General features: G+C 45.3%; 45 protein-coding genes and 1 pseudogene (2 of these 46 running past the window's edge). 23 read left to right on the top strand and 23 right to left on the bottom strand.

Annotation, left to right across the window (positions count from 1 at the left end; genetic code table 11):
• From ACJJIC_RS16195 to ACJJIC_RS16245, 11 genes are all read right to left on the bottom strand, one after another.
• Window positions 1–2,936, bottom strand: partial view of an isopeptide-forming domain-containing fimbrial protein gene (locus tag ACJJIC_RS16195; protein ID WP_445357406.1) — the beginning only. The gene continues 10,243 nt to the left of window position 1, outside the view; 2,936 of the gene's 13,179 nt are visible here — the first part of the coding sequence; the start codon lies at window positions 2,934–2,936; its stop codon lies off the left edge, out of view.
• A 280-nt stretch (window positions 2,937–3,216) separates the two neighbouring features.
• Entirely contained in the window at window positions 3,217–4,596 is a 1,380-nt protein-coding gene (locus ACJJIC_RS16200) for an AgmX/PglI C-terminal domain-containing protein (protein ID WP_445357407.1), read from the bottom strand.
• A gap of 9 nt (window positions 4,597–4,605) precedes the next feature.
• On the bottom strand, window positions 4,606–5,151 hold the full coding sequence (locus tag ACJJIC_RS16205; RefSeq protein WP_252082138.1) for an ExbD/TolR family protein: 546 nt from the start codon (window positions 5,149–5,151) through the stop codon (window positions 4,606–4,608).
• The gene (locus ACJJIC_RS16210; protein WP_444884442.1) at window positions 5,148–5,738 is read right to left on the bottom strand and encodes an ExbD/TolR family protein; all 591 of its coding nucleotides are present in this window, start codon (window positions 5,736–5,738) and stop codon (window positions 5,148–5,150) included. The genes ACJJIC_RS16205 and ACJJIC_RS16210 overlap by 4 nt, the downstream gene beginning before the upstream one ends.
• Window positions 5,738–6,505 carry a MotA/TolQ/ExbB proton channel family protein gene (locus ACJJIC_RS16215; protein ID WP_445357408.1) on the bottom strand — a complete coding sequence of 256 codons (768 nt, stop codon included), beginning with the start codon at window positions 6,503–6,505 and terminating at the stop codon, window positions 5,738–5,740. The genes ACJJIC_RS16210 and ACJJIC_RS16215 overlap by 1 nt, the downstream gene beginning before the upstream one ends.
• Window positions 6,506–6,574: 69 nt before the next feature.
• Entirely contained in the window at window positions 6,575–6,898 is a 324-nt protein-coding gene (locus ACJJIC_RS16220; RefSeq protein ID WP_445357409.1) for a hypothetical protein, read from the bottom strand.
• A complete protein-coding gene (locus ACJJIC_RS16225) occupies window positions 6,895–7,479 on the bottom strand; it encodes a tetratricopeptide repeat protein (RefSeq protein WP_445357410.1) in 585 nt (194 codons plus the stop codon). The genes ACJJIC_RS16220 and ACJJIC_RS16225 overlap by 4 nt, the downstream gene beginning before the upstream one ends.
• A gap of 23 nt (window positions 7,480–7,502) precedes the next feature.
• A complete protein-coding gene (locus tag ACJJIC_RS16230) occupies window positions 7,503–10,673 on the bottom strand; it encodes a tetratricopeptide repeat protein (protein ID WP_445357411.1) in 3,171 nt (1,056 codons plus the stop codon).
• Entirely contained in the window at window positions 10,670–12,880 is a 2,211-nt protein-coding gene (locus ACJJIC_RS16235; RefSeq protein ID WP_445357412.1) for a tetratricopeptide repeat protein, read from the bottom strand. The genes ACJJIC_RS16230 and ACJJIC_RS16235 overlap by 4 nt, the downstream gene beginning before the upstream one ends.
• Window positions 12,881–12,882: 2 nt before the next feature.
• Window positions 12,883–13,392 carry a hypothetical protein gene (locus tag ACJJIC_RS16240; RefSeq protein WP_252082145.1) on the bottom strand — a complete coding sequence of 170 codons (510 nt, stop codon included), beginning with the start codon at window positions 13,390–13,392 and terminating at the stop codon, window positions 12,883–12,885.
• Between the two features lie 461 nt (window positions 13,393–13,853).
• Entirely contained in the window at window positions 13,854–14,867 is a 1,014-nt protein-coding gene (locus ACJJIC_RS16245) for an NADP-dependent oxidoreductase (RefSeq protein ID WP_445357413.1), read from the bottom strand.
• A 147-nt stretch (window positions 14,868–15,014) separates the two neighbouring features.
• Between ACJJIC_RS16245 and ACJJIC_RS16250 the strand changes: the two genes are divergently transcribed.
• From ACJJIC_RS16250 to ACJJIC_RS16280, 7 genes and pseudogenes are all read left to right on the top strand, one after another.
• A complete protein-coding gene (locus tag ACJJIC_RS16250) occupies window positions 15,015–15,947 on the top strand; it encodes a LysR family transcriptional regulator (RefSeq protein ID WP_444900431.1) in 933 nt (310 codons plus the stop codon).
• Window positions 15,948–16,206: 259 nt separating this feature from the next.
• Window positions 16,207–16,794, top strand: a complete 588-nt coding sequence (locus ACJJIC_RS16255) for a hypothetical protein (protein ID WP_445357414.1) — start codon at window positions 16,207–16,209, stop codon at window positions 16,792–16,794.
• A gap of 773 nt (window positions 16,795–17,567) precedes the next feature.
• Window positions 17,568–18,035, top strand: coding sequence for a transposase (locus ACJJIC_RS16260; protein WP_445357415.1), 468 nt, complete (start codon window positions 17,568–17,570; stop codon window positions 18,033–18,035).
• Window positions 17,933–18,364: pseudogene (locus ACJJIC_RS16265) on the top strand (IS5 family transposase); the annotation flags it as partial. The gene ACJJIC_RS16260 and the pseudogene ACJJIC_RS16265, both read left to right, overlap by 103 nt.
• Before the next feature lie 246 nt (window positions 18,365–18,610).
• Complete coding sequence (locus tag ACJJIC_RS16270) at window positions 18,611–18,847, top strand: DUF1059 domain-containing protein (protein WP_445357416.1); 237 nt, start codon at window positions 18,611–18,613, stop codon at window positions 18,845–18,847.
• 194 nt (window positions 18,848–19,041) lie between these two features.
• The gene (locus ACJJIC_RS16275; protein WP_445357417.1) at window positions 19,042–19,455 is read left to right on the top strand and encodes a hypothetical protein; all 414 of its coding nucleotides are present in this window, start codon (window positions 19,042–19,044) and stop codon (window positions 19,453–19,455) included.
• 668 nt (window positions 19,456–20,123) lie between these two features.
• On the top strand, window positions 20,124–20,639 hold the full coding sequence (locus tag ACJJIC_RS16280; RefSeq protein ID WP_445357418.1) for a GNAT family N-acetyltransferase: 516 nt from the start codon (window positions 20,124–20,126) through the stop codon (window positions 20,637–20,639).
• A gap of 155 nt (window positions 20,640–20,794) precedes the next feature.
• On the opposite strand, the gene ACJJIC_RS16285 is transcribed toward ACJJIC_RS16280, so the two are convergent.
• The 3 genes from ACJJIC_RS16285 to ACJJIC_RS16295 all read right to left on the bottom strand — a co-directional run bounded on the left by ACJJIC_RS16285 (window position 20,795) and on the right by ACJJIC_RS16295 (window position 25,160).
• Window positions 20,795–22,183: an MFS transporter gene (locus ACJJIC_RS16285; protein WP_445357419.1), complete on the bottom strand. Its 1,389-nt coding sequence runs from the start codon at window positions 22,181–22,183 to the stop codon at window positions 20,795–20,797.
• A 120-nt stretch (window positions 22,184–22,303) separates the two neighbouring features.
• Entirely contained in the window at window positions 22,304–23,689 is a 1,386-nt protein-coding gene (locus ACJJIC_RS16290) for an MFS transporter (RefSeq protein ID WP_445357420.1), read from the bottom strand.
• Between the two features lie 88 nt (window positions 23,690–23,777).
• Window positions 23,778–25,160 carry an MFS transporter gene (locus tag ACJJIC_RS16295; RefSeq protein ID WP_445357421.1) on the bottom strand — a complete coding sequence of 461 codons (1,383 nt, stop codon included), beginning with the start codon at window positions 25,158–25,160 and terminating at the stop codon, window positions 23,778–23,780.
• 250 nt (window positions 25,161–25,410) lie between these two features.
• Here ACJJIC_RS16295 and ACJJIC_RS16300 point away from each other — a divergent pair, with 250 nt between their 5' ends.
• Window positions 25,411–25,923: a DUF4174 domain-containing protein gene (locus ACJJIC_RS16300; RefSeq protein ID WP_444884423.1), complete on the top strand. Its 513-nt coding sequence runs from the start codon at window positions 25,411–25,413 to the stop codon at window positions 25,921–25,923.
• 228 nt (window positions 25,924–26,151) lie between these two features.
• On the opposite strand, the gene ACJJIC_RS16305 is transcribed toward ACJJIC_RS16300, so the two are convergent.
• Window positions 26,152–27,390, bottom strand: a complete 1,239-nt coding sequence (locus ACJJIC_RS16305) for an alkylhydroperoxidase-related (seleno)protein (protein WP_445357422.1) — start codon at window positions 27,388–27,390, stop codon at window positions 26,152–26,154.
• A gap of 244 nt (window positions 27,391–27,634) precedes the next feature.
• Between ACJJIC_RS16305 and ACJJIC_RS16310 the strand changes: the two genes are divergently transcribed.
• Window positions 27,635–28,276 (top strand): NAD-dependent epimerase/dehydratase family protein, encoded by a 642-nt coding sequence (locus ACJJIC_RS16310; protein ID WP_445357423.1) that lies wholly within the window; start codon window positions 27,635–27,637, stop codon window positions 28,274–28,276.
• A 277-nt stretch (window positions 28,277–28,553) separates the two neighbouring features.
• On the top strand, window positions 28,554–29,138 hold the full coding sequence (locus tag ACJJIC_RS16315; RefSeq protein ID WP_444886578.1) for an exopolysaccharide biosynthesis protein: 585 nt from the start codon (window positions 28,554–28,556) through the stop codon (window positions 29,136–29,138).
• Between the two features lie 32 nt (window positions 29,139–29,170).
• Here ACJJIC_RS16315 and ACJJIC_RS16320 read toward each other — a convergent pair whose 3' ends face one another.
• The 3 genes from ACJJIC_RS16320 to ACJJIC_RS16330 form a co-directional block, all read right to left on the bottom strand.
• Window positions 29,171–29,770: a CPBP family intramembrane glutamic endopeptidase gene (locus ACJJIC_RS16320; protein WP_445357424.1), complete on the bottom strand. Its 600-nt coding sequence runs from the start codon at window positions 29,768–29,770 to the stop codon at window positions 29,171–29,173.
• Between the two features lie 94 nt (window positions 29,771–29,864).
• Window positions 29,865–30,386, bottom strand: a complete 522-nt coding sequence (locus ACJJIC_RS16325; protein ID WP_445357425.1) for a GDYXXLXY domain-containing protein — start codon at window positions 30,384–30,386, stop codon at window positions 29,865–29,867.
• Entirely contained in the window at window positions 30,383–31,699 is a 1,317-nt protein-coding gene (locus ACJJIC_RS16330) for a DUF2157 domain-containing protein (RefSeq protein WP_444909236.1), read from the bottom strand. The genes ACJJIC_RS16325 and ACJJIC_RS16330 overlap by 4 nt, the downstream gene beginning before the upstream one ends.
• A gap of 246 nt (window positions 31,700–31,945) precedes the next feature.
• On the opposite strand from ACJJIC_RS16330, the gene ahpC (ACJJIC_RS16335) reads away from it, so the two are divergent.
• Window positions 31,946–32,512, top strand: coding sequence for an alkyl hydroperoxide reductase subunit C (gene ahpC, locus ACJJIC_RS16335; RefSeq protein WP_444884416.1), 567 nt, complete (start codon window positions 31,946–31,948; stop codon window positions 32,510–32,512).
• A gap of 173 nt (window positions 32,513–32,685) precedes the next feature.
• Here the strand turns inward: ahpC (ACJJIC_RS16335) and ACJJIC_RS16340 are convergent, their stop codons facing one another.
• The gene (locus ACJJIC_RS16340) at window positions 32,686–33,738 is read right to left on the bottom strand and encodes a Gfo/Idh/MocA family protein (RefSeq protein ID WP_445357426.1); all 1,053 of its coding nucleotides are present in this window, start codon (window positions 33,736–33,738) and stop codon (window positions 32,686–32,688) included.
• A gap of 348 nt (window positions 33,739–34,086) precedes the next feature.
• On the opposite strand from ACJJIC_RS16340, the gene ACJJIC_RS16345 reads away from it, so the two are divergent.
• Window positions 34,087–34,770: a glutathione S-transferase N-terminal domain-containing protein gene (locus tag ACJJIC_RS16345; protein ID WP_445357427.1), complete on the top strand. Its 684-nt coding sequence runs from the start codon at window positions 34,087–34,089 to the stop codon at window positions 34,768–34,770.
• A 312-nt stretch (window positions 34,771–35,082) separates the two neighbouring features.
• On the opposite strand, the gene ACJJIC_RS16350 is transcribed toward ACJJIC_RS16345, so the two are convergent.
• The 3 genes from ACJJIC_RS16350 to ACJJIC_RS16360 form a co-directional block, all read right to left on the bottom strand.
• Window positions 35,083–36,657 (bottom strand): ATP-binding cassette domain-containing protein, encoded by a 1,575-nt coding sequence (locus tag ACJJIC_RS16350; protein WP_445357428.1) that lies wholly within the window; start codon window positions 36,655–36,657, stop codon window positions 35,083–35,085.
• 562 nt (window positions 36,658–37,219) lie between these two features.
• Window positions 37,220–38,416, bottom strand: coding sequence for an MFS transporter (locus tag ACJJIC_RS16355; protein ID WP_445357429.1), 1,197 nt, complete (start codon window positions 38,414–38,416; stop codon window positions 37,220–37,222).
• A complete protein-coding gene (locus ACJJIC_RS16360; RefSeq protein WP_445357430.1) occupies window positions 38,413–41,769 on the bottom strand; it encodes a Gfo/Idh/MocA family oxidoreductase in 3,357 nt (1,118 codons plus the stop codon). The genes ACJJIC_RS16355 and ACJJIC_RS16360 overlap by 4 nt, the downstream gene beginning before the upstream one ends.
• 298 nt (window positions 41,770–42,067) lie before the next feature.
• On the opposite strand from ACJJIC_RS16360, the gene ahpC (ACJJIC_RS16365) reads away from it, so the two are divergent.
• From ahpC (ACJJIC_RS16365) to ACJJIC_RS16415, 11 genes are all read left to right on the top strand, one after another.
• Window positions 42,068–42,634: an alkyl hydroperoxide reductase subunit C gene (ahpC, locus tag ACJJIC_RS16365; protein ID WP_445357431.1), complete on the top strand. Its 567-nt coding sequence runs from the start codon at window positions 42,068–42,070 to the stop codon at window positions 42,632–42,634.
• Window positions 42,635–42,711: 77 nt separating this feature from the next.
• Window positions 42,712–44,262 carry an alkyl hydroperoxide reductase subunit F gene (gene ahpF, locus ACJJIC_RS16370; RefSeq protein ID WP_445357432.1) on the top strand — a complete coding sequence of 517 codons (1,551 nt, stop codon included), beginning with the start codon at window positions 42,712–42,714 and terminating at the stop codon, window positions 44,260–44,262.
• Between the two features lie 406 nt (window positions 44,263–44,668).
• Window positions 44,669–44,842: an acetyl-CoA hydrolase/transferase C-terminal domain-containing protein gene (locus tag ACJJIC_RS16375; protein ID WP_445357433.1), complete on the top strand. Its 174-nt coding sequence runs from the start codon at window positions 44,669–44,671 to the stop codon at window positions 44,840–44,842.
• Between the two features lie 745 nt (window positions 44,843–45,587).
• Window positions 45,588–47,135, top strand: a complete 1,548-nt coding sequence (locus tag ACJJIC_RS16380) for a lytic polysaccharide monooxygenase (RefSeq protein ID WP_445357434.1) — start codon at window positions 45,588–45,590, stop codon at window positions 47,133–47,135.
• A 1,264-nt stretch (window positions 47,136–48,399) separates the two neighbouring features.
• The gene (locus tag ACJJIC_RS16385; protein ID WP_445357435.1) at window positions 48,400–49,713 is read left to right on the top strand and encodes an acetyl-CoA hydrolase/transferase family protein; all 1,314 of its coding nucleotides are present in this window, start codon (window positions 48,400–48,402) and stop codon (window positions 49,711–49,713) included.
• Window positions 49,714–49,721: 8 nt separating this feature from the next.
• Window positions 49,722–50,570 (top strand): HpcH/HpaI aldolase/citrate lyase family protein, encoded by an 849-nt coding sequence (locus ACJJIC_RS16390; RefSeq protein ID WP_445357436.1) that lies wholly within the window; start codon window positions 49,722–49,724, stop codon window positions 50,568–50,570.
• A gap of 22 nt (window positions 50,571–50,592) precedes the next feature.
• A complete protein-coding gene (locus tag ACJJIC_RS16395) occupies window positions 50,593–51,123 on the top strand; it encodes a MaoC/PaaZ C-terminal domain-containing protein (RefSeq protein ID WP_445357437.1) in 531 nt (176 codons plus the stop codon).
• 318 nt (window positions 51,124–51,441) lie between these two features.
• Window positions 51,442–52,872, top strand: coding sequence for an alpha/beta hydrolase family protein (locus ACJJIC_RS16400; RefSeq protein ID WP_445357438.1), 1,431 nt, complete (start codon window positions 51,442–51,444; stop codon window positions 52,870–52,872).
• 451 nt (window positions 52,873–53,323) lie between these two features.
• A complete protein-coding gene (locus ACJJIC_RS16405) occupies window positions 53,324–54,751 on the top strand; it encodes an alpha/beta hydrolase family protein (protein ID WP_445357439.1) in 1,428 nt (475 codons plus the stop codon).
• Between the two features lie 65 nt (window positions 54,752–54,816).
• On the top strand, window positions 54,817–55,902 hold the full coding sequence (locus ACJJIC_RS16410) for a sensor histidine kinase (RefSeq protein ID WP_445357440.1): 1,086 nt from the start codon (window positions 54,817–54,819) through the stop codon (window positions 55,900–55,902).
• Window positions 55,903–55,905: 3 nt separating this feature from the next.
• Window positions 55,906–56,622, top strand: coding sequence for a LytR/AlgR family response regulator transcription factor (locus ACJJIC_RS16415; protein ID WP_444889931.1), 717 nt, complete (start codon window positions 55,906–55,908; stop codon window positions 56,620–56,622).
• Window positions 56,623–56,975: 353 nt separating this feature from the next.
• Here the strand turns inward: ACJJIC_RS16415 and ACJJIC_RS16420 are convergent, their stop codons facing one another.
• Window positions 56,976–57,671, bottom strand: partial view of a hypothetical protein gene (locus ACJJIC_RS16420; protein ID WP_444939521.1) — the 3' portion only. It continues 600 nt past the right edge of the window; 696 of the gene's 1,296 nt are visible here — the last part of the coding sequence; the start codon falls outside the window, past its right edge; the stop codon is at window positions 56,976–56,978.

Here is a 57,671-nt window from a genome sequence, read left to right on the forward strand (position 1 = left end):
GCAGTCCAGTCTTGCCATTGTGGATAGCCTGGATATTCTGTATTACAACTATTTCCTTTTGTGCAGGAATAATTATCAATGGTTATTTGTTGAGTTGTTGGGGTGCCGGTGCCATCCACAGTAGTCTTAAAAAAAGCAGTGAAACGAGCCCGGCCATAGTCAATACTCGTATCACCATGAGTGGTAGGGCCTGAGACTTTATCCTCATCTTTATTGAGCAAGCGGGTAGTCATGTCCGCAAGGAACCACTGCCCACGTTTATCTACAGCATAAGTGCCACCATCACTCACATCCCAGTGTAAGCCTGCATCTGAAAGCAACGTGCCCGGCATACTGGTAAAATTAGTGATAATAGTACTACAGTCTGTCCTGGATGGGTCAGGGAAGGTAGCATCCGCACAAGAAGCAAGCTGGCTATGGGAGATATACCCTTGATAACCATCGCGTCCGTTATGGACCCCGGGTGTATCATCTGCGATATCAATGCCACCAACAGCAATTAAGTTGTAGCCTGGTGTCTCAAATCCAAACCAACCACCAGCATATATCTCAAAGTCACACTCTTCCCCAATTAATATTTCCGGCTCACCAGAATCCCTGCTGGGCAATTCATTACAACTACCTGGCACATGACGTTTCAATAGATTGAAGCCAAGTACCTTTCCTCGCATAGCATCCAACGAATAATTATTGGCTTGCTGTTTCCCAGGATTGGTTTCGGAATTAGCAGCTTCCGGTGCAGGATAAATTAATGGTGTACCATCACTAAGAGTTATTTCCCCGATCAAATCCACTCGAAAAGTAAGATCATCAGCTTGCAAGCCTGTACTGCTTGTATCTTTCTCAACAACAAATGTTATATCCCCAGAACTGTCATTCTGGGCTTTTAAAATGTCTAGCCCATTGTCAATTGAGCAAAGGTAGACACTTGCATTATTAGGAATGGGTACAGTGTTGTTATCAGGCGGCGGCAGCTTCCAAATAGGCATCCTGACGTTGGCACCAGAAGGATGTGTGCTACTGGGGTGAACTGGAGGGTTCGCAACTGTAGCACTACTACAACCATTGGGAACACCCACAACATTCATCGTTGCCCCAAAAGAGACATAAGCAAAGAAGTTATCGGCTTGATCTCCACCTTCATTTGTAATTTCAAAAGTGAGATCGGTCGTGCCATTATCTCTTACAATATGTAAAGCCGCAGGGATATTAACATCCAGGTCTTCTGGCCAAGCATCGAAATTGGTAGTCTCTGTAATTTTTGCATTATTTAAAGAACAATAGTTATCAAACTCAACCTCTACTTTATGCTGTAGTGTCTTCCTATACCCGGTATCAGGCTCATTGATACCTTCATCAAGGTTGGTTTTAAGATCAAAAGCAGCGGGGTCTATTAGTACAACTCCAAACCTAACTTCAACCCAATCCCCATGTCGCAAAATGTCTACTTGAGACCCTTCATTGTTTGCGACACCATTTCCCTCTAATGAAAAATTAGGTTTTTTAAGTTCTGCTTTTGCTAAGTTAGACTGACTAGCATCAACTGTCACTGGGTTTTCCCAAGTAACCCCAGCCCCACCAAAGTTAATTCTGCCAGGATAGTTATTACCCCCACCTCCTCGTCGACCAACAACCTCTACAGGATGTGTTGGATCCATAATATACTGGGAAGGTAGAGTATTAAGCAGTCGTAGACCACTTACTGTATGACCAGTATTATTTTCTACACGAACGGTAATATTGGCACGAGAGCCTGCCCTGCCTGCTATCCCCTGTGCATTTCGTATAGTAGTGTTAACCTCTAAGTCTCCCTGGTTTTGGTTCCCAAACAGGTTAGCAACTTTAGATGATGGGGGCCCCTCTCCCCAAGCATGGGTAATTCCACCTAAGGGAGAGCTACAACCCCATTCGAGATTTCTAACTACATTGATTTGTCGAGCGCTATTACAAGAACTATCCATTTTCCCAGAAAAGTAGATAGAAACGGCCCCATTAATGGAGCCCAATGGGATTTGTAAGCCCCCAGCATTCCCCCCAATCAATTCATTATTCACACTAGCAATCGAGGCACAATTACCTTGACGGCTACCCGCAATGACAGAGTTAATAGCATCTGCTTGTGAAAAACATGCATACTCTAAATCCGTTGCACCATCTACAGGACTCAGCAAGTCCTCAAATTTCACATAACTTAATGCTCGAGCCCCACTATCAATAGTGACTTCCCACAGAACTCCATCTTCTATATGCCCATAGGCTGTGGAATCACCAAACCTTGGAATCAATGCACCCGTACCGGTATCAAATGTTCTTACCGATTTACTAAGAGTTGGGGTCGGCTGCTCAATATCTAGAGTGCGATTGTGACTCTGCTGCTGAATCGTTGTTCTACCACAAGCCGAATATTGAGCAAGAGCAGTTATGTCCAATCTTAAGTTTTGCTCTGCAAGGTTTTCTTCCTCCCCAGGGCGGCTACGTACATCAAAGCTCAGCTCTACAAACTCACAATCATTATCAAATACATTGGAATTATCGCATCGTCTGCCCAAAAAAATGGGATCTCGAGGTGAGGCTGGTAAATCAGAAAAAGAAAAGTAAGGGTTATTGTCACCATCACTTGGTATGGAGGTTAAGCTAGCACTACCGGATATACGTAAATTACCAGCATATTCGAGACGTGGGTTATTGAGATCTACATTCAAAGCAAGATCTCGTAACGGCTCATCAGTGGGGTTTCGAAGCCTTACACGAACTGTACCCGTTCCACATAATTCACAGTGACTGTCGTTGGCGATTTCTACAACATCCGGCAAGAAGTTTACGGGGCATTCTTCAGTAGCCGAGGCGTTGCTCGCTACAAACAGGAAGAACATACTGGCTAAAATAAAACCAGCTAAAGAGTACTTCCGAGAGGTTTGCCTAATTACTTCCGACATCATCGTCACTTATTAGCCGCCGCTTTTCTGTTTACAAAATCCTTGACAGCACCCTCAGGCACTGCCGCCGCACAGGGTCTGCCCGGTGCCCGAACTTTAATTGCAGAGGGGAAAAGTGGCCGTGAAGCAGGTCATAAATACCGCCCGGCAGGAGGACTTTTTTGAAGATTGCCAAGTGGTTCTCAGGCAAACCCAGGAGGGAAAAAGCTGTGAAAGCAGACAAAAACTGCCCGAAAAAAAGGGGCCCCTTCCCGCACAAGCGAGAAGGAGGCCCATTTGATTAACTCTGCGGTAGGAAGTCGATCGGGTAGAGAATGGTGATTGTTGGAACACCAGCCTTTTCACCGAAGTTAAACCGTTTGACCCTTGCAACAATTTTGGCATTAAGTGCCGGCGAATCCATATCGCTGGACTCCACTTGTGCCAGGGACACAGAGCCATCCGGTTCGATAGTGATCTTCAGCACCATCTTGCCCTGCAGAGCCGGGTTGTTGCGCAACTCGCGGTTGTAGATGCGATAGAGCGCATTCTTATAGCGGTCGAAGACAATCTGGATTTCCTCGTCGGTACGAGACGGGCCAACACCATCGCTGAGCGGTCGGTCCTCACCGGCAAAGTCACCCTCATTGCCAATAGCACTTTCAACACGTGCAAACTCGACACCCCCCAGGGAAGAACCCGTTCCGCCCACATTGCGACTCACATCTGAAGCACTGATACCACCACTGCCCTTGGCTGCGGCAGACGTAATCAGAGAGCGCTGGCTGCGATTCTCTTTCTTACCCGCCGTGCTCAGCTGGGTCTGCTGGCCGAGACGGTTATCCAGATCATCCTGGATCAGATCCTGGAAATTATCCTTAAAGGCCAGAACACCTGTGCGCTCAGCTTTCTTGCGCGCCTGTTTCTTCTCAGTTTTGGTTGGCTTGGGCTCTTGCTTGGCCACCTTCTGCTCAGGCTTGGGCTCGGGCTTCTTCTCCTCTTTCTTGGGCTTGGCTTTCTCCGGCTCCGGCGGTGGCTTGGGCTTGGTTTTCTTCTCGATTACCAGCTTGGCCAAACGCTCTGGAATCTCAACCACTTCGCTTTCCGGTTCCGGCAACGTATAGAGTGGCACCAGATAACCTAATAAAGTGGCAATAAACAGAGAGGCGAATACACAGAGACGGAAACGCTTTTCATCTTCACCCTGGGTATGCCAGGGCATAACCATTGGGCGAAAATCCGGTTGCTCGAATTCACGGGTGATTTCGAATTCGTACTTGGACTCTTCCTCTTCACGGCGCAGCTCATCTGCCTGCTCGTCCAGAGCAAAGATTTCCTCGCTGCAGTATTCAATATTATCGAGAACTTGTCGGCGGGATTGATGCAGCTGCTCCAGCTGTTCGTTGAAATCGCGGGTGGACTCACCGATTCGAGAAATCACCCGCTCGGAGGCATCAACCCGGTAATCCTCGGCCCAGAACATTTCTCCGGCGCCGGCCTCTTCGAGCTTGCGCAAGCGCTCGGAAATTTCATCAAGCAGCTGGAACTTGGTGCCATTGGCCTGCAACTCGGCCAGCTGTGCCTCTATCTGCTGCCGCTCATCCTCGAGCAGGAGCATGCGCTGGCGAACCGCATTGAGCGATTCGCTAAGTGCCTGCTGTTGTTGTAGAAAATTACTCACAAACTTCCATTAACCCTGAGATGCTTTCTGAATAACCGCCAGCGATACCTTGGTGTAACCAGCTTCCGTACAACTGGACATCACCTTCTTAAGCAAACTGAACGGAATGCCCCTGTCCGCGAGAATATTGACTTCCGGTGGCTCCGGCTGAACTTCTCCCTCGGTGCCGGCTTCTTCGGCCTCCGCCTCAGCAGAGGCCTGGGCCACACCGATAGCCTTACCCATCTCGGCGATCATCGCCTGCTTAATGGCCTCGATAATGATTTCTTCACTCTCAAGTACCTCGCTGGTAGCCACCACTGAATTGGATTCCACCAGAATTTCCTCATTGGTCACCATCAGGGTTACGGTTTCCCTTGGTTTGGTCTCCACCACCGAATCCGGCAGTGTGATCACCTTCGGTGGCTCCAACGCTTCATTACTGGAAGTGTTGGTCAAGAGGAAAAAAACCAAAATGGTGAACACGTCCATTAGCGAGGTAAGGTTCATACCCGAGGTTTTTTTACGCTTATGGCTGCGCGCCATGCGCTTCATACGTCGGCTTTCATGTCTCACGGCGCATCTCCTATGGAAATATCGGGAAACAGCACCACTTTCTCTACAGCACTTGGATCACTGGGATCGCTGCCTTCCACACGCACCTCGGCTCCGCGCACGGTATCCATTACACCCACCAAGTGCTCATAGGCAATATCCGCTTCCATCAACAAAATGGAGTCGGTTTTTTCTGGGTAGCTGGCCTTAACCTGCAGTAAAAACTCGGTGAGTTTTTTCAGATCGTAGACCTCCGCAGTTGGCAACAGAGCAAGCTGTTCCCCCCCCCCGGCGCCTTCCTCTGTAGCCGCTTCCAGCGGCGCAGACTCACCCTCTTCGGATTGCGTCAGGTTTGGAAAACGCGCAATGACTTTCTCACCATCACTAATCTCCAGCGCCTCTGTGCGAACGACGACTTCTACCGTGACCGTGGGATCATCCGGCGCTCCACCACCGGCTCCGCTCGGCATATTTAGCTCTAAAATTGTTACCCGTGAGAACACCGCCGATACCAACAGAAACGGTACCAGCACCACCATCAGGTTTAGGAAGGCGGTGATGTCCAGCTCCGGGGCCTCTTTATCTCTCCCGTGGCGCCGCCTTCTCATTACGCGGTTTCCGTTTGCTGTTCTTCGGTTTTGGACTCGGCCACTGGTTGTGATTTGGTATCCTTCCCAGACTTGCTAGCCGGCTTGTTTTCACCTTTATTTTTTGAAGCAGGCGCATCGACTTCGAAGCGACGGCGGGTTGAACTATCGATCAGATTGGAGGCTTTTACGGAAACCATTTCCAGGCTATCGATAATTTCTCCAGTGAGGGAGTTGAGCAGTGCATGCACAATCAACAGGGGAATACCGGTCATCAGACCGAAAGCCGTTGTGTTCATCGCTACCGAGATACTGGCGGAAAGCAGGTCGGCTTTTTCTGCCGGGTTGGCATTGGCCACTGCGGTAAAGGCTTCAATCAGGCCCATAATAGTACCGAGCAGACCCAGCAGCGTGGCGATATTAGAAAACAGTGCTACGTAGGGCGTGCGCTTTTCCAGCTGTGGAGTGATTTCCATCATGCTCTCTTCCATCGCGATTTCGATATCTTCGCGGCGGCGCACTGCACCCTGACGGGCCAACCCCATGGAAAGTAGCTTTGCCACACTGGAGTTATCCTGCTTAACCAGATTGCGCGCACGATCGAAATCACCACTGGAGAGGATTGGCTGCAATTTATCCCACATAGTGCGGTTGGTACGACGCTCGTAATGCAGGCGAATAAATCGCTCAATTGCTACTGCGCCACCCAGGGCGGCCACCACAAGAATGGGGTACATAAAAGTACCGCCCGTCTGGAAAAACTCGATGACGCTGTTGAAAAAGTCCATTACAAACCCTCTTGAGAAATACTGCAGTAATTGGTTGCTGCTCTGGCTTTAGCCAGAGAAAGGACGGCGTTAATCGCCGGACAGGCTGAGCTGGTAGAACTCCAGCTCACGCATGAAAACTTCCTTGTCGAGCGGCTTGAGCTTGTCGTCCATCAAACTGGAGACAAGATCACTTTCGACACCCACCTCGGAACTTTTCCAGGGAACGATATACAGAGACTTGGGCGCTTCTTTATTACCAATAATGGAAATACCCGATAACTCTTTAACTTTGGTATCCACTTTCTTATCTGTGGCTTGGGTTTTTTCACCCTCTTGGGTCTGCGCACCGGCAAAAGGAAAAATGGCAACCCCCATCATAAACGGCAAAATCCATTTACACTGCGCTATCACTTGCCCGCCCTCCGTTTGAGATCCGCCAGCCAGATAGACACATCCTGGTCCTCGGGTTCCAGCTGTACATATTGCTGGAATTGTGCCAGAGCACACTGGAGATCTTGCAGATAGAGATCACACAATATGCCTAGATTTTTTATCAATGGCAGGTATTCGGGGTTTTCTGCCAAGGCATTCACATAAATTTTGCGCGCATCGGCAAAACGGCCCTGCTTGCGGTAAAGCACTGCCAGTTCATTCGTGGCCACCGGGTGCTCGCCATCTATTTCCAGCGCTTTAAGAAAAGCCTCTTCCGCTTTTTTTTCTTCTGCCACCTGAATTTGGGCAATGCCGAGATTAATATAAGGCGCAGGCAAACGCTGCTCGCGCTCGACAACCGTCTCCAACAACTCAATCGCGCGCACAAATTCCTTATCCGCAAGGAATTCCAGGGATCGTTCAAAGTCCCGGCTCACACTGCCGGACACCCGCACAGAGGAATAATCAGAAACCTTGCCCGACTTGGTCTGAACTCCCGCACAGGCAGCCAAAAACAGCGTAACCACCCACAGGAAAACCACTCGCATTTTAATTTGCATAGCCCTCTTCTCCATTCTCGCTATTACTGGCCGGAAACTACTTCCGCTGATTCCAAGGCCTCCGGCTCCGGTGGCAGAGGGACAATACTCTGCAGGTAGTCCCCAGCCTCTTCGACACGGGCATAACGGGCCGGCATCAGACCGGCAAGTTGGCCGATACTCTTATCGATCCAGGGGTTGTAGATACCCACCCCAAGTAACTCGACATTTTTTTCATGCACGGAAATCGCTTTTTCCTCGAACGGATAAATTTGATCTTCCAGAGCCAGCTCGTACTCTTCCAGTTCCAGCGCACTCAAATTCGTTGGGCGCTCGGACTCTTTCAGAGACACACTGAAGTGCAAATAAATTTCCGCGAGGTAATAAGTGGCTGCGGCGGTCACATCCGCGGCCTGGTAATCAATCAGGGCAGAGAAATCGCTAATCGCTTTTTTCATGCGCTTGCGTTTCAAATTGAGGTTCTGCTCGATTGGCTTAACTAGCGCCACCTGGGTAAAGGCCCGATAACTGGGCTCAGCCAGCTGTAACGCGGCGCTACCAGCCAGGTAGCGGGTGCGATCACTGCGCTGGGAACCGCCACGCTTCTCTATGCGCACCATCTCACGCAGTTCCTGCATATAGCGTTTTTGCTGCCCAGCAGTTTTGTAGATATCGGCGATTTTTTGCCGCGTCTCCAGAGCGGGCTCCATGGGGTTGGGGAACAGCTTCACGTAGCGCCTCAACACCGCCAACGCCCTGTCGCTATCTTTAGCGGTACTGTAGAGATCCGCTGCCTGTGTCAGAGCCTCGCGGCGTATTTCCTCGTCCTCAGATTCTCGCTCAATACGCTCAAACTCCGCCGCTGCCAATAAGAGCTCGCCACTTTCCTGATAGACCACCGCCAGTTTCTTGGTGACATCTTTGGCCAGTTCATGCTCTGGGAAATTCCCACGGAAATTGTTCAGCACTGTGGCGGCCTGGGTCCAATCCTTGAGTACAATCAGGGAGGCAGCAGCATCGTATTCGGCGGTGGCCAGTAAAGTGGCTCCCGGAGCCGCAGCGCGAATGCGCAGGAAGTGGCCGGCAGCAGTAGCGTGGTCCTCCTGCTTGCGTGCCATATCACCCTGCTGGTAAATGGATGCCGCCAGATTGTCGACCAGGCCTGCACGATCCTTGGCATCGGTGGCGGTGAGATTTAGGGTTTCCCCATAGGCCACTTCCGCATCGGCATAGGCATGGGTATCAAAGGAGCCGTGGGCCACCACCATCCAGGCAGAGCGGCGAATCTCCTGCTCTGCCGCCGGGAATTTTTCCAATAGCTGGCGTCCGTTATCGATCGCCGGCATATAGTCTTTAAGACCGTACAAATCTTCCACCGCACCCAGCATTACCTGCGGCGCTTTGGCGTGCTGTGAGAAGGTATCGGCAAAGGTTAACGATGAGCGGATAATTTCACGCAACAATGGAGCGCGCTGATCTGCACTGGCTTCTTTCAAATTGTTGGCCAGATGTTCGCGATAAGCGTAAACCGCAGCGTAACCCGCCTCACTGGAATCCTTGTGGGCAGGGTATTCGTAGGCGGTGCGCTCATATTCCAGAGCGGCATTGTGGAAATCGCGATTTTCCAGCATCAAGCCGGCGAGCTGGTAGTTCATTTCCGGCGCGCGTTCAGCTTCTCTGAAGGACTGCAAGTAACGGCGATACCAGTGAATTGCCTCTAGGTAGTGCTCGCCCTTTTTATCCTTCAGTTTCTTGTTCTGGTAGGCGGCGTGGTAATGGCCGGCCAGGTCGATCAGGTTAGCCTGTAGAAATTCGACCACCTCGCCGAACTCATTAATATCGAATACTGTCCAGTAGTCGGCATTGAGGGCATAGGTATTTACAAAAGTCTTCTTCGCTTCAAGCACCAGTTTGGGGAAACCGCCCTTGCTGTAAATCTCGATCACACGAATGGAAAAGTCCGCAGAAACCTTGTGCAGTGGATTGCGCTCCACAAAGGCGATATAGGATTTGGCCGAATCCTGGTAGCGACGTTTATTCAGGTAATACTCCCCGAGATGGCTGTACACCAGGTATTCATACTGGCGCGCACCCTTGCGGGAGAAATAGTCGACAATAGAATCCGGGCCCTCCATATATGAGAAGCTCAGACTCACCACGCGGAAAGTATCGTCCACATGCTTGCGCTCAACCGTATTGGTCTGCTGGTCAAAGTCGTAACCCTGGGAGACTTTGTAATCGAGCATGGCCACATAATCGTCCAGGGCCATCTCGTACATATCCTGCTTAAACAGGGACCAACCGCGTTTATACAGGGCCAGCTCGTAAAAACTGGAAATCTGCCCAATGGTGATTACCCGGCCATAGGCCTCTTCCGCATCCAGATACTTTTTGCGGGTAAAGTAATATTCCCCCAGGCGAAACCAGGCTTCATCGATATGACGGGAATCCGGGTATTTGGCTACCAACTGACGCAATACATCTACTGCGGCATCAATTTGCCCGGCCTCTTCATAGGCGCGGGAGAGCTGGTACATCACCTGGTCGTTGCGGTCGTAAAGAGGGTATTTCTTCAGCAGGTTGAGATACAGAGCGATAGCCTCTCGGGCATTCGCCGACATCAGCGCTTCCGGGTCTTCTTCAGGAACCTGCAGTGGAGTGGCGTCTGCGGCGATATCCACACTGCCACTAGCGCGAGCTTCAAACTCCGCATCAGATTCCGCCCCTGCTACATGCTCAGTGGGGATACGCTGTACCTTGGCAACAGGCGCGGTTACCTCAGCCGGAGCTTCCAGGGCATTTTCTGCTGTTGCCTCCGGTGCTTCGATGGCAATCACAGCACCACTGCTTGCTATGGCAGGGGCAATACCGTCAATGGCAGCATCCTCGGCCCGGTGTGCCTGCTTAATTTTCAGGTCGGCAATTCGACGCATCGCTTCAGGGGTGAGACTCGATTCGGGCGTTTCCTGCAGGTAGCGCTGATAACTTGCCAGGGCCTTTTCCAGGCTGCCGTCGATATATTCCTCTTTAATCTCAATATCGACATTTTGCAGGCTGCCAATTGTTTTACCGCTGTTCACCGCACAAGCGTTAAGTAACAGTAATGCCGCGGCGAATGCACCATAGCGCAGTGCATTTTTGGGCTTCCGCCCTGTAGCTATTGGCTCAACCGCAAAACTAGCAGAGGGGCTTACGCGATGATTTACAGGTTTCACGCCTTATCCCCCTCAGTTTCTGAAACTTGCCGTTCAGCGGATTTGTTCTCAGGTAAAATTTCCGGCTGGTCTGCTTGGGGTTGCCCGCCCTGCTCCAGTGGCCCATTTTCACTTTCTGGCACTTTCAATTCGGCAGGATTGCTCTCAGGCAGAGTTTCCGGCCGGGCTGCTTGGCTCTGCTCCTGCAGCCCATTTTCGCTTTCCGGTGCTTCCAATTCGGGAGGGTTTTGTTCTGGCAAAGTTTCAGGCTGAGCCTCGCGATGCTGTTCAATCTTGCGCTGATCCTCGCGCTGCTCCTGCAGTTCATGGGCGCGGTCGTAACTGTCGGCTAGGGCGAAGCGCGCTTTGATCTGGTAACTCTCCAGTTGGCTGCGGCGGCGCTCCAGCTCTTCAACAGCGAGTGTTTCCAGCATGCTGCCCTGGCGCGCCATCAACATCTCCAGACGCTGCTGGGCTGAGCGGATCTGCGCACGCGAACGCTGGATATCCTTGTTATAACCGGTGTAACTGTGGGTCGCCGCCTGACGACTGCGCACATAGGAGCGGTACACCGTTTGTAACTTTTCGATCTCAGCATTGAGGGCCTGCAAATGCTTATAGGCCTCGGTGAGACGCTGGTGATATTCCGTAGAGAGACGCAAATCCAAAATACCCTGCAAGCGCTCAACACGGTTGCGGCTTTGCTCGGTAAAACCTTTAGGATTGCGTGCGATCTGCTTATGCAGCTGCAGTAGTTGCAGGCGCGCTTCCTGCTCTTCGGCGGTGGCGAGATACTCCGGGCGGCGGGAAACCAGCATTTGCTCTATGCGACTGGAAAATTGATCGCGCTGCTCCATACGCAGCTTGATCCGTGCATCCAAGGTACGGAACTGCTCATCCAGCTGTGGTAACAGGGGCTCGTAGTAAGCCCGACGCGCGCTGATAATATCCTCGAAGGCAGTGAGACTTTTAAGCCACTCTTTATTGCGCTCGTAGAGATCATTCAAGTCGCGGTAGTTACGCAGGAATTCTTGGTAGTCATTGGAGGCCATGAGGTCGAGGAGATAGTGAGTCTCCGGTGCCTCCGGCAGATTGCGCAGCGCCACCACCCAGTTTTGTACCTGGGTAGCCTCTTTGCGCCGCAAAGCTTCGAGAAATTTGCCCTGACGAATACTGTTGATGGAAGCCGTCAGTGTGTCGATCTCACGACCAAAGGCATCCAGGGCGCGGCCGTAATGAATTGCCGCAGTACTGTGTACATCCAATTTTCCGTAGGCGTAAGGCACAGCCAGCATCACTTCCTGCACCGATTCATTGGTGCCCTTGCGGTTTTGCAATATCCGCCAGGGCACCAGGGCGCGATCGAAACGCCCCGCTCGGGCCTCCACCCAACCGGCACCGAGCAGCGCCCGATTGGAGAAAGGCCCTTCGAGATTCACCCGGTCAAAATAAGGGCGCGCCAGCTGCAGTTCGCCGGCCTCCATCAAGTGGGAACCCAGTAATAAATTGGTCTTGTCGTACAGGGCCTGATCGGCCGGGTCGCCACTGTGGCGCTTGCCCAGAGCGGTCAGCTCCAACACCCCGCGTGCTTCCTCGCCGGATTTCAACTGGGCAATGCCCAGGTTGAACTCCACAAAGCCCTCCAGGGATTCCTCACCTTTCAGGTCTTTCAGTAGCTCTACCGCTTCTTCGAGACGCCCCAACTCCATAAAAACCCGCGCGCGCAGGAATTGCTCCTCGGCACGCACCCGCAAGGGCACCCTGCCCTCAATCATTTCCAGCGCATGCAAAGCGTTTAGAGGCTGCTGTTTGTGGTAGTGAATTTTAGCCAGACGATAGGCGGCTTCATTGCGCACCTCCTGCGAAACATTGCCCTTCAGCACCGCTTCAATTGCGCGCCCCGCTTCCCGGTGCATACGGTAGGAAAGCTCCATGTCACCCACAGAGAATTCAGCCTGCCCAAGATGATTACTGAAGGGGTCTAACTCGGGCTCATCCAGACGGTGATACTGGGCCAGCTCGTTATCCAGCGCTACAATCGCATCAAAGTAGTTTTCCTGGTGGGCGTAGTACATGGCAGCACCAAAGAACAGATCGCGTAATTCTTCTTTATCATCGTCTGCGCCAGCCACACTAGGGAGTAGAGACAAGCTACATAATGTAAAGCTGAGAACACGCAGGCCAGCTCCAGCTACGCCGGAAAATGCCGAAAGCAGGGGGATACGCATGGTTACCAGTCCTTGAAGTTAATCTCGGACTCGGTTCCGGAAATTCTGATCTCGACAAACTTTGGCCCTACCGCCTTGTCGATTTGATAAGAAGCATTGGCTCGATACTCTTTACCGGAAGGGGTCTTGCCTATAAAGCGCACTTGTAATGGGTGTCCACCAGCCTGCACATTACCTGTATAGATTTTTTGCACCCCCCCTTTTTGTAAGGATTCAATTTCCCGATAGGTGTAGAGGTGGTGCGCCACGATTTCACCATTGAGAGTGACTTCTACGGATTCCAGTTCAAAAGGCTTTTCGTCTGCGACAGAAACAAACAAAGCCACCTGAGTATTGGAAGGAAACAACAGTTTCTCTTCCAACTGTGCCAAAGTTGCTGTCAGATCAATTACATCTTTCTTAACATCCTGGATTTGCTCGTCCAAACCACGGATATCATCACGACTGACATTCTGCGCATTCACTGCGGCAGCCAGTAAAAGAAGGAGAGCTATCTGTAAAATTCTGAACATGTGGCCTACCTCTGACCCAATCCTTATCAATGAAAACCAGCGATGTGCAAACCCCTTGAGGGCCACATTGAAGTGCCTGTAAACAGGGACCTTTCAGCCAGCGGCATTGTAGTGAATACAGAAATAGGCAGATGTGAGGAAAGTCAAATCTAGGAAAACCGGCAATTGCTAATTTTTTGCACTGAGAAGTGATGCGACTGAGCAATTATGTGAGGTGGATCTCATTAATTCTAAATTCGCGCCGAAATGTTAATGGCTACTGTTTTATAGATTCATTGTGAAAGTCTTTCACAAGCAAAACTGCCAACCTATAAAATATTAAAAGTACCTGCTGTGCAATCGATAATCATTTATCATTTGCGACTAGCAATAAAATAAGAGTGGCTAGCCATTGGCAATCACCCAATAGATACAGGAATGACTGCCAACTTGTAAAGAAGCCGTTCAAATAGTCCGGCGATTTAATCGCCGCTGTTCAATGAAATGATCACTTTACCCTTTGCTCGCTTGCTATTCAGGTAAGAGAAAGCCGCCAGACTCTGGCTGAATGGATAAACTTTATCAACGACGGGAGAAATGATTTTGTCCCTGTATAAGGCGCTTAGCTCACTGAGCTGATCCCCATTCGCCTGCATAATGACCATACGGTAAAACGCATTCTTGTCTTTCGCCTGTTTCAATACCGGGCGAGACTTAAGCCCGATTAGCTTACGGAAAAACCAGTTGATACCCAACTCCCTCGCCGTCAACGGGTCCAGCACCCCAGCAATAGATACTACTCTGCCGCCTCTTTTCAATACTTTAAAAGCATCCATTGTGTATTGTTGGCCTAGGGTGTCATACACCACATCAATATCAGACAATAAATCCAGATAGTTTTCTTTCTTATAATCGATCACTTGGTCCGCACCGAGTTTGCGCACCCAGTCCACATTGGCACTACTGGTTGTAGTAATCACATAAGCGCCGTAGGCCTTGGCAAGCTGAATCGCCATAGAGCCGATGCCACCGGAACCCGCATGGATCAATACTTTCTCTCCCTTCTTCAAACCAGCAACCTGGATCAAGGCCTGGTAGGAGGTCAGCCCCACCAAAGGGATACTTGCAGCTTCTTCATGGGAGAGGTTTTCAGGTTTCTTCGCCAGATGCGTAGCATCCACCACCAGATACTGGGCAAGGGTGCCCACGTGATCCTCCCCCACCCTGGCGAACACTTCCTCTCCGGGCTGATATGGTGAGACTCCACTACCCACTGCGACCACCTCACCACTCAGATCCCGGCCAATTCCCACCGGCAAGTTGAGCTTCTTTAGCGCTTTCATCTCGCCGCGCATCACCATTAGATCAATGGGGTTGATGCTGGCGGCATTGATCTTGATCAACACCTCGCTCGCACCTGGCTCGGGTACATTCGCTTCCTGGAAAGCCAGGCTGCTATCGATATCGCCATACTGGGTAATTTTGAGTGCTTTCATTAATCTCTCTAGTCATCAGTTCAAGAATGAGAGCGATAGTGCCCCCTGCCCCAACTGAGAAACAGAGAGCATTTAGTGGAACTCTTTTGTCTTTCTGACAATAATGAATGCTAAGTTGCCGTGTAAACAAGCAAGAATAGGGGCTTTATGGACAAAATCCGGGCATTACGCTACTTCAAGCGCGTGGCAGAACTCTGTAGTTTTACTGCAGTGGCTGAGGAATTCGATGTTCCCGCCTCTTCTATTTCACGGCGTGTGCGGGACCTTGAGCAGTCTCTGGGAGTAGAGCTATTGCAGCGCAGCACCCGCAAGGTGGAAGTTACCGAACTGGGTAAGCTCTATTACTCCATGATTAATGAAGCCATTCGCCAACTGGAGCAGGCAGATGAGCTGGTGAGCCAAACCTTCGAAGCCCCCAGCGGGTTGATCCGTATCAGCTGCCTACCCTCTTACGGCGAACAGCACTTAACCCCCCTACTGGAACAATTCGTCCAACGTTACCCAAACATTGTTTTTGACCTGCACTATAGCGACGATCTTACCCAGCTAGGTAAAGACCCTGTAGATATCGCCATTCGCGGAGGCTCCGCTCCCGATGAGCATGTCATCGCCAAGCGTCTATCCAAGAACGAATTCTCACTCACCGCCACACCCGAGTACCTAAACACCCTAGGGAAAGAGTTACCGCTAAACAAACTAGCTATAGAATCTGCCCACGCCCTACAATACCGCGGCCCCAGAGGACTGATTGACTGGCATTATTTCGATGATGATCACTGGGTGCCACTAAAGCTATCCACCCACCTGATCAGCAATAATGGCAAAGCTCTACTGGCTGCAGCACTGAATCATCGCGGTATGTTCTGTGTACCCTCATGGAGTATTTGCGAACACCTGGAATCTGGAGAATTAGTACAGGTTCCCACCCAAGGTAAAGTCTCTGTCAGCCCTGGAGGTGATATTGGCATCTTTCTTCTTTACGAGCGCAGTAAATATCAAATACCAAAAATTAAACTATGTGTGGATTTTATTTGTGAGCATTTGCAGCATCACCTAGATAGAACCAACGAGCAAATATAAGCAACCTGAATACCAATAAATGAACTTTTGAGAAGTGCCATATAGCTGACTAGGCTACCATTTTTACTGAAAAATTTACCACTCCTTAGTTAACCTTACTAATCACGACTTGAATTTTATGTTTTTGTCACTTTAAAGATTTACTCTCCAAAGAATAACCAACTGAACTATAAATCGTTGTAAGTGCCTGGGAAGCACATACATCAAATGATATATTGCGACTTCAATAAATGATCAGTCAGCCGTACAAAAGGTAACAATGGATTCCTCACTCGAGAAAAGAGCAACACTTAAGCACAAGATATATGCATGTATAGCTATTGGCATAGCCTGCCTACTCCCAATTGGAGCTTCGAGTGAACTTTTGATCAGTGATGAAAAAGCTAGGTTTCTTGCTTTTACTAGCATCGCTCTCTCTATAGTTCTACTCACAATCTTATTCATTTCTCTCCCCAGAAGAAAATCGACAATAAGGGAAATTATCGAAGATCAGAAAAAAAGCCCTCTCTTGATGGGGGTAGCTTTAACTATGGGGATCCCAATTACCATCTATCTTTCAATAGCAAGAGGATTACCAGCAACATTACATTTTTTCATATCAACTCACGATAGCATAGATGTGACAGTTTCAGGAAAATCATCTAGATACCGAGAGAAGCATTGCAAAGGTAGAATCCTTCTGAGTGAGTACAACTCCTTAATGAGCAATCAGATATGCGGCGTGACAAAAAAGTCATGGGAGGATCTCAAACCTGGCGACAAACTACGTCTTTATGGTAGGAGGTCATTTTTTGGGTTTAACCATATAAATTACACAAAATTAACCGACACAGAAGTGTCCATTTGAAACCCACATTTATACATTAAAACCTTAAAACAGATGAACAATGGGGGCAGCCCAAGCTATAAATTTAAGCTAAAAAATATAACAATGAAAAGGGACTTCGATGAATACTCATTACCTTTTTACTAATCTTCTCGACGTACTCTCACTTTTCTTCGGTTTACTTATCACGATCGAGCACAGTAAATCTGATATCTTGGTGGTTCACAAAAAAAACAGATGAAGCATTTCATAATGGGGAAGGGTTTTTACTGATACTGCAAAGTAGGTACTACCAATGATGGTTCTTACCTTCTTGATTAGCCCTATCAACCTGCAGCATGGACTGGATGGTTTGTTGTACTGCTTCCGGCAACTATATTGTTGGCTTGGAGATGTATATAGCGCTTGCGCAACAAGTATTAGAGTTATAACGCAAAACAACAGCCTCTTAATACCAAGGCATAACTTATAGCTAGTAGAATTGTTAGCATTCCTAGCCATACCTATATCCCTCACCACCACATGGATTGTGCTTTAATGATTCCTATGTCACTAGATGACTAGATCTCTAGGCAAAGTAAAAAATAAATTCATAAATTTTTATCCAGTTAGCACACAAGAACCACCACTCTTTATTTTCTCCAGCCAGCCCCATATGCACAGTATCTAATTCAGGAGGTTTGCACAATTAGTCCCTACCACGAGCATTCAAACAAGCGTAAGATATTACTATTAAGGTAATGGTTAGAAGCTGTTTCATAACTTGAAATCAGTTATTCTTGCGACCTCATGGAATGATAAGACCAGTAAGTGTGAGTAGATTTAAGTCAGAATTAACCGACGCTCAGTGGAAATTGATTGAGCCTTGCCTTCCCCAGCTAAAACATGGAAAAGGAGGTCCCAAACCCATTGATAACCGTGCATGTTTTGAAGGTATCTTGTGGATTTTGCGCTCAGGAGCACGATGGAAGGATCTCCCCCCATCTTACCCTTCGCCGAGTACTTGCTGGAGAAGGCTCCAGTTTTGGGAAGAGCAAGGCGCTTGGTTGGAGGCTTGGAGAAAATTTTTCGGACAGCTCGATCAAAGATCCCTGCTTAATTGGAAAGAAGTCTTTTCGGATGGTAGCTTTGCTTCAGCAAAAAAAGGGGAGCAGAAGTCGGAAAAACTAAGCGAGGCAAGGGTACAAAGTGGATGGTGGTGGTCGATGGCGAAGGTATTCCATTGGGAGGCACCGTTACTTCGGCCTCACCAGCAGAAGTAAATTTATTACACCCACTACTCGATGTTACCTATGAAAATACAAAAATTCGACGACTAGTGTACGACAAGGCTGCAGATTCTGATCCACTACGCCATAGTTTGGCCCGCCGTGAAATTGACCTGATTTGCCCTCACCGTAGGAATAGAAGAAAACCTTCGAAACAAGATGGCAGAAAGCTTAGGAGATATATGCGACGTTGGAAAGTTGAGCGAACTTTTGCATGGCTAGGGAACTACCGTCGTTTAGTTGTCAGGTGGGATCGCTACTTATCTTCATACAGAGCTTTTTTCTATATTGCCTGCATGTTAATTACGCTAAAGAAGTTATGAAACAGCTTCTAGGCACGCATAAGATTTTTGGGTCTAATAACTGTGGCCACATGGCCCTTTGTAAGGCCCGTTAATACCCATAAGTACACACAAATGCCCTCTCAAAGAGCTGCAGCAAGCTTAGCAATACCATCTATCGCTCAAGTCTCCCAATCTGTACCTCTCCACCATTACCTCTTCAAATCTACAGTTGTCCTAAAATTAGCACGCCAAAAAATCAATTGCCTTTCACAAAAGGAGTTCGATATGAAAACTATAACCTGCAAGCAATTAGATGGCGCTTGTGATGTTGAATTTCAAGCAAACTCCTCTGAAGAGATTGCAGATCTTAGTAAGAAACATGGTATAGAGATGTATCAGCAAAAAGAACCGAAGCATCTAGAGTCCATGCATAAAATGCAGGAACTTATAAGAAATTATGAATCCATGAAAAAATGGATGGAATACAAAAAGGAGCTTTTCAGCTCCCTACCCTCTCAATAGCAAGTATGAACTCAAAGATTACCAAAAATACTATAGTGATAATATGGGTGGCTACTTGGCATTTCTGGTAAAACCAAAAAAACTATTTTCCAGCCAAGTAAGCCACCTTATAGTAAAAGCAATTATTCAAGCAGTGTAAAAACTAAGCTTTCTAAGTTAAAATAAGTGCAGACCATTGAACATATGGAAATGTTATGCAATTCATAATAACTCTATCCATCGCACTTTTATCCAGCTCAAACTCCACTGCCCAGAGTACGCCTGAGATCCTTAAGATGTATGAACACTTTACCTTGTCTAGTGCCGCTGCTGGTAAGTGTTACCAACCTAAAAAACCAGAGCTAGCTTCATTCCTGGCAAATTATGAGCTGGTAACACGTATGTCATCTCAATACCTTAAAGAGAAAAGACCCCAACTAACAGAAAAACAAACAGCGCAGATACTTCTAGACGCAGGTAAACGAGCAACTGACAGGGTATATCAAGAAATAGAATCCGCAAGCTGTATGAGCCCCAAGATTCAGGATCTTATTAAGCGATTTAAGGTGCAATCAGCTTGGAAGCCGAACATACCACCTTCAGTGGGTGATTATGAAAGGATTAACTAGTACTAACGATCAAGGTAAGACGATCTTCCTTCCCCAAGAGATCGTTAACTTACGACAAAAGCCAGAATGGCTACTCCCCAAAGGATAGCTTTAACAATATAATTGTTACCTAGACCTTAAAGGGAAATAAATCTAACTTTCAGCAACGGGAAACATAGTCAAGTTTGTATTAATAAATCTATTAACACTCCACAAGCTTAGGCCTGTGTATGCTTCCCTACCTACTTCATCAATTTTATAGAAAAGGATTACCCGTGGGACGTAAATTAATGTGGTCAAGCATTTTGATTGCTTCATTAAGTGGTTGCACCTCCCTCATGGAGGAAACTGTCACAAAAAGAGCACCCTTTGACTTAAACTGTGATGCTAAATCAATGACGATCCACCAACTTGACCGGCGCACATACGGCGCTTCCGGCTGTAATAAGCGTGCCACATACATTTTGAAAGGTCCCTGTGCTGGGCCAGGGAGTGCATGTGTAGCCATAATGAATTCCACCATTGAAGAGCAAAAACTTTAATAACCTCTTAATCTTTAGATATCTGCGAAGTTGAATTTATTTCAAACTTACTTCGCAGATTCATTCCCACTCAAAGGTGTAGATCAACTTTTAAACAAACCTGAAATATCATCAAAATTAATGAACTAATGGAATCTTGAGCAGACAATGAAAGTCAGTACCCAGCGCTTAACCATGTCACTAATCACCGAGGGTGATTGGTCACTTTTTGTAAATTTGCATACTAATCCTCAAGTAATCCAGTTATGTTTCGATACGCCAGATGAAACAGTAATAAAGTCTAAGTTTGAATCAAGACTTACCCCCTGGGAAGCAAACTCTAACACTTGGTTGTGCATGGTTATTATAGATAAGCTCTCCGGCCAGAAAATGGGTGTAACTGGGTTTTATTTGGAGGATGGCATAGCTGAAGTTGGCTATTTACTGTTACCAGAATTCCATGGAAAAAATTATAGTACCGAATCGCTTTGCGGCTTAATGGAATGGGCATATTTAGAGTATGGTATTGCGCACTATAAGGCAGTGGTAACAGAAGGCAATATTGCTTCAGAGGGAGTGCTCGGAAAGTGCGGCTTTCATCTTGATATGATCATCCCAGAAGCTCATATGATTGACGGAAAAACTTATACCGACCATATTTATTTTCGAAAAATAGAAGCTTAGAAATAATTCACTGCGATGAGGCTCTGCTATTTTAGCAATTAAGAGCGGATAGAAGCATGAAAACTATGATGATTACTGTAAAGTGCCCTCCGTCACCCCTAAAATCATCACTCTTTTGAAGAGCTATTTACTTATAGATATTCTCAAAAGGAATACTAATCAGATACCTCTTTCTTCTGGCTAGCACCAACAAAAAATAGACAAGCAACCAACCCTGCAAGTGCAAGATAAGCATTAACCGTAAACGCCCGGTCAATACCTGAAGAGATATCTGGTGAAAAAGCCACAATAGTCGCATTCATCCCAAGACCAATGGCACCTCCAGCAATTTTAAACATATATAATACGGCTCCGGCCAAACTGGCTCGACTTGGTGATACAGCAGTGATTGCAGCAGTGGTAATTGCAGGGTTAAAGAGGCCAATGCCTGTACCCAGTATTATCATACCCGGCAAAAGGCTAATGAACCCGGTATGGTCGCTTAGATGAGACAACATAAACATTCCTACGCACATACAGAGTGTGCCTGCCCCAGCCAACCACCTTGGCCCAATCAGCTCATAAAAACGCCCTGATATATAAGCAAAGATTCCCGAAACAACCATCAATGGAATCAATGACATACCAGATTGCATCGCGCTATACCCCTGTGTTTTTGTCAAAAACTGCGGAATATAAAGTAAGGCTGAAAAATATAAAACAGCGACTAACAGGGTAACAACACTTGCTGAAAGAAATTTTTTATTGCCGATAACATCACCTGGAACCAATGCAGTACGCCCTATGCGACATTCAATAACGGAAAATAAACATATAAAAACTAAAAATATCGTCAACAATGCAATAACCAATGGATGCTGGAAGCCAATCTGTCCAGAAATATCCAACGCAAACAATAGCCCAAATAGTGAAATAGAAAGTGTTGCTACACCTGGATAATCAATTTTCTCTTCTGTCTGCTCTGGTGGTGTAAACGGAACTACTTTCCAGCAGACAAATAGTGCGATTGATGCTATAGGGATATTGATTAAAAAAATCCACCGCCAGCTTAAAAAGTCCGCCAGTATTCCTCCCAGTACTGGGCCTACGGCATTAGCAAAAGCGCAAACTGCCATAATCAGCCCGCCAGCCTGGCCAGAGCGGTCATCGGGCATCAAGTTATAGGTCATCCCCAGAATTGATGGCCACATCAACGCTGCCCCAACTGCCATCAAAGCTCGGGAAATCAACAGCATATTAGCATTAACTGCCAATCCGCCTAAAATGGAGAAAAATATAAAAATCAGGGTACCGCAAAAAAATACACCTCTTCTACCGTAGAGATCAGCAAGCCGGCCACCAGTAATGATCAGCACCCCAAAGACCAGCGCATAGCCATTAATAATCCACTGGGAAGTGGTAATGTCTACATTAAATTCATTTTCAATGGCAGGTAATGCTGGAGCAAAAGCCGTAAAGTCATTTGCCACAAGGAACACAGCCACTGATAAGGCCGCAAGCCCTAAATATTGCTCCTTTCCTAGAGTAGAATTTAGCGCGGGCATTAATTGAAACCTCCTGCGCACTAGATCTCAAATCGAACTCAACACATTATCAAACCACGCTCCTGATCAAATTTACGAACCCAACATAGAATCTTTTAAAACGATTAAGTTTCACTATTACTACCGTCTCGAGAAGGCTTTTGGTAACTGCCCAGGAAGAAAGAAAACAGCAATCACAAACGCACTAAGAGCAAAATAAGCATTTACCGTATAGGCCCAACCAATACCACTCACCACATCTGGCGCAAAACCTACAATAGCCGCATTGATTCCCAAGCCCAAGGCACCTCCTGCAATCTTGAACATATAAAGAATCGCACTCGCCAAGCTTGAGCGCGCAGAATCTACCACTGATATCGCAGCGGTAGTCACCGCCGGATTGAACAAGCCAATGCCAATCCCCAAAATAATCAATCCGGGTATAAGTTCAAGATATTCTGTTTCTTTGTTCAGATAAGATAGTGAAAATATTCCAGCGCCTTTGCAGACAAGTCCCCCACATATCAACAATTTAGCCCCCAGCTGTTTATGCAGAACACCCGATAGATAGGAGGTCAGGGCAAAGGTTGCCATAATGGGGATCATTCCTATACCAGACTGAACTGCAGTAAACCCCAGATATTCAATTAAAAACTGGGGCAAAAACAAAATAACGGCAAAAAACATCACTGCCGATAAAAGAGTAACCAAACTTACCAGAGAAAATGTTTTATTAGAGACAATATCAGCAGGAATTAATGCAACCTCTTGATTGCGCTTTTCCACAACAATAAACAAGCAGATGAATACTAAGAATAGCATTATCAGATAGATCACCAATGGATCTCTGAAACCAATTTCGGCAGCCAAATTCAAAGAAATCAAAAGACTGAACAGAGAAATACTCAACGTCAAAACTCCCAGGTAGTCTATCTTCTCCCGTGAAATTTTGGGAACATCATCTGGAACTGACTTCCAGCAAAAACAAATTATGGTAATCGCAAGAGGAATATTTATAAAAAAAATCCACCTCCAACTTAAATATTCAGCCAACACCCCTCCAGCCACAGGCCCAACAATATTTGCCACCCCCAATACTGCCATCAAGCCCCCACCAACCTGCCCAGCATACTCTTTGGGAACCAGGCTATAGGTCATACCTATAACAGAGGGCCACATTAACGCTGCACCTATCCCCATCAGACAGCGGACTACCAGCAACATGGCCATATCAATAGCGAGGCCACCAATTAATGAGCAGAGAGCAAAAATAGTCGTTCCCACCATAAATGCACGTTTTCTGCCATAGATATCCGCTATGCGACCGCCAGTGACCACCAAAATACCAAAGACAAGTACATAACCATTAATCACCCATTGCGAAGTGGTGATATCAAATCCAAACTCACGCTGTATAGCTGGCAATGCAGGGGAGAAGGCGCTCATATCAATCGCGACCATAAATAAGGCCAGAGCGGCAGCAAATAAGCCATAAACCTGCCCTCTGGAAATCTGTAGCTGACTCACCACTGTAAATCCCTCAGCAATTCTGCAAGCCAATCGGATAGATTCGCAGCTTCCTTCACTTTCATCACCTGGTCTTGCACTTCAGTGACTACCCGCCTTCCCGCTCTGGAATTCTAGGAGCGCTCATAAACATGAACGCAACAACAAAGCCCACAAAAGCAAAGCAGGCGTTAACCTCAAATGCCAAGCTAATACCCGATGTGATATCTGGAGAGAAACCCAATATTGCCGCATTTACACCAAGCCCTACCGCTCCACCGGTAATTTTGAGCATATAGATAATGGCACTGGCTAAACTAGCGCGGTTGGGATTTACAACCGCAATAACCATTGTGGTTGTCGAGGGGTTAAACAGCCCCAGGCCAGCGCCTAATATAATCAGCCCTAAGATGTAGTTATACCCTTCTCCCAACCTGGACAAGTAAAACATCCCCAGGCTCATGCCCAAAATTCCAACACATACCAATATTTTCCCTCCGGTACGCAAATATAATTTACCTGCAATAAAGGACATTATGCCAAAAGCGACCATCATGGGTACCAGTGACAAGCCGGACTGAATAGTAGAGAAACCCCGCACATTGGTTAAGTATTGTGGCAAATACAGGATCACGGAAAAAAAAGTTACGGAGGTAAAAAGGGTAACAGCTCCTGCGGCAAAGAATCGCTTATTCTTAATGATATCCTGAGGTATCAGGGCGAAATCTCGCTCTTTTGTTTCAATCAGTACAAAAGCAATCGTAAACAGAAGAGAGGAGGTTAATAACCCCACTACCAAGGGATTCATAAAGCCATTTTCAGAAGCGAAATTTAAGGCCAAGAGAAAACTTAACAAAGAACCCGTAAGGGTCAAAACCCCAAAATAGTCAATTTTTTCGTTTGGGTCATAAGGTGTATCTATCGGGATATATTTCCAGCACATATAGACCGCCGCAGTAGCGATGGGCAAGTTGAAAAAGAATAGCCAGCGCCAACTCAGTAGATCTGCCAACACTCCCCCCACTACTGGCCCCAGGGTATTGGCAAGTCCGCAGATGGCCATAATTAATCCGCCGGTTTCCCCAGCGCGTTCTTCTGGCATAAGGTTGTAAGCCATCCCCAGAATTGATGGCCACATTAAGGCGGCCCCAATACCCATTGCAGCCCTGGCGGCCAACAGCATTGGAACATTTACAGCTAGCCCTCCGAGTAGGGAAAAGATAAGGAATATACACGCACCAATGATGAAGGTACGGCGCCGCCCAATAATGTCGGCAATACGGCCACCGGTAACAACCATTACCCCAAAAACCAGCCCATAGCCATTAATTACCCACTGTGAAGTGGTAATATTCATATTCATCTCCCTTTCTATTGCGGGAATCGCCGGGGAGAATGCACTGATATCAATGGCAATGATAAATAGGGCAACATAAATGGCTAATAGGCCTAAACGGTTTGACTGCTGGGTAGGCTCCTGCATATGTGCCATAAATGGTACCAGCTTCAGAAACTCCAATTTGATTGTTAGGCCAGGGGAGTTCGACCACACCATGCAATACGCTAATCTATCGCAGACTCGATTTTTTATCCTAAAACCTGATTACAAAAACCGGTAAGCTTGAAAGGGTCACCCAAAACCGTTTCTTTTGGAGTGCCACAAAGGGTACTACTTAAGCTTAGTTGAGTTTACTCAGCTAAACTCCAATGTATTTAGCAATCTAAATAGCAGAGTTGTGATAATGCGTATACTATTTTTCTTGCTATTACTTATTCAATCCTTACAGCTTGCCGCTGAAGAAACAGCTATAAGTAACCTTAAAGATTTTCAATGGAAAAATCGTATTTTACTGCTAGCAAACCCACCAAAGCCCCCTGAAACCCTAGAGTCACTGCTCAAGCTGGGGCCACAATTTGCTGAGAGGCAACTTATTTGGTTTTTATTTTCAGGTGACAAAATTGAAACCAATTATGCAGGAAAAATTACTGGGGATTTTGGTAAAAATATTCGCGATGAATATTTCAAGGGAAATAGTGAACAAGTTGTGCTAATTGGCAAGGATGGCAGAGAAAAATATCGTACAGTTACCTTTTCCCCTGTAGAAATTTTTCAGCGCATAGACCGTATGCCTATGCGCAAGCAGGAGATGCAGGGCAGCCATCAGCCCAGTGAAGTACTTTTGGGTAAATGTACTGTATCTGTTGGTTCATTAAATTTTGCACCAAGATTGACCAGAAGGTTTTGCCAGGAATGATTACACTCAATTTCTCCGTGGTGCACCTTGCTTTATATTTACTGCACCAAACCTTGAGAGGACCTTTGAACCCACTATTGAAGCGGGTCCATCAAGATCCACACTATACCGATAACGATTATAACGGTAGGCGACTCATCCTCATTGGCATATGGGCTTTTTAGCCCACCATATGCATTTTATCAATTGAATCTGGCTCACTATTCCAAAGGGAGAGTAGCTTGCTACTTAAGCCCTATCCCTGGCTCTTTTCCCCACCATTTTAAACAAAATCGGGCGAACCTTGGCAAATAGCCACCCCAACGCCTTACCCCCGGCCGTCGTCTCACTTGCCTGGGAATATGTATCCAGCGCCAGTTGACTTTGTGCCTGCTGACTTAACAGATCCACTTCTTTATCCAGCTCTATTCCTGTGGCGCTGGCAATACGATTCATACGCTGGAAACTGCCTATTAGCGCGGCCGTATCCGCCAGTGCAGAATCACCATGCTCCTTGGATAACTTCTCCCTGGCGAGGACAAGTTGCTGATTATCATCCCCCATAGCAGCGTCCACAAAACCAATAAGCTCCGCATACTCCCCGGAGATTCCCCCATTACCAGGTCTATTATTTTCACTAGCTGCCGCTCTTTCCGAAGTGAGCAAGTTGGTGATATCTTGCTGCTTACCCTGCACCTCTCCGCTTACTTGCAGCAACATTGCGTGAGATGCCGAACAATAGAAACACTCGTTATTCATCGACACCCTGGTAGCGACTAACTCAATTTCTATACGAGATAGCGCACGATCGTGACTCTCACCTACCTGCATGACCTCAGAGGGTAAAAAGTAATAACGATTCTCCATATAGCGCTGACAACGCACCGCCTCTGGTACCAAACTCAAAGCTCTAAGCACATTAGTGGGCTTGGGCACATCCCTATATAAATCTTGCTCCTCCTCTGCACACTGGCCCTTGCCGATCATTGGCACCCAGGCTGCGCCCTCTTCCAGGCCTTCGGGAATATATTGCGATGGCGATTCATTCACTAAAGTTTTAATTTCTGGTAATGCCTCCAAAGGTAAACCCAGTGCCCGATGGAAGGTATCCACATTCATGACAAATACAACTACAGCGACCAACTCCACATACTGTCCCTTAGAGATTTCTGAGGGTACTATTCTTTTAAACCACTCTTCACTTAAGCGGGAGGAGTCTGTCACTATACGGTGAACTGTATCGACAATAACTTCAGAAAGTTCCGAATTAGATTCATGCCGCCCCTCCACCTGATAAGGTGAAAGCGCTTTCTTCCGCTCTCGGCAAAATGCACATTCATGTGCTGCACGCACCTCTCTGGCAATGACAAGGTGCTGCTGGGCAGACCACCAATTACCGGCCTCCCCAATAAACTGCCAGGCTTTTAAATTTGCCTCACGTAGACCTTCACGAATAGGCAACTTCTGTTTCGAGTAATCAAATAGCATTGTTCAATCCGACTCCCTAAAAGGGTTGATACCTTCACCAACAATGACGAAGGAGATTAATATGTAATAAGCAAACATTTCTACATTTATTTTTAGAATTAATTTTTTAAATAAGTCGCCCATTTATTTAAAAAAATAGTCGGAAAATTTACAGCGGAGAAAGGGACCAATACACTTGACAACCCCATCCCTAAATAGTGGATCATCAGCTAATTGGCAAATGTATGAATCGGAAATCTTTATAATGAAGGCAATTATTATCGGTGCAACGGGACTCATTGGCAGTGAACTGGTTGAACTGTTGGCAAAGGAATCCGCTATCGATGAGATAATCACTCTTACCCGCCGAAATGTCCCTATTCGCCACCCCAAGGTACGCAATGAAATTGTGGACTTTGAACATCTGACGGACTATGCAGACTTATTCCGTGGTGACTTGCTTTTTTCCTGCCTTGGCACTACCAAAAAACAAGCAGGCAGCCTGGAGCAACAACATAAGGTGGATGTGGAGTATCAATACCAGGCGGCAAAGCTTGCTGCGGATAATGGGGTGTCGCATTACCTGCTCGTATCCTCTAGCGGTGCCAATACCAAAAGTGGCAATGCCTACTTGCAAATGAAGGGGGAACTTGAACAGGAAATTTTATCTTTGCCCTTTGCCCGAACCAGTATCTTTCGCCCTTCCCTACTTTTAGGTGAGCGGGGTGATTCCCGTCCAGCAGAGAAAATTGGCGCCATATTATTACCCTGGATCTGCCGACTCCCCGGACTACAGCGTTATCGCCCAATCGAGGGTGCTCAGGTAGCGGCAAAGATGGTGAGAGAGAGCCTTAAAGAGGGCAAAGGCCAAGAAACCTTCACTCTGGATGAATTGTTTTCCAACTAGCGCCTTTTTGGGCTGGCGCTTGAGGCTTTGGCGGCACAGACTATCTCTATAGGATTCCCTTTGCGGTGAACGCCATGCTGTTGTTTGTGCACTATTTATCTAGACTGCTCCTGTCTTTAGCCCCCTCCCTGCTGCTTATCTACGTAGCCTATCACCGGCATAAGCGCCAGTATGGAAGATCCCAGATGGAAGATCCCAGATGGAAGATCCCGGATGGAAGATCCCGACTCACCGTTCTTGTCCGATCAATCAGTAATGGGCATTGAAGCCTAAGCCTATGCCCCAGGAATTTACCGGCCTATGCCAGCTGCTGGAACACATAGAAGCCAGCTGCCAGCATACTGAACGGGTCTCCCTAGAGTTGGTAATAGATGCTGTAGGGCTCGGTTCTTATGCGCCCTTTCTGCTGGTGGTGGGATTGATTCTATTTTCCCCCCTAAGCGGCGTACCCGGCATATCTACCTCCATGGCAGCATTACTCCTACTAGTGGCCATTCAGTTGTTACTGGGGCGCAAACATGTATGGCTGCCCCAGTGGCTATTAAACCGTTCGATTTCCAAGAAGAAGCTCACCCGAGCATTGCACTGGTTGAGGCGACCGGCAGAGTTTGCCGATCGCTGGATGCAGCCACGCCTGCATTTTCTGGTAAAGCGCAGTGGCACCTATGCTATTGCCACTACTTGCTCACTTATCGCCCTGACAATGCCGCTGATGGAACTGGTGCCCTTTTCGGCCACTACAGCGGGCTTCGCCCTCACTATTTTTGGGCTGGCCTTGGTGGCTCACGATGGCCTGCTAGCGCTGATCGGCTTTACCATGACCGCCCTACTAACCCTACTACTAGCGCATACCCTGCTGTAAGGCTGACGCACTCAACCACTGAAATGCGCTTGTTACTTGGCCAGCCACCGATCCGCACCCAGTACTTTCGGGTAATAGGCAAGTGTGGCCAGGGCAAAAAAATCGTAGAGGGCATGCCAGACAACCACCCCCAATAGGCTGCCGCTGGCTTGGTAGACAAAACCAAGGATTAGGCCAAATGCAAAAATTAACAGCACATAGATCAACGAAGCCCAGTGAAGGAGGGCAAAAACGAAAGAAGCTCCGAGTAACCCCAGCAGCGGGGAGCTCAGTTGCGACAGCCAGGTTTGCAGAAAGCCACGAAATAACAACTCCTCACAAACACCTGCGGCAAGAGACAACAGTACCACCTGGGCCAACGGCATTTTGCAGAAAATTGGCGCCAGCTGGGCACAGTACCAACGCAGTGTACGCCCCACGCGATGATGGGCGCGGGCCAATGCCACAACCACAGCAAAGCTTAACAGTGCGCCCAAGACTCCCCAGGCAACAGAACTCCACGGGTCGCCTCTTGCTGGTGATAGCGTCACATCGGAAAGCCAAAGTCCGATCACTGCCAACAACAGGCAAGCCCCCTGCACCCACATCATGGTGCTGAAGATATTTATCTGGCGCCTTTTTCCCTGTGACATAGATTCTGACTCCATTCATTAGAGCTGTTTTTTTCCCTCGACTCTTGGCCCAATACAGCCTCGCGTTACAACTCCAGAGCATAAAGTGAGTGACTCAGCCGCCCCCTATTACACTCTTGAGGCTCACCTGGCCACTAGGCGCCACCATAAGCTCGGCAATCCCACCATCGCGTAATTCCCGCTCCAACTGCAGGGCCTTTTCTTTGGGGGCAAAGTAGGCCTCTATACCGTACTTGATGCGGTAAAATTGCTCTGCACTCCAGGGATTAGCACCGACAATCCGCCCCTTAATAAATATCCCCTCGATCGGTTTTTCCAGGCTCGCCGCAGAAAATTCATAAAGCCCTGAGGGGGATTTTTTCAAGGAGACATACACCACCTCCCCCTCTCGTATAGGGCGCTCTCCCGTTAAGGCTGACTTGGCAATACGGGAAAAGTCGTAATTCAAGCGCGCATAGTTGCCGCGAAACAGGGAGCGGGGGTCTACCGGTATCGTTTTTACCCGGATTGGCTCTCCAGTCCAAAGCGGCACCTGTGCCTTTACATACATGCCTACCAGAATCAAAAACTGTGCAGCTATCGCCATACCCAAGGCAAAAGTCAGTCCCTTTTTCATTGTGCTCCCTCCCTGCCCTGGTGGTACTTCCAGTACTTAGCGGCGCCCAATAACAGGCCCGCAAATAAAATAAAGATCAGCGAAGCCCCCAGGTAATCACCGATCAGATCGATATAACGCAGCAATGCAGTGATCAGTATCGACATCACCCCAAGGAAGAAATAATGGGAAATACCATCGTGAATACCCCGGTAAATTAACCAGCTACCACAGCCAATAAGGGCGAAATTGGTAGCCACTTGCAAATACATCGCCAAGTCTTGGTTATCACTGCTGCTGACAGTGATGAGGGCACCAATAAAGAACACATAGAGCAAACCACTCGATATCAAGCGCCTGGCCGGCAGTGCCAACAGCAGAGTAACATTGGCCATCGCGGCCACCACCAGCCACATAGACAACCGGTGTTGCCAATCGGCCTCGATCAACGCCTCCCAAGGCTGTGCGAAGCTGAATACCAACAGGCTGGCCAGGGCAAAACGCAGACACCACACCGAGATCACCGCAGCGTAGTCCTTGGCCACCGGCGAAGCCCTCAGCGCCAGCCAATGACTAAAGGTATACAGCAGAATAAACAGGGAGACCGCCACCGCCAGATTCTCTGAATAAAATTCCAGCCCCGCGCCCAGCTGCTCGCCACGCCAGAATTCCGATAGCGAGAATTCGATCCAGAAGCCGATGCTCACCACAAGCAGCAGCATAAGAATGGTGCTCGCTCGCCCGCGTAAAAGTACATAGAGAGATAGCGCTATAAAGAGCGGGAAGAGCGCCGGGTAATAGCCCATGCTCACCTGTAAAAAGAACCACAGCAGTGCCAGCACATTAGCCTGAATGGCCAGCCAAGGGCTGCGGGTAATCAAGGCAAATGGTAAACAACCCAGTGCCCACCAAAAGATTCCATCGGGCATATGCTCACCCAGATGGTAGATTTGTGCGATCAGGATTATCGCGGCACCAAAAAAGAAGTTCCCCAGCAGAAAGAGCCCTTCGCCGGCACGGCGGCCCCCTGTGCAATAAGCTCGCAAGGCAACACACTGAGTGACCAGCGTGAGCGCAATCAAACCGCCCATACGCGCAGCACGGGGAATTTCCTCCCAGTTGGCGCCAATCAGGGTGATCAGTGCGAGTGCGATAAATAGATAAGCGAGCCCCACTAACACGTTGTAGCCCAGTGAGCGCTGCCGGGCACTGCGATAATCTACCTGGTAGCGGGCGCAGATTAGCTCTGCCTGTGCCTCGCTAATCACCCCGTCATCGACCCAATCCTCGGCTTCACGCGCCAAGTCATATTTCAATAAGCGTATCAATCGCATACCACTGTCCTGCGGCCAAATATCCATTGCGGCGCTGTTCAGCGCCCGCTGTAAGTCTTTGGAGTATCTCTGATGTCGTCTCCATCCACAATCTAACAACCAAGCCGGTCAAGCCCCAGGACAGCAAAATAGCGACAAGCTATCTGACACATTTAAATTGTTAATTTTTATCAAAATGAAACCATCAATAGTATTAAGCCCATAGAAATTACTGACACAACGCGGTATTCACTTAAGGAGTTACCCATGTCCCGTTACATCGAATCCGAGCTTAAACCCTTCAACGCCAAAGCCTACCAAAATGGCGAGTTTCACGACGTCAGCGATGCCGATGTCAAAGGCAAGTGGGCGGTATTCTTCTTTTACCCCGCCGACTTCACCTTTGTTTGCCCCACCGAGCTGGGCGATCTGGCCGACAACTATGAAGAGTTCAAGAAGTTGGGAGTGGAGATTTACTCCGTATCCACCGATACCCACTTCACCCATAAAGCGTGGCACGATTCCTCTGAAACCATCGGTAAGATCCAGTACCCGATGATTGGTGATCCCACCGGCACTATCACCCGCAACTTCGGCGTAATGATTGAGGAAGAAGGTATCGCAGACCGCGGCACCTTTGTGATCGACCCGGAAGGCCGTATTCAGATCGTTGAGATCACTGCAGGTGGTATTGGCCGCGACGCCAACGAATTGCTACGTAAAATCAAAGCCGCCCAGTACGTTGCCGAACACCCCGGTGAGGTATGCCCGGCCAAGTGGAAGGAAGGCGAGGAAACCTTAGCCCCGTCTCTCGACCTGGTAGGTAAGATTTAAGTTTTCCCAAGCCCTCACAGGATTGGAACTGGCTTTGCCCACTCTTTGGTGGGCATTGTCATTTATAAATTTTGACAAACTGATCCGAACAAATTCAATAGAGTAAGCATTACCACTGATTTCTTTTCAGAAAAAGCTCACCTGATCATCACAAATTTGAATGCAGTAAGAATCTATTTCTCCCTACTTTTGATGATACGATCGCACTCGGATAATAACTGAATAGCCAATAATGATTCATCCATAGGAGCTTGAGGGCATTCAGTGCGTCCTGCAGCAAGACAGCGTTGTACAGCGGCAGCCTCATAAATCAGCCCTTCAGAGCATGGAAAGATAAATTTTCCGGGAATACTAGGCAGACGAAAGTCCTGTGTTTCAATAGTATTATCAGGATTTCGGCGACTCCCGCCATACTTAATTACCGAAACACACGTTGGAGTATGTGCTGGAGAGTGCAACTTAATTCTACCCTCCGACCCATAAATATCGGTTTCCTCCGCACCTTCATATAAAATACTCCATTCTGAGATTGCGGATAAAGATCCTTCAAAACGAGCGTACAGCATACCTGCGGCAACTTGCCCAAAACCATAACCATCAATTATTCCTGCGCACACAGTCTCTTTAATATTTTCTCCACAAATCATTAAAGATTGATGAACAGGATAGACACCGGCATCGAAGATACCCCCTGTTCTCCAGGTTGGTGACTCCAAGCCTTCATCACTCTTCATATCAAAACTAAAATCCGCCCTAACTTGTTGAACCTCTCCAATTTCACCTTTTTTAATTAATTCCCGACAGTATTCAACTGCAGGAAAGAAGCGCATCCACATAGCCTCACTACAAAAAAGATCTTTATCGCTAGCCAAAATTTTAATTTTAACAATATCATCTACTGAAAGGGCGATTGGCTTTTCGATGAATACATGCTTTCCGGCATTTAGGGCAAGTAAAGCATGCTCAGCATGAAACTCTGTTGTTGTTGCTATATAAACAATATCTACAAGAGGGTCATTTAATAAGTGGGCATAATCCCCATAATATCTTTTAGCCCCATGCGATGTTGCAAATGCCTGCGCACGACTAATATCTCGTGCTGCAACTGCATAGAGTTGGGCTGACTCAAGAAAATTTAGCACCAAGGCAAAGTCATTTGCAATTTTCCCACAACCTATAAAACCCCACCTATACACCCGATCATTTCTCACTGGTAAATTATCCATAGGCATTACAACCATACCCGACTCGGATGTATATAGGCCCACTGGGTTAATCTCCAATAAGTTGTTAAACACCAGTGTAATGAAAAAAGTTAGGTTTACCGCCAAATAAACGCTGCGGAGTTATAAATTGAACCAATCAAACATTTTGACCGACTAGTCATCTGCGATCTGGAAAAGTGACAATTATCCAAACCCCCTAATGAATTTTGAAATAGTACAACTTACTGAACGTCTTTTTCCTATAATGGCAAGTAATAGATATAGCAATATTTCATTAACCGAGATATCAAATCGAAGACAATAAGCTTGCCTCTATTACTACACCTTACTAAATGTAATCAAACCATCATGTACCAGCTATTTATTGCCAATAAAAACTACTCTTCATGGTCTTTAAGAGTTTGGCTCTTAATGAAGGAGATGTGTATACCGTTCGAGGAAAAAATGATCACTTTTGAGGGTGGGGATAGTTGGAAAAAATTTTCCAGTTTCTCACCTAGCGGAAAACTGCCTTGCCTGAAAGATAACAATCTCTTAATCTGGGATTCTCTTTCAATTACAGAGTATCTAGCCGAAAAAATCTCTCTCATCTGGCCAATGAATAGGTCTGCCAGAGCTTGGGCGCGCAGTATTTCAGCAGAAATGCACTCAGACTTTGAATTCTTCAATAGCAAATCGCTAAGCTGCGCGACAGAAGTTAACACCCCAGTAATACCAGATAATCTTAGTAAAGCGCTCACCCGAATTGATGATCTGGTGCAGGAAGGACTTGGAAATTTTGGTGGCCCTTTCCTTGCCGGCGAAAAGTTTACCGCCGCAGATGCATTCTACTCTCCAACAATCATTAAAATAAATAACTACAACTTATCAGTTAGCACAGAGACAAACCAATATTTCAACAAGATATTGGCTTTACCAAATTTAAAGGAATGGATAGGTCAGGCCATACAGGAACCATGGAAAGTTTCAGAATATGAAGAAATGGAAAAGGATATTGGGAGGATAATAAGAGACAAGAGAGGACAAGGATAAACTATAGATATCCCACTTCCAGCTAAACCCAATTTAAACTAAGGCTTCATAGGGTTGAACAACAGATGTGTTGTAGATCTTACAGAGAGCTAACCAGGCTAAGCCCCCTGTCCCCCCCCGAAAGATTAGCCAATCCAAGACTTGGAATTATGGTGAAAACCCACCCCAAAGCCTCTCGATAATAGCAAATGTCCAGAGATTATTGATAAAAAATACAAAGTAACCTAGCTATTATCATGATTAACTATATAGATTGCCACCTGTGACACACTACCTACAAACACCCCTTACCTACCAAACGATAAAGATTCTTCAATCCAAATTGAGCTGACTATCTACACCTATAGCATTAATAAAACTCAGATCATGTGAGACCAATAAGACAGCACCAGAAAAATCCATAATGGCATTTACTAATAGCTGGCGGGAATCCAGATCCAAGTGATTATCTGGCTCGTCTAGCAGTATGAGGTCTGTGGCAATGGTGCCTCGCGTAACGGCAAGTAGTGCCACTTTTAGTTGCTCCCCTCCACTTAGGAGCCTGAGAGGCAGCAGCGGCGCATCTCCCCTTAGCCGCAAACTACCTAGCATGGTACGCCATTCAGATTCTTTTCTACCGGGGTGAAGATAGAAAAGATTCTCTAAGGCGGATAACTCTTTATTGAGAAAACTGAAGTCCTGGTCTAAATAACACAAACTTCCACGAGTTTGGCAGACGCCACTTAGAGCTTTTAGCTGACCAGCTATGACCTTTAGCAGAGTGGATTTTCCACTACCATTGCCACCCGCTATCCTCCAACGTTCCCCCTTGCGGAGTGTTAAAGATATAGGCTTATCATGAGAACCATATGGGAGCTGCAAATTTTCAAGATGTAATTGTATTGACTTGCGAGAATCACACTTAGTGAGGGATAGCTTTTGCGGTCTTAGTCTCTGTGACTCAATTACTGTTATTTTACTTATTTCCTCTCTTTTTTTCTCTAACTGTAACTGGCGCTGCTCTAACTTTCGCTTTAATTTTCCAAGACCTTTCCCTGCGCGATCTTTTTGTGAGTCCATAAGACTCTTACTTTGAGAGCTCCGCTTGCCTTTTCCCTGCCGTTGTCTAGTAGCGAAATTATGCAGACTTTTCTGCCTGACATTATTTAGTTGGTTGAACTCTTTTCGATTATCCTCTGCCCTTTGGAGCAGGGCTGCTTGCTCTGATTCTTTTTGTTGCATATACGCACTGTATGCGCCGCCATAGGTTTTCAATCCTCGCTGATATATCTCTATTATTTGTCGGACATTTTCCAGCAGCTCTACATCATGACTGGCGACCAGTGCCCCTCCTGCATGATTTAAGATTTTCTCTTGCAGCCACTCCCGCCCACTCTGATCAAGATGATTGCTAGGCTCATCTAGCAGTAAGTAGTCACTTGAGAGAGAAAATGCATAGGCAAGGCTTAACTTGGCTCTCTGACCACCACTCAATCGTTCTATCGGCGTATCCAATGGCACATTGATTTTTGCTTCCTCTAGCTGGCGCTGCCAAGTAAGAGGCAGATGCCAATAGTCCGCAACGGATATCAGGTCATCCTCTGATGCATGCCCTCGCTCTACCCGTAAAAAAACTTCATACAAATGGCCATCTGCAAGACAATCTACGATCCGCAAATCAAGTCGGGGATTAAGCTGTTTCACCAGATGATGGCGTCTTCTCCAAGAGACCTTACCACCAGTAACGGAAGCTTGACCGTGAAGAACACTTAGTAGTGTGGATTTCCCGCTGCCATTAGGTGCAACTAATCCAGTGATTCCAATAGGTAATTCCAAGCTTACTTTATGGAAAATCGGGGTGTCCCCAAATATCAGGGAGATGTTTTCAAGAGTACAAATAGCTGTCATATGCCCTCCGATCATAGGACCGTGCGGCGTATTTCTGCTATCAGCCAAGATAGGTGTTTGAGGAAGATACGCCACCTGCAAAGGATTGATTAGGTCCGCAGCGATAGAGTGCGAACTTAGTTCCAGTTATGCGCAGGGCTTAATTCATCGGCGTAAATGACTCCGGACAAGATATTAGATTAGTATTTCCCAAGGCGTGGGCATCTATTAAAGGCGCTTAGCGTAATTAATATGTCAATATATTTCAAGCACTATTTGCAAACCAATCAACTTAGATGATACCTACTATCCTAGCGGTTAGAGTAACCTAACATGCTTCTCCATCGAGACTTGGTACTGAACATTGCGCCACCAATCCGACCATCTAGTAGCTTTCTAAGTCTCAACTTGTAGGAAGGGGGTACCTTAGCAACCCGCCAGCATTTTTGCTCAAACCACTCTCTTATAGTCAGACTGATTCAGCTGTAAGTGAATGGTTAGGATTAAACAACCCTACACATTGAGAATTTCAACGGGTTAACTTTCTTTCTGAGCCATAAAGGTAATATGGATTATCAAGAGCTTACCGAGACTTTACCAACCTCTCAATAAAAGCTATCAATGAGCAAAATACAATTCCCGCCAGAAGAAATACTGGAACTATATAGATAGCAGTTTGTATACCATAATTCTCATCCAGCCAGCCTACTAAGGCATGGGCAAATATCAAAAACACGCCACCCATTCCAAGAGAAAATGAAACAGTAAACGGTGGATTTCTTGAACTACGTGTTAACCACTCCATCGTATAGGGAAAAAGGTAAGATAGAGTTAGACCACATACAGGCAACCACAAAGGATTAACCCAATAACCAAGAAGAAATACAACAGCTGTTGATACAAAAGAAATTATCAACCAAATAAATGCACTACCCCTTAGAAGGATAAAGGTAAAAAATATTCTTCCAATACACAGCAGGCCAAAAAAAATTGAAAGTAAAACATCTGCCTCAACAGCCCATGGACCACCCCTTGCATCAAGAAATAACACAAGTCGACTAGCAAGAATGTGTTCAGATCCATTATATGCAGAAACAATTAACCCACCCCCAATTGCAATCCACCATTCTTTTGGCTCTTTATCTCGCTTACTGTTTTCTCGATAAGCACTGGGATCAATGTCCCCACCTCCCGTTTGATACCTTCCTTTTCTCCTGAATAAGCCGACACAAATATATAGAAGAATGACAGCAGCAAGTACGCCAAATAAATAGAACCCCCCCTCCCAATCAAAATGATACTTATAGGATAATGCAGGTATTAAGGGAGATAGTATCGATGCAACTCCATAGGTGCTATGCAACCCACAATATCCTTGACGCGCGAGATCTTGAGGAACAAAAAGAGGGATTGCTACATTAATCAGTACCATACAGCCCCCTGCTCCCATTCCAAAAATAAAACTGCCTAAAATAAGAGTGGGAAAGGAATGATAATAACCAGAAACTCCCGATAGTATTGAGCCAACCCCCATAAAAGCGACAAACAACCCCAAACCCGATATCACTCTAACTCTCTTTACCCATAAAGATCCTGATAGAGTCATTAATAAGGCAGAAAAAGTAGACAAAAAGAAAAAGGTAGAACCCTTAGAAGGGGTTACAGAAAAGTAATCCAAGATTTGAGGATAAATTGGCGCTTTATAAACCTCTATAAAACCTAGAAGAAATAGCGCCCCATAACAGGATAACAATCCAAACCAATAGATCTTTTGCTTCACGCAGCTCTTCTTTTAATATAGTGATCGCACTCTACAACCATCTGAATCGCTCGCACGGAGTCTGCTAGAGGAAGCTCCGGGCACTCAATTAAACCTTTCTCCAAACATTGCTGCACAATCCGAGCCTCGTAGTATAGCCCCTCAGAGTTGGGATAATTAAATTTACCCCTAATTCTCGGCAGCGGGAATTCATACATCTTAGAAACATTATTCGATCTTCTATCACCTGAAATTCTAATTGTTGAAATCTTTGTTGGACAATGCGCCGGCGTAAAAACTTTTATCCTGCCTTCAGTTCCATAGATCTCCAACTCTTCTGCTCCCTCCACCAGGTGACTCCAAGAAACAACTGCAGTAGATCCAGAATTAAAGTGGGCATAAATCAGTCCGGCTCCATCTTCCTTAAATCCATGATCATCAAGTACCCCAGAGAACTCCAGGTCTGATGTATCCCTACCCAGCATCATCAACGCTGCATGTATTGGATATACCCCGGCATCCAAACCTGCCCCAACTTTCCATTTAGGAGATTGAAGCCCTTCGTCCATGAGTAAATCAAAACTCAAATCAGCCCGTAGCTGACAAACATCCCCAATGCCACCGGAAGTTATAATGCTTCTGCAGTGTTGTATAGCTGGAAAGAATCTCATCCACATACCTTCCATGCAAAAAAGCCGCTTTTTATTGGCAAGATCCTTAATCTTTTGGGCATCTTCGACGGTCAGCGCTATAGGTTTTTCAATCAGTACCGGCTTCCCTGCCCTTAAAGCCAATTCAGCATGCTGTCGATGCAACTCGGGAATAGTCGCAATATAGACAATATCGACTTCTGGGTCAGAAACTAATTCCTGGTAATCTCCATATGCTCGACAGACTCCATGCTTACCTGCAAAATCTTTAGCCCGCCCAAAGTCCCTAGAAGCCACAGCATGAATTTCTGCAGATTCCAGATAATTGATCACTATGGCAAAATCATTCGCAATCCTTCCACAACCAATAAACCCCCAACGTAGCTTTTGGGGAGAGACCCTCTCTGGAGTATAAACATTCGCTATTTCTACGTCCTCAATCAGCCCCTCTTCATCTTCTATAGTATCGGGATCTAATACGAGTTCAGGGTGGTAGTAAAGCCTCTCTTGCAGGCTATTCCAGGCACCCTCAAGATGTTTACCCTTTATTTTGTTCACCCATATGCACCTTCCGAGAGGTGCAGGTAGAGGCGCGCGTAACGTTCCTGAACGGTGGATTGAAATCTGTTTAATTGCCGTTTTGTATACATCCAGACTCAGCCCCTTCACACTAGCGGAAAGTCCCAGATTCACGTAAATGTCAAACAGCAATTTAACTTCTGCCTTAGATATCAATCCCATCTGTTCAGCAACCAGTGAAGTAAATAGGCAATCAATACCCACAGCTTCACCATGCATCAACCTAAAAGCCTCATCACGTTCCAACCATCGAGATAGCGTATGTCCAAAGTCCATTGGCCTAGATAAGTTCTCCTCTTTTAAATCTCCCGCAATACTGTCAAGCATTGCATCGATACAATTTATTAATAATTTATAGGATGCTTCTCCCGGGAGCCCATCAGGTCCCAGAAATTTATTTTCTAATAATGATGCACCTTGGGCTGACAATGTATCGAGTACGTTTCTATTAAATACCACGCCAACCTTGATCATTTCACCAATCGCGCTTTTCAGCACTCGCTGTGGATTAGTTTTTAAGAAGGTTGGATCAATTATTGTGTGCAAAGGGCTGTGGAAAGCACCTATCCCATTTTTGATGTTGTGGTTTACACTAACCTTAATACCGATAGATGAGTCAATCATGCCCATTAGAGTGGTTGGGATACGTATCCAGGGCGTATTACGTCGCCATACCGCACTGACAAACCCTATTGTATCCGTTACCGCTCCCCCCCCGATAGCTACAATTGGCTCCCTATAACGAAGAGGGTTGACCTTCCATATTTCATCAATCATTTTTAAAAGACTGTCAATATTTTTTGACTGCTCACCGCCCTTCATAACAATTGGAATAAATTTAACCCCAACAGACTTTTCCCACGCAATGATAGATTTTTCATACAAACCCCAAACCTTGTCATCAACACAACAAATAATTCTGTTCTTTGGGGGCCTTAAGAGCTCAATAAGAAACCGATTGCCGAGGTCAAACAACCCGTGGTGATACCAGATTCTCTGATTTGTAGGGGCCTGACAAATAGTGTCTGAAACTTGGACAATAGGGTGATGGTTTTCGTCTGCTCGCACTTGAGCCTTGATACTAGGCTCAATCAATGTGGCTAACTCAAGTACACTGCATGCATGATTTAACCGCGGTAGCCGCTGGTATTTTTCATTATCATCATCCAAGATAGATTCAATGAAAAGCCTCTTCAAATCACGATAATCTTGTTCAAATAAATAGCAATACCATATAGCCCCCTTTTCCTTTCTTGTAAGTTCAAGCGCGCGATCAAGCCTATCCGGCATAGCTTGTCGAATGAAAATCGGCCTGCCCCTGAGCCCTTTCCGCATCACTATACAGTTTTCTACACCTTCACAACGGGTAGCCAGAAAGGAGAAACTGATTCCCAAATTGGTTTTTAAAGTAAAAGATAGCTTTTTGAAATCCTCAATATCACCAAATTGCTTCTGTGCCGTCTCATCCTGATTCACCACTACATCCACAATGTTGTGGGGGGCTAGATTCCACTTTGCGACACAAAGCTCAAGCTCATGGCAGCATTGGTTAAGTAACATACCTTCGGCATTTTGCCTGAAGATGCTTTCCAAATTAGCTTCTGGATGTGGATTGTGATGTATAAATCCCACACTTCTAGACTTTAACTGCCATTGTTCATTAATTCTCTCAGCTTCGCTGACGTAGCTGGCGATATGCTTCTGATAGCCTATAACAACATTTACATGCTCCTCACCAGCACGTCTCTCCATGTCACGCAATTTTTCCAGTGAGTCGGCGCCAGGTTTTTCCAAGTAGATATTTCTATACCCCTTGCCTACTACAAAATCAAAAATTCTTTTCGTTGATTGAGTTCTAACTGAAATCAACACCAAACTTTTATGGGAAAGATTTGCCTTAGGTAATTGTTCTAAAGAGGAATAGAGTTTGAAGTCACCAAATTGATCTTTGAGCCTTGCCATCTCCTCATGAAATGCCATCCCTTTTTTGGAAGACGAAACAGCAGCAGACAGCCAGTGCTGCTCAACGATGGCATCTACGACGACATTAGGCATACTCATCAACTGAGAAAGATGCAGCCATCCGATTGACTCCCCTGGCAAGCCAACACCAATCACGATGACATGCACCACATTTTGGTTCATAGGGGCGATCTCATATCAAATCTAAGCCATCCAGGCTCACATGAATCCGAGTTACTTCTTTAACTCATTGCTAACGTCCTCCCATTTAGACTCCAAGTCTTTTCTGTTCATGAGCCTGTAACGACAAGGCTACATCAGCCAACTGGCGCCTTCCCCTCCCCTATAAACCAATGATCGATAGGGAAAATTTATTAGAAATATTTATATTGATAATTTTTATTAAACAAAATGAATCGATAGTATTAATGCCGTTCCAAAGACAAAGACTGAATAGAAAGTGATGAATAAGGAGTTATCCATGTCACGTTACATCGAATCCCAACTAAAGCCCTTTAACGCTAAGGCCTACCAGAATGGCGACTTCTTCGATATGAGCGACGCCGACGTAAAGGGCAAGTGGGCGGTGTTCTTCTTCTATCCCGCAGACTTCACCTTTGTGTGCCCCACGGAGCTGGGTGATCTGGCGGACAACTACGAAGAGTTCAAAAAGCTGGGTGTGGAGATCTACTCCGTATCTACCGATACCCACTTCACCCACAAGGCCTGGCACGACTCTTCTGACACCATCGGTAAAATTCAATACCCCATGATTGGCGACCCTACCGGCACCATCACTCGTAACTTCGGTGTAATGATCGAAGAAGAAGGCATTGCCGATCGCAGCACCTTTGTCATCGACCCGGAAGGTCGTATCCAGATTGTGGAGATCACAGCCGGCGGAATAGGCCGCGATGCCAGTGAGCTGTTGCGCAAGATCAAAGCGGCCCAATACATCGCCGCTCACCCTGGAGAAGTCTGCCCTGCTAAGTGGAAGGAAGGTGAAGAAACCTTAGCACCCTCCCTCGATCTGGTAGGCAAGATATAAACCCAATACCTCTGACCCGGCCCATCTAGATGATGGGCAACAACCAAGCCTGAATTTGTTAGAGAAAGGATACACCGATGTTGGACGCAAACCTGAAAAAACAACTGGACACTTACCTGCAGAATATCGTCAAACCGATCGAGATTCGTGTGTCCACAGATAACAGCGAAAAATCGAAAGAGCTGGAAACCCTGGTAGATCAAATCTCCGAGCTCTCCAATAAAATTACTGCACAACAGGGCCAGGCCAAGCGCACACCAAGCATGGCTATCGCCCCTGCTGGAGAGGAACCCCGCGTAAGCTTTGCCGGTATTCCCCTGGGCCACGAATTTACCTCATTGGTTCTGGCACTCCTGCAAGCGGGTGGCCACCCATCCAAGGCAGACCCGCAGCTACTGGAGCAAGTACGTAATCTGGAAGGTGAATTTCACTTTGAAACCTATATTTCTCTCTCCTGCCAAAATTGCCCAGATGTCGTACAGGCACTGAACCTGATGGCCACCCTCAACCCGAACATTACCCACGAGATGATCGATGGAGGGTTATTCCAGCAGGAAGTAGAGCAACGCAATGTAATGGCGGTACCTGCGGTCTACTTAAACGGCGAACACTTTGGCCAAGGCAGAATGTCCCTTGAGGAGATTATTGGCAAACTGGATACAGGTACCGCAAAACGCAAAGCTGAAAAACTGAATGACAAGGCTCCTTACGACCTACTAGTCATTGGTGGCGGACCTGCCGGCGCAGCAGCTGCCATCTACGCTGCGCGTAAAGGTATTCGCACCGGGCTAGTAGCCGAACGTTTCGGCGGCCAGGTGATGGATACTGTAGGTATCGAGAACTTTATCTCCGTACCTTATACAGAGGGCCCGAAGCTAGCAGCCAGCCTGGAACAGCACGTTAAAGAATACGGTGTAGATATTATTACTGACCAACGTGCAGCAAATTTACAGCGCAATGAACTGGTAGATATAGAACTAAAGAGCGGTGCCACTCTATCCAGTCGCTCTGTGGTGCTGGCCACTGGTGCAAGATGGAGAGAGCTTGGTGTACCTGGCGAAGCGGAATACCGTACCAAGGGCGTTGCCTACTGCCCCCATTGTGATGGGCCCTTCTTTAAAGGTAAGCACGTAGCGGTTATTGGCGGCGGTAACTCTGGTATTGAAGCGGCTATTGATCTTGCTGGAATTGTCGAACATGTCACCGTACTGGAGTTCGCTGACTCATTGCGTGCCGATGAAGTACTGGTGCGCAAGGCACAACAAATGGACAACATCGACATTATCCTCAATGCACAAACTACCGAAGTATTGGGGGATGGTAACAAAGTCAATGGCCTTGCCTACACCGATCGCAAATCGGGAGAGAGTAAAAAGCTCGACCTTGCAGGAGTCTTTGTGCAAATCGGACTAGTGCCAAATACAGAATTCCTCAAAGAGAGTGATGTCGTAATGAATCGTATGGGTGAAATTCAAATCGATGAGCGCGGCGCAACTTCCATTCCAGGCGTCTACGCTGCCGGCGATGCCACTACTGCTCCCTACAAGCAAATTGTGATCTCAATGGGCGCAGGGGCCACAGCGGCACTGGGAGCGTTTGACTACTTAATTCGGTCTTCTGTGGAATAAAGACTGGAATATCAAACGGCCGGTCATTGACCGGCCACTCACTCAATCTTCACCTTCTATTTCTCCACGCCACGCCGCTATAAGGGCTTTACTGCCAAGTTCAATAACAATCTCTTTTACTTACCTTTTCGTAAAACAAATAGCCTACTGCCTATTGAATGGTTCACAAGCTCATAGTGACATCAGCAACTTCCTCATGGATACGTACAAATCGGTGTACATACAAGCAATTTGAGGCATTCCAACAGACAGACTGCTTTTACATTCCAGAATGAAAAATTGACAACTTGATCTCGGTTGGTCCCTTTATTGGGATCGATTTCAATGGGCTGGTTAACGTCAAATTTCTTGATCATCAATTCCAGGTGTTGATGGTCAGCTGGATTTTATAAAAAAATATTAGCAAGTGGCTCTACCATTTAAAGAGGGAAGCGTTTCAAAAATTGAGCCTCGATTAAATACAATCTCAACAGACTCGAGACGTGATGTTGACTACATTGTTACAGAATATGGCTACTGTCAATCAATGGGAAAATCCACGACTGACCACACACACGCACTGACCACACACACGCACTGACCAACATTGCTCACCTAAGCTTTAGAGAGGACCTGTTCAAGTGGGCAGAGAACACAACTTCAAATAAACCACCAAATAAGTGCCCTAAATAAAATTCCCACAGTGCCTTTAACTCCAAGCAATTTACCTGAAGCCCCTCAAGCAAACTGAAAGCGTGTTATGCCAAAATCGTCACAGTGTGGCCCTGTGGTCATTGAACCACGATGTTTGCAATAAAAAGAAATGACCATACAGACTCTCCAGTTTTGTTACCCATCCCGGCCACTAAAACCAAACGTTCACTAAGCCACATATAAATCCGCTAAAGGGAAAAAAACCAGAGGTTTTCCCCTTAACATCGTATTTTGACTTTATTTAGCTGAGATATCGGGATCAAAAAGGACATATCTAGACCAAAATAGCAAAGCTGGTCATAGGCAATTTAGCCTGAAAGAGAAACCAAGAAGTTAGATTTTACCCTGCCAACGGGAACCCACATCCAAACCGAATGTCTGTTTGAGTGGTGTAACTGAATAAACACAAATATTAATTCGAAATTTTTTCACATTTTTTACGTAATAAAAAACTCAACCTTCGTCACAGTTCACACTGGATTTTAAATTTAGAGTGTCACCTAGATTTTTTCGACATCATCTAAAGGAACACTCTACAAACAGATTTTTATTACAAGAATTCAACCACCGTGAAGCACTCTTATTCACGAAGTTAACGGACTCACAAAAATAGAGATACCAGGAGTAAATCCATGCTACTAAGAACAAAATGTGCCATTGCCACATTACTACTAATGCCTTTCAGCTTGCAGGTTCAATCTCACGGCTGGTCTGAATACCCAAAGGCGAGGCAAAAAATATGCTATGACCAAGGGAATGTCTGGTCAGGAACTCCCCCAAATCCTGGCTGTGCATTAGCAAAAACCATCTCTGGATCTTATCCATTTCAGCAACACAATGAATTTTCCATCAACATTCCTGACTACAATAATTTTTCGGCCGTAAAAGCAGCCATTCCAGATGGAACACTCTGCTATGCCAATGACCCACAAAAAAAGGGCATGGGTGCAGCTACAGACACTTGGAGCCGAGTTGAAGTTAACGCTGGAACCTTTGAATACGTATTCAATGCAACCGCACCGCACAACCCCTCTTTTTGGCAGTTTTATCTAACCAAACCCAACGCTGACCTTTCAAAGCCTCTCGCCTGGGATGACTTGGAGCTTATTCAGGAAGTGGGCGATGTGCCAGTTGTGAATAGCCAGTATCGAATGAATGTTACGATCCCTCAAGACAGGGTAGGCAATGCGATTTTATTTGTACGCTGGCAACGAGTAGATGCAGCTGGGGAAGGTTTCTACAACTGTAGTGATATCACCATTGTAAATGGTGATGTTCAACCGCCTACCGAACCTGATCCGGGTACAACAGAGCCATACCTTATTCAAGGCAACACCTTTATCCCGCAGGATATTAATATCGATTCAGTAGCTGTAGGGGATACTGTCAATTATACGGTCTTAAATAAAAATGGTGAGGAACACTCATCGTTTTCATTAGCAATTACTGAGGACAATAAAAATGATTGGGATAGACTGCTAGCATCTCAAGTTACTGGCTGGTATCAATCCAATCACAATGGAAATGTCTTTATCGGTCGCTGGCATGAGGAAATGAACCATTACATGTATTTCCAAGGCGACTTGCATGGCAACTATTTTAACTCTAAAGATGCACGCGCTTCAGGCCAGTTCAGCATCACAAGTAATGGCAGTGAATTGATTGCGTCTATTACGCCCAAGGTGTTAAAGCCTCTCGACATAGCCAAGGTCGAGCACGGTGAATTACTGGTGCTCTCTACAGGAGAAAGCACAGGAAACATCACAGATACCCAATGGTCACAAGTGAGTGGCAGCCCAGTGGAAACAGCAGCCGGGCCGAGTGGTGCATTGGTTATTGACACTTCAAGTTTAACCAATGCCCGACACGAGTTGAGTTTTAAGTTAACCGTAAGTAGTAGTTCTGCCAATGATGACGAGGTCTACTCCTTTGTCGTTGAACCCTCGACACCCACAGATCCTACAGATCCTACAGATCCTACAGATCCTACAGATCCTACAGATCCTACAGATCCTACAGATCCTACAGATCCTACAGATCCCACTATTCAAACCTGGGACAGTAACCAAATCTACACTGCTGGGGACACGGTAAGCCATAATGGTAAAACATGGACTGCCGGATGGTGGACCAGGGGTGAAGAGCCAGGCACAACCGGGCAATGGGGTGTTTGGCGCTAAGTAACCAATCAATAATTTATCTCACAGGCTTCGGGGGTTTATGGCAATAAGCCCCCGTTTTTTACATACCAAGAATTTAAAAACTCGATTAAACCTACGAAGGCACTGACAAAATTTTTTATACAGCCCACCTGAAAGCCCTCTCAAATCTGGTTTATGATATTTCACGGTCGCCTTACATCGCTACAATTTATAAGCTGAATTTCTAACCATAAGCAAAACCATAATCACCAAAATAAACCAACAATTTTCTAGATTATATTCCACCGCTCACACAAACCTGATCAAACTTCTATTCCACATCACGCAAATACATGGTTGTTGAACCCATTCACGATCCCACGCAGAACACAATCAAAGCAAAGCATCACAATTCATTTCCCGTAAATTTAATTGACATTGCCAATATTTATTTTACGGAGAGAGTCAACTCTCTAGTGAGGAATCAAATAATATTAGAAATATGTTTCATAACTTGAAATCAGTTATTCTTACGATCGAATAGAATGATAAGAACAGCAGGTGCGAGTAGAATTAAGTCAGAATTAACAGACACTCAGTAGATTTTCTTGAGCCATATCTTCCCCCAACTAAAACGTGGCAAAGGTGGCCCCAACCTTATTGATAACTCTGTTTGCTTTTAAGATCTCTTGTGGATTTTGCACTTAGGGGCAAGATAAAAAAAAGAAACGACGCCTATTCGTACAACAAAGCTCCGAATTTGGAATCCTCTACGATACAGCCTGCCCGCTGTAAAATTGGCCTTATTTCCCCTCACTGCAGGAATAGAAAGTCACCTTCGAAAAAAATGGCAGAAGGTTTAGAAGGTATGTGCGACGCAGTAAGGTTGGGCGAACTTTAACATGACAAAGAAACTGCCGTCGCTTGGTCGGCAGGTAGAATTGCTATGCATCTACTTAAAGAGCATTTTTCTATATTGCCTGCAAATCAATTAATCTAAAGAAGCTTTGAAACAGTTTCTAGAAAAATAGTCGCGAAACAACCCCAATATATCACTTGATCGATCTTAGTCCTCTAAATGTCACCTATAATGCCCTAGAACAATGGCATAGATGCGTAGCAAGGTAAACCTGCAGAATATTCATCTTCCCAAACAGATCAAAAGTATAATTTAAACCTTACGAAATCTACTTTATTAAAAAATATTTCAACCCATATATCTCAAAGTCAAGGCTCACGGAAGACAATAAATCTACCAAAACACGGCAAGAACCTACCTAAGGCACCGGAAATTTAGCCCACTATGAATCACGACGATGAATACCACAGAAAGCTAACCACAGCCGATAATGCCGTAGCCTCTATCCCCAGCGAGAGTATCATCTCCATGGGTATGCGCGTAGCAACCCCGCCAGCTTTGCTTAAAGCTTTAGAAAACCGGGTTCGGACAGGCGACATAAAAAAACTCATGGTTTATTACATGCGTTGTGGTGGTGTCGCGATGAAAACAATCTTTCAGGAGGACTTGCTAGACCGCGTCAGACCCTTCTCATCCATGCTTACCAAAGATGAGGTCAAGCTCGCAAAGAAAGGCTTCGCCAAAGGGAAGAAATATATCAATTATGTTCCCATTTCTTTTAGTCGATACCCGGAAATTATAAAAAGGCAAGTGAATCTAGATGCTTTCCTCGTAACAGTATCTCCTATGGATAAATATGGATATTTCAATTTTGGTACTAGTGGAGATTATGCGATTGAGTTATCCAGACATGCAGACCAACTCATCGTTGAAGTCAACAAAAATATGCCGAGAACTTCTGGGGGCACATTACTTCACATTAGTGAAGTAGATGCAATTATAGAAAATGACACCCCATTAATTGAAGAGCCGCAAAGAGAAACCTCTGAACTGGATAAGAAAATTAGCGATTATATTGCACCGCTAATACCCGATGGCGCTACAATTCAAATGGGGATTGGAGGTGTTCCCAATGCCGTGTGCGAGCAGCTGGCAAACAAGAAGAATCTTGGGATACATACCGAGGTTATCACCTCCGGAATGATAAACCTAATCAAATCTGGTGCGGTTAATAATTCACGCAAAAAACTAAACACCCACCTCAATGTGTTCACCTTTGCCATAGGGGATAGGACACTCTATGACTTTATTGATAACAACCCTTCAATGGCCTGCCTTCCAGTCTCCTACGTGAATGAACCACAAACTATTGCTCAAATTGACAACATGATCTCAGTCAATTCCTTTATTGAGATCGATTTCAATGGGCAGGTAAATGCAGAATTTATCGATCATCAATTCTCTGGGGTGGGTGGACAATTGGATTTTATCAGAGGCGTATATTACTCAAGAAATGGTAAAACCATATTGGCGAGCAGTTCTACGGCACAGGGAGGGAAAATTTCCCGGATTGTACCGCGCCTAAATACAATCACAACAGACTCTAGACTGGATGTTGACTATGTCGTTACTGAGTACGGTTGCTGCCAGCTTATGGGTAAATCAACCACAGAACGCACACATGCCCTAATTAACATTGCACACCCAGACTTTAGAGACAACCTGATAAAGCAGGCTAAAGAACACAACTTTATCTAACCAGGCATATGATCAACCTACACATTTATCCTGCACTACTTTTTACGCCAGGCAATAAGCCCAATCTTTTTCAGAAAGCAACAGAGGTAGAAGCCAGCGCAATTATTATTGATCTCGAAGACAGTGTACCCACTAGTGATAAGCAATTAGCCAGAGACAATACTATTCACTACTGCTCCAAAAGCCAAAGCGACAATACTGCTAATATTATTCGAATCAACCACCTAACGAGCAATGAAGGACTAAAAGACATACTTGCCATTACTACAACCAAGTTACACATCGACGCTGTACTTTACCCTAAGACAGAGTCTCCTAGTGACATCCAACAACTTGGAAAACTCCTTGCTCAAACTTATACGGACATAGCCATTATTGCTTTAATCGAAACTGCCTGTGGAACAATGAATATTCACAATATTGTTAAGGACAGCCCCAAAAAACTGCAGGCCTTAATGTTTGGTGCCGCAGACTATGCCAACGACCTCAATTGTGATAACTCAATAGACGCCCTAAGCTCTGCACGTAGTAAAATCGTGGAAGCTTCAGCAGCAAACAATCTGGCCTGCTTTGACTCCCCCTATTTTGATTTCAATAATGAAGATGGACTAAATAAAGAACTAAATATCGTTAAGGGGATGGGATTCAATGGCAAGGCCGCCATTCACCCCAAACAAATTTCTGCTATCAAGTCTTCTTTCAAGCCTACTCAAGAACAATACGAAAAAGCAGAGAAAATAGTAGAAATCTATAACAATTCAAAGGGTAAAGCCTGTCAATACCAAGGGGAGATGATTGATGTACCGGTTTACTCCAAAGCAAAGCAAGTTATCTCTATATTCAATAAACTTAGCTAAAACTTAAAGGGAAATGGTCGTCATGAAATTCCAGCCATATAAAAAAATTAACGATAATCGCTACCGGGAAGACTTTGGATTTTACTTCGAAGACTTCACAGAAGGTATGATCATTGAACATCGTCCAGGTAGGACATTAACTCGAACAGACAATACCTGGATGACGCTATTAACAATGAATACGGCACAGTTACACTTTGACGCCAACTATGCACAAAAAACCGAGTGGCAGTTACCGCTAGTGGATAGTACTTTAACCCTGGCGATTATAACTGGAATGACAGTAAACACTATCAGCAAGAAGGTAGTAGCCAATTTAGAGTGGGATAAGGTACAGCTACTGAAACCTGTTTTTGAGGGGGACACCATCTACGCAGAGAGTGAGATCCTATCTAAACGAGAATCACATTCCCGCCCCACTCAGGGAATAGTGACGGTTGAGACTCGTGGCTTCAAGCAAGATGGCGAACTATTTATGCGCTTTATGAGAACAGTATTAGTGTATAAGAAAGGACACTCACCAAACTATAACATTGACGAAGCCTCAGAATAACTCCTAGATTCCCCTGACTTTTAGAGCGATTGACAGTAAGAGTGGTCCTTTTAGCTACTTATGCTGTATGCTCAACTGATAAAACTGACCGTCTACACAGAACCATCTTTCGCCTAACGAACAAAAACAAGCTGAAAGGACATTACCCAAAGTAACTGGCACGATAGAACCTGTTTACTTTTGCGCAGGACCTAGCCATTCATCATCTTTCTTTGCCGCTCATCCATTATATAAAACCTCCCCTACTAAATTAACTGCACAAAGTTAATCAATATCTAGAATGCCAGCCATTCAACTAACCCTATGGAATAATTACTGATGCAAACGATCAAAACGAAATATAGAGTTACCAAGTGGCGATTAAAGTCATTAATCCTAGCCACTTTATTGACTTCCAACGCTATGGCCACTGACATTGAAGGCGACTGGAGATCGATGCTTAAAACAAATGATGAGAAGATAATACCAATAGTGATTCAACTAGAGGAGAATAGCGGTGAATGGACTGGCGTATTAAATAGCCCATCTTTGGAGGAAATGAAATTAGACATTACGGGGCTGGAGGTTATAGATAATAGAATTGCTTTCGAGGTAGAAGCCCTAGATATCAAATACGAGGGAAGTTACATTAATCAGGTAGACCTAATCGCTGGTGTAAACATTAAGAAAGGCGCATCATCTCTTACATTTTTTAGCAGGATAAATGACCATATTGAAGGTTCTAGCAATCATTCACAAACACAAAAAAAACCTATTCCATATATTATTGAAGATGTCAATTTTAAAAATAAAGAGACAAGCAATCTAATTTCGGGAACTTTAACCAAGCCAGCATCCAGAATTAAAGCAACGGCTGTTCTTATCAGTGGTAGTGGTCCCCAAGATAGAGATGAATCTCTTTTTGGACATAAACCTTTTGCCGTAATAGCCGATCACCTAACCCGGCAAGGATATGCAGTATTACGCTACGATGACCGAGGGGTTGGTGGATCTAGTGGTAGCCATCAAACAGCAACTACTAAAGACTTCGCAAGTGACACCAGCGCAGCTGTTGACTATTTAAACAGCCGAAGCGACCTACCCCAGGGTAAAACTGGCTTAATCGGCCACAGTGAAGGCGGTATGATAGCTCCTATGGTTGCCAGTAGGCGTGATGATATTGCATTTGCCATTTTACTTGCTGGACCTGCAGTTAAAATACCAACTATGCTTGCTGATCAGTGGTACCGTGGTCGTAAATTTAATGGTTTATCCGAAGAAATATTAAACAAATTGAAAGAGTTAGATAAGGAAATCCTAGAGAAAATTGGTAATCTTGAATTAAATGAACCGCTTAATGATGCCATTGAGGATCTTATTTATTCCAGCATCAGGCTTGAGGGGGTGCCCGAAGAGGACATAAATACCCAATTTGAAGAGGTAAAAAAAGAATACTCTCGTTTGATATTTCGTGATTACTTAAAGTTCAATCCAGAATTCTATTTAGAACAAACAAAAGCTCCGCTATTGGCTCTTAATGGTTCTTTAGACTTTCAAGTTGATGCAAAAATGAATTTAGGTAATATACAATCAGTGTTAAATAGAATCGGACATAAAGATTTTACGGTCATTGAACTTGACAGAATGAATCATCTTTTTCAAATAGCTAACAAAGGTTCAAGTACTGAGTATGCTGAAATAAAAGAAAGCTTTTCACCAAAAGCATTACATGTAATTTCTGAATGGTTAAACGAACGATTCAAAATCTAGATTTGACTAGAATTTTTGGCTCCAATTTGGGAGCCATTTTATTACATTCAAACGAAATGCTATTTAAAAAAATCAAATCGAGTGGGTATACTTAAATTAACCTAAAGATTAAAATCTATTGGCAAAACCTTATAGATATTGATAATAAACGCTCCATACTGGAGCTGATAATTAGTAAACCCTCAAAGATCTATCGGCCGACTAATTCCCTTATAGAGAAATCGATCACAGCAAAACTAGAATACTTTGCACCCTAGTCTCAAGTCTGTGGTCAACCACTTTATGAGCAAGATATCAGTTTGAATTTCCTATTCAGAGTAATCCTAGACCGCTCATCGCCCCTCCCTACCATTCATCCCCTCAGGAAGCCACTCCTACTAAATTTATAACACCAGGCTAATCGACAGGTAGAATATCAACCATTCAACAAGTAGGTACAGGAAGAGTACAAATGCAGCCTATCAAAACACTCTTTGCAGAAGCCAAGTGGCACTTGAAAACAGTAATCCTCACAACTGGCTTAATATCAACCAATGTAATGGCTTCAGGTTTAGAGGGTGATTGGAGGTCCGTAGCCCAGATTAATGGTGAAAAGAATATACCTGTAGTCATTCACCTGGAAGAAGATAACGGTATGTGGAAAGGCTCCTTAGATAGCCCTTCCCTTGGGGCTAAGGGAGTAGAAATATCTATGCTGGAAATCCGGGACAGCAGTATCACTTTCGAAGTAGAAGACTTACAGATTAACTACAAAGGCACTTACAGTGCAGCAGTTGATCTTGTATTTGGGTCTATCAGCCAGGAAGTGACATCCCCTCTGAACTTTAGCCGGGCATCTGAAGATGCAAAGAACAGGACTAGCAAGCGACCCCAAACACCAAAGGGCCCATTTCCGTATGCTATAGAGGAAGTAAGCTTTAAGAGTGCTGCGACAGGCAATATCATTTCGGGAACACTGACCAAACCAAAGTCTAATATTAAAGCAACTGCTGTTCTTATCAGTGGTTCTGGGCCTCAAGACCGGGATGAAACCCTGTTTGGCCATAAACCATTTGCGGTAATCGCCGATCATTTGACACGGCAAGGATATGCAGTATTTCGCTATGACGACCGCGGTATTGGCGGCTCAAGTGGTGATTTTCAAGCAGCAACCAGCAAGGATTTCGCCAGTGACGCTAACGCAGCTGTAGATTATTTAAACAGCCGTAAAGATCTCCCAAAGGGTAAAGTTGGATTAATTGGACACAGCGAAGGCGGTATGATAGCTCCCATGGTTGCCAGTAGTCGAGATGATATTGGATTTACCATCTTACTCGCTGGACCAGGGGTTAAAATACCTGAACTACTGGTCGATCAGTGGCACCGAAATCGTAAGTTCAATAACTTACCTGAACAAAATATGCAAAGACTTAGCCAGTTGGATAAGGAGATTTTTGAGAATATTGCTCAACTCGGAATGAATGAAAGTCTTAATGATGAGATTCATGAGCTGCTTTATGAAAGCGTGAAGCTCGAAGGCGCTCAGGAAGAGGAGTTGGATGCTCAGGTTGAACAACTAAAGAAGCAGTATACTACTCCTTGGTTCCGTTATTTTGTTAAGTTCAATCCTGAACCTTATTTGAAACAAACAAAGTCACCACTTCTGGCTCTTAATGGCTCACTTGACTACCAGGTTGATGCAAAAATGAACCTAAGTAATATACAATCAATATTGAGCAGCGCTGGACATAAAGACTTTAAAACTATCGAGCTGAACAAAATGAACCACCTTTTTCAAATAGCCAATAAGGGCTCATTTTCAGAGTATGCCGAGCTAGAGGAGAGTTTTTCACCTATTGCTCTCGAAGTAATGTCCTCGTGGCTGAATGAACGTTTCTGATACTTGATAAGAATGTCAAGACATGGCTCCTGATTTAGGAGCCAACTTACTTAGATATATGTGCAATGAGTATTTTCAAATCCCCAACTCCATCCGCAAAATTTTTAGCCTACCATTTTGGTGGCTGGTTGATATTTTCTTTAGTTAATGTTTTCTCTTTAGGGCTTCTATCTCAGAATCACACCGATAAAATCGTGATTAATATTATTATTGTAGGGTTTATTACAGGGATCTCTACCCTTCTTACTCGAGAAATCATATATCGATTTAGCCTCTTTGATAAAAACGGGTATCAACAATGGATTGGCTTCCTATTAGCTGCCATTCCTCTTGGCGGTATAGGCGCCTATATTGCAACTGGCTTTGGATATTTATATTACATCTTTGTAGGATATGAAATTCCATCTTCCTTTTGGGAGGTTGTTGTTAGCAATTGGTTCTATCTTACCATTCTTATATTTATTTGGAGTTTCATTTATCTTACTCTGGTAAATCAAGAGCAATTACGCAAAGCCGAACATGATGCAACACAACTTAAATTACAACTGAACGAAGTAAAAATGAGCGCTCTAATGGGGCAGTTAAACCCTCACTTTCTATTCAATGGGCTCAATAATATTCGAGGATTAATCCTTGAAGATACAGCTAAATCCAGAGATATGTTGACGAACTTGTCTGACCTTCTACGTTATACGTTAATGGCCCATAAGCATAAAACTGTATCATTAAGAGATGAATTGGAAATCGTTTGTCAGTATATCGAACTTTTGAAAATACAATATGAAGATCGATTGTCTTTCACATTGGAAGTTAACGAAGATTTAATGGGAGAGCGAATACCTCCACTCCTAATCCAGCTGCTTGCCGAGAATGCCGTTCGCCATGGAATAGAAAAATGTAAACAAGGCGGTGAACTAGTGGTTAAAATCACCAAAGAAGACAATCATATGGTAATCACTGTGATAAATCCAGGTACTCTCATCAGAGAGTCAACCAAAGAGAGTGGTAATACCGGCCTGGGGTTAATCAATATACAAAAAAGGTTAACCATACAATATGGAGACAAGACATATTTTGGAATTGAACAGCAGGGCTCCCAGGTAGTTGCTCGGTGCCATATTCCCTCCTCTCCCTTACAATTAGTGGTATAAGAAGTGAAAGCCATTATCGTTGAAGATTCTCGACTCGCACGCAATGAATTAAGAGAGTTACTCAAACCTTATAAGAATATAAACTTAATAGCAGAAGCAAAAAACTGTGAAGAAGCTATTCTCCTTATATCAGAGGAAAAGCCTGATTTAGTATTCCTGGATATCAATCTTCCTGATGGCAATGGCTTTGACATACTTGAAAAACTGGATTTCACACCTCAGGTTATTTTTACAACAGCTTATGACGAATACGCCATACAAGCTTTTGAAGTAAATGCACTGGATTATCTACTAAAACCCATAAACCCTGAAAAACTAAAGAAAGCTCTCGATAAGACGTCAAGTGAAACACCCACCGAGCACACAAATAGCTCAACAAGCTATTTAGACTCCAACAATAAAATATTTATCAAGGATGGGGAGCGTTGCTGGTTAATCGAAATTGGAAAAATTCGATACTTTGAAAACTGCGGCAACCATGCTCAAGTATTTTTCGATGACAGCAAGCCTTTTATCTACAAATCTCTAACCAAAATAGAACAACGATTAAACCCAGAAGTATTCTTCCGTGTAAATCGACAACAAATTATCAATCTAAACTTTATTAAGAATATAGAATCTTGGGTTAATAGTGGATTAATAATAACCATGACCGATGGGAAAGAAATAGAGGTTGCCAGACGGCCAGCCACTCGGCTACGTGAAATGTTAAGCCTCTAAGATTCAAGCCTAAAAAATAGCAGTGGAGTAAAGTATCAGTTAGATTAGTTCAGACTTGGTAGGATCATTTCCTATTTAAATAAAGTGTACGGTCAAGCCAAGTCTTAACTATAAAGATTAACCCATATTAAAATTATATGGTTCGAACTCTGCGGCTTAGCTACATCTCAGATTTTCTGATATATACCCCATCAACGAATCATACTATTAACCATTTAATCAATCAGACCTGTAGGGCTAAATCATCAAATTATTGTGTTCAATAGATTGCATTGCAATATGACTGATACTTATACTTCGGGAAATATTTCAGTTAATCAACTGACCAACAGTTTGCTAGACGCTATATTAAACTAACATTTAACATTAGAGATCAATCTGTTAATGATACCCATATATTCATCAATATACGCAGAGATACTATCTTCGCTAATCAAAGGCTCACAATAACCAAATACAAAAGCCGAGTTGCGATAAGTCGTATAATTTATAATCATTAAGGGGTTAATTGCAGTTTTTAAACTAATCATCCCTTTTCGAATTTCAAAATATCGCATTTCATTTGCAAGAAGGCGCATATTCCCTACATTTGAAACAAGAATACCTGCAGGAAAGCATTCTTTCGGCGCAGTGATCTCAGCAGCCATGCGGGTGACCTCCTCTATGCTATAGTCAGATCTTAAGCTTTTTGTCATTGGTTTTTGTTTGAGGAGCACTAAATTAATCTCATTGTTCAAAAGCTTGGCCACCTCGAAAATATCGGAGCTTGTTGCGTTTGGTGGTAATTTTAGGCTGGCAGTTTCTGAAAATGAACCAACATGATCACTAGGGATAATAGGGTTGCACAATAGTCGAGCATCCATCGTGAAAATAACTTCTGTCAAATCTCTACATGCTGGTATAACCCGGGCAGCAACTGATGCAACAGCACAATAAAGCGCCGTTAGCTTTATCTGATTTTTTTTAGCCAAATAAGCCAATCCCTCGATTTTTTTAGGTGATACTAAATATGATTTAGCACAGGCTCTTCTATCAGCAACAGACGCTTG

It is taken from the genome of Microbulbifer mixtoriginis (SeqCode) (assembly GCF_052468275.1).

Bases quoted from the DNA above. Each gene is read 5' to 3' on its own strand.
- ACJJIC_RS16210 (WP_444884442.1), bottom strand. From the start codon at position 5,738: ATGAGAAGGCGGCGCCACGGGAGAGATAAAGAGGCCCCGGAGCTGGAC.
- ACJJIC_RS16215 (WP_445357408.1), bottom strand. From the start codon at position 6,505: ATGGACTTTTTCAACAGCGTCATCGAGTTTTTCCAGACGGGCGGTACT.
- ACJJIC_RS16225 (WP_445357410.1), bottom strand. From the start codon at position 7,479: ATGCAAATTAAAATGCGAGTGGTTTTCCTGTGGGTGGTTACGCTGTTT.
- ACJJIC_RS16235 (WP_445357412.1), bottom strand. From the start codon at position 12,880: ATGCGTATCCCCCTGCTTTCGGCATTTTCCGGCGTAGCTGGAGCTGGC.
- ACJJIC_RS16240 (WP_252082145.1), bottom strand. From the start codon at position 13,392: ATGTTCAGAATTTTACAGATAGCTCTCCTTCTTTTACTGGCTGCCGCA.
- ACJJIC_RS16245 (WP_445357413.1), bottom strand. From the start codon at position 14,867: ATGAAAGCACTCAAAATTACCCAGTATGGCGATATCGATAGCAGCCTG.
- ACJJIC_RS16250 (WP_444900431.1), top strand. From the start codon at position 15,015: ATGGACAAAATCCGGGCATTACGCTACTTCAAGCGCGTGGCAGAACTC.
- ACJJIC_RS16255 (WP_445357414.1), top strand. From the start codon at position 16,207: ATGGATTCCTCACTCGAGAAAAGAGCAACACTTAAGCACAAGATATAT.
- ACJJIC_RS16260 (WP_445357415.1), top strand. From the start codon at position 17,568: ATGATAAGACCAGTAAGTGTGAGTAGATTTAAGTCAGAATTAACCGAC.
- ACJJIC_RS16270 (WP_445357416.1), top strand. From the start codon at position 18,611: ATGAAAACTATAACCTGCAAGCAATTAGATGGCGCTTGTGATGTTGAA.
- ACJJIC_RS16275 (WP_445357417.1), top strand. From the start codon at position 19,042: ATGCAATTCATAATAACTCTATCCATCGCACTTTTATCCAGCTCAAAC.
- ACJJIC_RS16280 (WP_445357418.1), top strand. From the start codon at position 20,124: ATGAAAGTCAGTACCCAGCGCTTAACCATGTCACTAATCACCGAGGGT.
- ACJJIC_RS16285 (WP_445357419.1), bottom strand. From the start codon at position 22,183: ATGCCCGCGCTAAATTCTACTCTAGGAAAGGAGCAATATTTAGGGCTT.
- ACJJIC_RS16295 (WP_445357421.1), bottom strand. From the start codon at position 25,160: ATGGCACATATGCAGGAGCCTACCCAGCAGTCAAACCGTTTAGGCCTA.
- ACJJIC_RS16300 (WP_444884423.1), top strand. From the start codon at position 25,411: ATGCGTATACTATTTTTCTTGCTATTACTTATTCAATCCTTACAGCTT.
- ACJJIC_RS16305 (WP_445357422.1), bottom strand. From the start codon at position 27,390: ATGCTATTTGATTACTCGAAACAGAAGTTGCCTATTCGTGAAGGTCTA.
- ACJJIC_RS16310 (WP_445357423.1), top strand. From the start codon at position 27,635: ATGAAGGCAATTATTATCGGTGCAACGGGACTCATTGGCAGTGAACTG.
- ACJJIC_RS16315 (WP_444886578.1), top strand. From the start codon at position 28,554: ATGCCCCAGGAATTTACCGGCCTATGCCAGCTGCTGGAACACATAGAA.
- ACJJIC_RS16320 (WP_445357424.1), bottom strand. From the start codon at position 29,770: ATGTCACAGGGAAAAAGGCGCCAGATAAATATCTTCAGCACCATGATG.
- ACJJIC_RS16325 (WP_445357425.1), bottom strand. From the start codon at position 30,386: ATGAAAAAGGGACTGACTTTTGCCTTGGGTATGGCGATAGCTGCACAG.
- ACJJIC_RS16330 (WP_444909236.1), bottom strand. From the start codon at position 31,699: ATGCGATTGATACGCTTATTGAAATATGACTTGGCGCGTGAAGCCGAG.
- ahpC (WP_444884416.1), top strand. From the start codon at position 31,946: ATGTCCCGTTACATCGAATCCGAGCTTAAACCCTTCAACGCCAAAGCC.
- ACJJIC_RS16340 (WP_445357426.1), bottom strand. From the start codon at position 33,738: ATGGATAATTTACCAGTGAGAAATGATCGGGTGTATAGGTGGGGTTTT.
- ACJJIC_RS16345 (WP_445357427.1), top strand. From the start codon at position 34,087: ATGTACCAGCTATTTATTGCCAATAAAAACTACTCTTCATGGTCTTTA.
- ACJJIC_RS16350 (WP_445357428.1), bottom strand. From the start codon at position 36,657: ATGACAGCTATTTGTACTCTTGAAAACATCTCCCTGATATTTGGGGAC.
- ACJJIC_RS16360 (WP_445357430.1), bottom strand. From the start codon at position 41,769: ATGAACCAAAATGTGGTGCATGTCATCGTGATTGGTGTTGGCTTGCCA.
- ahpC (WP_445357431.1), top strand. From the start codon at position 42,068: ATGTCACGTTACATCGAATCCCAACTAAAGCCCTTTAACGCTAAGGCC.
- ahpF (WP_445357432.1), top strand. From the start codon at position 42,712: ATGTTGGACGCAAACCTGAAAAAACAACTGGACACTTACCTGCAGAAT.
- ACJJIC_RS16380 (WP_445357434.1), top strand. From the start codon at position 45,588: ATGCTACTAAGAACAAAATGTGCCATTGCCACATTACTACTAATGCCT.
- ACJJIC_RS16385 (WP_445357435.1), top strand. From the start codon at position 48,400: ATGAATCACGACGATGAATACCACAGAAAGCTAACCACAGCCGATAAT.
- ACJJIC_RS16390 (WP_445357436.1), top strand. From the start codon at position 49,722: ATGATCAACCTACACATTTATCCTGCACTACTTTTTACGCCAGGCAAT.
- ACJJIC_RS16395 (WP_445357437.1), top strand. From the start codon at position 50,593: ATGAAATTCCAGCCATATAAAAAAATTAACGATAATCGCTACCGGGAA.
- ACJJIC_RS16400 (WP_445357438.1), top strand. From the start codon at position 51,442: ATGCAAACGATCAAAACGAAATATAGAGTTACCAAGTGGCGATTAAAG.
- ACJJIC_RS16405 (WP_445357439.1), top strand. From the start codon at position 53,324: ATGCAGCCTATCAAAACACTCTTTGCAGAAGCCAAGTGGCACTTGAAA.
- ACJJIC_RS16410 (WP_445357440.1), top strand. From the start codon at position 54,817: ATGAGTATTTTCAAATCCCCAACTCCATCCGCAAAATTTTTAGCCTAC.